Origin of the sequence: Winkia neuii subsp. neuii DSM 8576 (genome assembly GCF_000420405.1) — a bacterium.
GTDB classification, from domain to species: Bacteria; Actinomycetota; Actinomycetes; order Actinomycetales; family Actinomycetaceae; genus Winkia; species Winkia neuii.
Genome location: NZ_ATUW01000005.1, coordinates 57,672 through 115,342 on the forward strand (window position 1 = coordinate 57,672; position 57,671 = coordinate 115,342).

Sequence of the window (57,671 nt, forward strand, 5' to 3'; positions counted from 1 at the left end):
TCTGCCCACCTCTTCGATCTGCCAATACTCCGAGACTACTTCGGGAATGCCCTCGGCCGGAGCGCGTACCAGTTCGACCTCGCTAACACCCTGCCGGGCTGCTTCAATGCCAGCTTGCCCGTCGACCGGCAACCTTTGGGCGTGGCGTTCGACCAGCTTTTTGGCAGCTTCCTCGTTCATACGACCTCGTGCAATTGAGTTCCGGTTAGCGACATCAATAAGTAATCTATCGCCTGCAATTGAGGTCCCAAAATTTGACTATTAGGGCTCCACGACGCCCTCAGTTCAACGTGTAACCGCCCGCCAAGTAACTGCAGTGGCCCAAAAGACTGCGATTCGGTGCGGGTTACGGTACCAGTGATGGCGTGCCTGCCGGCTCCAGCCTCGTCTAAAGCTTCGCCGAGCCATGCCCAGACAACGTCAGCGAGCAGTGGGTCCGAGGCAAACTCGTATTCAATCTCGCTGCGCGCCATTATTGCAATCCTGAAGTGCCCCTCCCAACCCGGTTGCCCCTGAGGGTCGTAAAGCACCACGAAGCGGGCGTGAACGCCCTCGCCAGCAAGTGCGAGTGCGGCAGAAAACGGCGCCAAGTTAGCAGGGGCAGGTACCTCTTGGATCTGCCATCTAGACTTTTTGCCAGTCTGTCTAAGCGAGAGTAATGCTTCGACAAACTCCTGCGGGGGCTGCTCGTTCACATACCACAATGTAGCCTTCTTTACAGAGGTTTTCCCCCGTCCCACGCCGATAGCCTAATCTTTTGCAGCTCGTACAAATGTGCATAGGATCGTCTAGAGGGCTAGGAGAAGCACATGAACGTACTTACCCAACTATTCCTAGTTGTGGGTGTTGCTATGGCCGCGCCTATTTGCTCGAAGATCCTTTGTCGCGGCGTTATTCCCGAGGTCGTGTTTCTGCTGGCCGGCGGCATGCTGATAGGCCCTTATGCTTTGGCGCTAGTTGAGGTCGGTCCTGAGCTGTCGTTGCTGCGTGAGCTTGGGGTCGCATTCCTATTTCTGCTCGCCGGCTTCGAGATCAACCCGCAGGATCTAAAAGAGGGCAAGGGAATTAAGGCTTCCCTGGTGTGGCTAGTTTCGCTGTCGCTGGGGTTCGTAGTGGTTGTTGTTAGGCATAAAGTAGACCCGTTCTCGGTTGAGGGAGCTGCGATAGCTATTGCTATGACCTCAACGGCAATAGGCACTTTGCTGCCCGTGCTAAAAGAACGCGGCGCTACAGCCCGTCCCGTGGGAAAGCTAGTTTTGGCTCATGGGGCGGTCGGGGAGCTCGGCCCAGTAATCGCCATGGCGCTGCTGCTTGGCTACCGCGCGACTTGGGTGTCGGCAACGCTTTTAGGGCTATTTTTGACCCTGTCTGTCCTCTTAGCAGTTATTCCGAAACCATTTCAAAAATTTGGAGGACGCATAATTGCAGGCATTAATTGGGGGGCCGAGACTACAGCCCAAGCTACTGTGCGTATCATGCTTGTCCTCCTGGTAGGTCTGGTGGCCCTTGCTTCCAGCCTTGGCCTAGACATAGTTCTAGGAGCTTTTGCCGCAGGATTCGTGATGCGGCAAGCCCTGCCCAACGGACGCGCCGAATTGGAGCAAAAACTGGACGGATTGGCCTACGGCTTCTTCATTCCTACCTTCTTTATCGTTTCGGGCATGGAAGTCGATCCGGCAGCTCTTTTAGATTCGCCGGCTGGCGCGGCGACCTTTCTAATTTTCTTAATAGGAGTGCGCGGGCTACCAGTATTTTTATCTACGTTCTTGGCACCCTCAGATCTGGAGCGCCAGCTGACGAACCGTCAAAAGGTTACAGTTGGCCTGTATTCGACCACTGCATTGCCTATTATCGTTGCTGTGACACACGTGGCCCAGTTAGCCGATGCCATGAGCCAGAAGACTGCTTCTACATTAGTGATTGCAGGAACTGCCTCAGTACTACTCATGCCGCTGTTGGCTTATATTACCGACCACGTTCCCGGCGCCGAGATCTTGGCAAAAAACAAGGCTCGAGCTGAAAAATCTAAACCGGCCAAGCCTTCGGGCAAGGCAAGTGTAACAATAGGTAAGCAGATTAAAGCTGAGCAAAAATCCGCCTCGCAAAAGCGAAAGAAGGAGCAGTAATGTCCAAACTCACCCGCGTTCTAGCAGGTAAACGCAGCGCCACCGCGAAAGTGGACACCCAGTCCGTCTACCTGGATTTGACGGGCGCCAAAGAGGCGGACAACCACTTCCCAGTAGCCGTATGTCTGCAAGTTGAGCTCACCGAGGACTGGTTGGCCCTAGATGTGCAGGAGGGCATAGTCGAGGCCGTTGAGGTGGATTCAGTAGAGCCTAATTGGCATCAGGATGAGCACCAGTTGTGGATTACTAATCTAGGCCCAGGCCGCCACCAGGTGCGGGTGCGTGCGAAGATGACATATTCCCACACTGGGCAGGGGTTACACCGATATCAGGATGCGCAGGGCGAAACCTACCTGTACACCCAATATGAGCCAGCCGACGCCCGTGCTGTTTATCCGTGCCTAGACCAGCCCGATCTGAAAGCTCGTTGGAACTTCACAATCGACGGGCCGGCCGACTGGACTATTCTCACGGGCGGGGCAGAGGTGTCGCAGGAGCCTGTAGCAGGCGGCATCCGGCATGTGTTCAAACAAACGCCCCCGCTGTCTTCCTATCTCACAGCGGTTGTCGCCGGACCTTACGCCCAGATCGATTTGGGTACTTGGCACGGTGGCAAAGAAAACATCGAAGTGCCACTGCGGGCTTTTTGTAGGCGTGAACTCGCCGATTCTCTGCCAGCTGAAGATATTGAAACCTGGACTAAAGCCGGGTTGGACTTCTACCACGAGCGGTACCAGTTTGACTACCCGTGGGGCAAATACGACCAGATTTTTGTGCCCGAATACAACCTGGGAGCAATGGAAAATCCCGGTTGCGTAACCTTTAACGAAAAATATTTGCGTCTTGGCGGTCCAACTGAGGCCGAACGCGAGAAACTCGCCAACACTCTTATGCACGAGATGGCCCACATGTGGTTTGGGGACCTGGTAACCCCGAAGTGGTGGGATGGTCTGTGGCTCAAGGAATCGTTCGCCGACCACGAGGGATACTCGGCTCTAATAGCAGCAACCGAATTTAAGGATGCATGGTCTTCCTTTGCGGTCGCCCGCAAAACTTGGGCGCTGCAGGCAGACCAGCTCCCCACTACCCACCCCATCCAAGCCAGTATTGTCGACGTGGATGAGGCAAAGCAGAACTTTGACGGTATCTCGTACGCAAAAGGCGCCGCCGCCCTCGCGCAGTTGGTCGCCTACGTCGGCCCGGATGCGTTCGTCGCCGGGGCGCGCAAGTATTTCTCGGACCATGCCTTTGGCAACACTGAAATGTCGGATCTAACTAAGGCACTGGAGCTAACTAGCGGACGCGACTTGGATAGCTGGGTGAAAACGTGGCTGACTACCACCGGCCCCTCCTTTTTAGAGGTGCGCGACGGGCAGGTGGTGCGTACGAGTTCTGACACGCGCCCTCACGTTTTAAATGTGGGCTTTTTTGACAAGACTGGTGCCCGCCTAGCAAAGGAACAGGTTGAGCTCTCGGGAAGTTCAGTAACCCTTGAAAATAAGGGAGATTGGGTAGTACTGAACCAAGACGATTTAACTTATGCGCACTGCGGTTTGACCAATACTGTTCGCGAGAACTTGGCTGACGTGCTTCGCTCGTTACAGGAAAACTCTGCCAGGGCTGCTCTCTGGGCCTCTGCCTGGCAAGAAGTCCGCGACGGGGTACTTTCGCCCGCGGCGTTCACCTCGGCAGTGCTGAGTGCAGGACCTGGCGAGAGAGGAACGGTTCTCGAGACTTTGTTGAGCCAAACTCAAAAAGCTCTCTCCAGTTATACTTCCCCGGCTGAGCGCGAGCAGCTCGCACTAAAGGCAGCTCGCAACTGCCTGCAAATCGCAGGCGATGCCCCTCTAGGCCAGGCGAAGGCAGCTTGGGCAAAATGCGCGGCGGAGCTAGCCGCGATTGCCGGAGACGAGGAAATTATTGCCGAGGTTGCAAGCGGGTACGGGCTCACCGAAGACGACGATTGGCGGCTGCTGGCACTAGCAGCGAAAGTTGGTTCGATAACCCGGGAACAGGCACAGATGAAGCTTGCCAGCTCAGACACGGGTCGCTCACGCCAGCGGTTCCTCACGGTACTGGCTGCCTTGGATCCGGCCAAAGCTAAGAAACGCATTGTTGAGGACGAGCAGGCCACGAACGCGACCATAGACGCCCTTATGGAGGGCGTAGAACTTGCGGGGCGAGCGGTGACCGAGCCGAAACAGGCAGTTGCCGATCTAAATCTTGCTAAGGAGCTTTGGCCGAGGCGCGTGATTCAGATTGCAACTAGAATTGCCCACACCCTAACCCCGCACAACATCGATACCGATGGCACAGACAATCCTCCTGTGCTCGCGGCCTGGCAGGAATGGGTTGGCGATCTACCCGCAACGCTGGCACGAGTAATGGTTGAAGACCTAGACGAAGCTCGCAGGCGGGTTCGTATTCAAAACAAATGGGCTTAGTGTTTTGGTCGACTTCCCTCTCGCCGTTATCATTTAGTAACATAGTCGGTATATACATTGGCACTTAGGAAGCAGGAAAAGATGGGTTTACCATTTGGCGATGAGGATCCTCAGTCAACTGCGATTTTCGGCTCTAAGCCGGCTGACGAAAAGATTGAGCGAGTCCCGCTTAGCGCTGCCGCACAGGCTGCTGTAGATGCGCTGCCCGAAGGTTCAGCCCTACTGGTTGTGCACCGTGGCCCAAACTCTGGTGCTAGGTTCTTGCTGGACCATTCCGATACCACTGCTGGTCGCTCCACGAAGTCCGACATCTTTCTAGACGATGTCACTGTCTCGCGTAAACATGCTGTGTTCACGTTAGAGGGGCAGGAGTGGGCAGTGCGCGATGCAGGTTCGCTGAATGGGACTTACGTAAATCGCGAACGCACTGACTTTGCAGTGCTAAACGCGGGGGACGAGGTGCAGATTGGCAAATATCGCATGACTTTCCATCCTTCTGGTGTTACTAAGTGAGTGCTGTTAGGAAATCTAAGCCTGAACAAATTGAGCCGTGGCCGCGAGGAGTCGACCGTACCGTCTGCTTTTCTATCGGCCAGGTGGTGAGCAGGCTAAAGAAAGAGTTCCCTTCGCTCAGCGTTTCTAAAGTGCGTTTTTTGGAAGAGCAGAAAATCGTCTCCCCAACGCGCTCTGGATCGGGGTACCGAAAGTATTCAGAGGCCGACGTGGCACGGATCCGTTATTGTCTTACTGAGCAGCGCGACAGGTACAAGCCCATCCGGGTGATTGCCGCCCAGCTAGCCAAAATGGATTCAGGATACGACATTGCTCCAGTGCCCGTTGCTCGCGTGATTTCAGATGGGGGCGAAGTAGTTGCGCCGGCTCGTGCCGACGGCACTCTTACTGTTGCAGAGCTTAGCTCCCTCACCGGTGTCGACTCCGATTCTCTGGAGGCCATGGTTTCGGCAGGACTCATAAACTTGCAATTGTGTGGCCGTTTCGACAAGTCGGCTTTAGACATAGTTCGCTCAGTAAAGGCTTTAAACGAGGCTGGTATTTCTACGCGTAATTTGCGTTCTGTTCGAGTAGCAGCTGAACGAGCCTGCGAGCTTATCGACCACGTTGTAACGGACAAGGGGGAGGCCGGAGCTGAACAGGCGATTGCTTTGTCGTCCCAGATGAGCACCCTATTGAAGCACCTGGTGTGCCGCGGCACGAACCAGTCCAGTTCGTACTAGATTCCACCTCGCCATGCAACAAAAGGTAACTTTCAAGTTAAGGTTCAGACTTTGCGCGTGTGTCGTTGACCCGTGGTGCCGGGGGCAACTAATCTAGAGCTTGTTATCCCCTTATTATTCAGAAGGAGCCCTACGGCCATGGTCGCATTCCCCGAACGTCGGCAACCACTGTTATTCAACGACGGCCTGCCCGAACTTGATCCCAACGCCGGCTACCGTGGCCCCACCGCCTGCAAGGCCGCAGGCATCACCTACAGGCAACTTGACTACTGGGCGCGCACAAAGCTCGTGGAACCATCCGTTAGGGGAGCGCGCGGTTCGGGCTCGCAACGCCTTTATTCGTTCCGCGACATTCTTGTATTAAAAGTTGTAAAGCGGCTGCTGGATACCGGCGTTTCGTTGCAACAAATTCGCCAGGCGATCGCTGCTCTAAAAGAGTGGGGCGTCGAGGACTTGGCTCAGATTACGCTTATGTCTGATGGGGCTTCGGTCTACGTGTGTACTAATGCCAACGAAGTAATAGATTTGGTGCAAGGCGGCCAGGGAGTGTTTGGCATCGCGGTCGGACGCGTTTGGCGTGAGGTGGAAGGGACGCTCTCGGAGTTGCCTTCTGACTCTGCGCAGGGGCCCGCAGTAGTAGACGAATTGGCTTTGCGCCGGGCGCAAAAGCACGCCGGCTAACTTGGCAGGTTTCTAAGGAGGGGCGAACTACCGGTTCGCCCCTCCTTAGAATATATTTGCTTACTGCTAGTCGTCTTCCACCTGCGTGAATTTACGATCCCAGGAAGACCTAATTGGATTTGCGTTCGCCATCAGAATGTCGAATCTGTCGTTTGCTACTTCAACAATTTGACTCAAGGCCACTCGGTGTTCTTGGGCGGGGGAGTTCTCGAGCCTCCGCACGCCCTCGGCAATTATGGAATCGACAGTATCTGCCGTACCTAGACAGGCAACGAACGGCATGCCAAAGCGCTTTTGGTATTCCTGGCTGACAGATTCAAGCTTGGCCTTTTTAGTATCGTCTAGACGCTCAAGGCCTAGTGAACCACGATCACGAGCTATTACAGCAGCTTCTTCAGGGGAAGCCAGAATTAGTTGGGCCATATCCGGGTAATCGTGAATTAGCTCCTCACGCAGGGGCTCGGATCCAGTTAGCACCGCAGTTTGGATCGCTCCGCGCAGTTCTACAGCATTCTTGAACGGACGCGACTGCCAGGCTTCTTCTAACGGCCAGGTTTTGTTGTTGAATAAAGTGCGCAAAGTCGCTACGAAGTCCTCGCGGCTCATCTGGTTGATTTCTTCGATCGAAACCTCTTTGCCCTCGGCAGTTTCTGCAAGAGAAGTGCTTTTTTGTTTACCCACGTGGAAGAAAAGCAGGTTCAAAATTATTGCGGTTATAGCTCCGATGGTCATGCCAGAAGAAAGGAAAATTTGTGCCCAGGAGGGGAACGCGTTGGCAATATCAGGCTTGAAAGACACAAGCATCGCAAGCCCAAGCGAGGTCGTCACGATTACAGCATTGCGATTATCCGAAAGATCGGTTTTAGCGATCGTTTGCAAACCTACGTAGGCGACATTTGCAAACAGCGCCAAGGATGCCCCGCCTAATACCGGGGAGGGAATTGACGCCACTATCGCACCGGCCTTAGGCAGAAGCCCCAGTAAGATCATAAAGCCTGCCGCGGCAGCTGCCACCCAACGCGATTTCACGCGTGTGATGCGGACCAGTCCTACGTTTTGCGCAAAACAGGTGTAGGGAAAAGAGTTCATTATGCCACCGAGCAGGGTGGAAATCCCGTCTGCCCGGAGAGCTCGAGTTATGTGGATCTTTCGAATTCGCTTTCCCACAATCTCACCTGTGGCGAACACGTCACCGGTAGTTTCGACCATAGTAATGATCATGACGATTACTAGCGAGACGATCGCAGAGATGTTGAACTGGGGCATGCCGAAGTAAAACGGGGTAGTTACCCCCACCCAGTCTGCACTAGCCACCTTCTGGAGGTTTGCATCGCCCAGAAGAAGAGCCACTCCTGTTCCGCCAACCAAGCCGATCAGTACGGCGATAGTACCTAAAAACCCACGCAAAAAGCGCTGCGCCAAAACTATTACGGCCAGAGTACCGAAGGCGTAGGCGAGGTCTTTTATCTGCGGAACTGACTTAGCGTAGTTTGTGAAATCGTTGGCAGATACTGCCAATAGGGAAGTACCCATAACTAACAGCACGGAACCCGTGACTACAGATGGGAAAAAGCGCACCAGCTTTGCAAAAAGTGGGGCTGCAAAGAATGTGAATAGGCCAGATACAATAATTGCGCCGTAGATTGCCGGCAACGATTGTACTCCGCCCTTTCCGCCACTCACACCTAATCCAACTGCAATGATGGGCGCAACCGCCGTAGTGGTTACGCCCTGAATAATGGGTAGCCGCACGCCTACCCACTTGCCAATACCTACTGACTGAATAAGCGTTGCTAAGCCGCAGGTAAGCAGGTCGGCATTAATAAGGTGAATGGTGGTGGCCGCATCCAGCTTGAGCGACTGAGCGATCAAAAGGGGAACTATGACTGCACCTGCATAAAACGCCAGCACGTGCTGGAGTCCGAGCATTGTCAGTTTACCGGGCGCAGGAACTTGATTGACGGGGTGTTTTACAGTTGCCATGGGGCTCCTTTACGTTCTTACCCATAGTTTGGCTAACGGGAAAGCCTAACCCCAAATCCGCTTCCTGTGATCTTGCCCCTACAGAACGCGCAACGCGTTGTTTCTGGTCTTGCGCAGGTAGGGGGCTGTGAGTAGTGCCAATATGACCATTGCCCAGCCGGATACGGCGACAGTGAATAGACCTCCGTGAGCGCCAGAGTTCTGAATTGCCTGCCCGCCTACTGCTGAGCCGATGGAGGCACCTACGTTGGAGGCGGTGACCATCCAAGCCATAGATTCGGTCAGGCGTGAGCTGGGGACGGCCTGCGAGACCATGGTCATGACGTTGGTGGCTGTAGGAGCAAAAGCTGAACCGGTAATAAAGACAAGAATTATGAACCATACTACCGAGGGCGCAAACTGCAGTATCGAACAGCCGATTCCCAAGAAAGCGACCCCCAACAGGTAAAGTTTTAAAATCGATGGTTTCCAGGAACGGGCGCCGTAAATCAGCCCAGCTATCAGCGAGCCAATGGACATCGCGGCCAGTATTACTCCGGCTCCCGAGGGCCAGCCGCTTTCACTGGCGAAGGCTACGCAGGAAACGTCAAGGCCGCCAAAGATAGCTCCCATTGCTATGTAGACGACCATTAGCATCAGCAGGGTGCGGTTCTTCAGCAACGGCTTAGATGGGGTAGTAGGGGCTGGTTTACGCCCCGAGGGGACTGGTTCGGTATCCCGCTGGGGGAACAGTAAAAATGCGCCAACCACGGATATTATCGCCGTGGCAAATATGCCCGCGGTACCGTGTATTTCGGTTGCAAGGACGGTGGCTAGAACGGGTCCCACAATAAAGATGACCTCGTCAAAGGTAGCCTCTAACGCGAAGGCGCTCTGAAGTTTTCCAGGCTCTTTCAATACGTAGGCCCACCTAGCTCGAACCAGGGCCCCAATGGAACCGGAAAATCCAGCTCCCACAATGGTGAGCAGGTATAGAAGCGGACGTGGACCGCCTACTTGCGCAGTTATTGCTAATCCGGTGAAAGAACACGCAGAAAGCAGGACAGAGGGGAACATGATCTTGGCTTGACCGTATATGTCTACAAGTCGCGAAAGCTGTGGGACCATGAGGGCAAAGCTCACCGCAGCAACAGCAGACAGCCGCCCAGCTAGGGCATAATCTTTGTACATCGAGGTGATCATCATGATCACGGCCAAATTGGTCATGGCCATGGGGAAGCGAGCTAGTGCTCCCGCCAACGAAAACCGCGCAGCTCCGGGGATAGAGAATAATTGCTTGTAAACTGACATTTCCGCTTCGCTAAAAAGTACCTTTTAAGATAGATCATATCGCCTAATGTAAGGACTAAGCTAGTTTAATGAACTCGTACCCCTCTTGTGATTCATCTGGTTTTAGCCAGCTCGAACCTATTGCCTATGCCCGAACGGGATTTACGCAGAAATTTGGCATTCCCAGGCAATCTGGAAGAGTAAACTCGCTGCGCGCGAGAATCGAGTTCACTGCTCGTTTTCGTTCTTCCCAGGCCTTGCGTGGGTTGGAAGGATTTTCCCATCTTTGGCTGATCTGGCAGTTTTCCGAGGTAGTCCATTCCGACCGTTTTGTACCGCTGGTTCGGCCGCCTCGACTGTCTGGCAATGTTCGCATGGGGGTATTCGCCACCAGGTCTCCGTTTCGCCCCAATCGGCTAGGCCTTTCTTCAGTTAAACTAGAAGAAGTGGTAAATGGTGACCTGGTGGTTTCTGGGATCGACTTGTTGGACGGCACACCAATTTATGACATAAAGCCCTACATTCGCGAGGACGTGCACAAAGACGCTAAGTTTGGATTTACCGCAAAAGAAAAGCCCACCTATGAGGTAGTTTTTCCGCCCGCAGTTCAGGCAGCACTGCCAGCAGATTTCTTACAGACACTTGCAGACGTGCTAGCTGAAGATCCCAGACCTGCTTACCATCGCGATCCGGAGCGGGTGTATGGTTTCACTTTTTCTGGTTTTGAAGTGAAATTTCGCGTGGACGGGGTAGTGCGTGTTTTGCAAGTTAGAGAGGAGAAAGAACGAAATAACCGCAATATTACATAATGTACATTATCGGCGTAACGTGATAGAGGCGGGTTAGCTAGCTACTCTCGGCTTAGAACGGTACAATGGCTGGGCATTGATAGAAAGGATGATGCATGGCTGATCGCGCACTCCGTGGAACTTCCATCGGTTCTAAGTCTCTTGAAACTGAAGATGGCGTTGTTTTTGCCGACCGTATCGAGGCCACTTACGTTGTTCCGATGACTGGTGAGACTTTCACTGTCCCGTTTTCCTCCGAGGCCGAACCTCCAGCCGTTTGGGAATCCAAGACTGGTCAGCAAGCATTATTGCAGGGAGCTTCCAAGCCGAAAGACGAGAAACCGTCGAAGCCTCAGCGCACCCACTGGGACATGCTGCTGGAACGTCGCAGCCTCGAGGAGCTCCAAGTGCTGCTAGATGAACAACTGAAAATGCTACACGAGGGCCGTCTTCGCGAGGGCGTTCATTACAGGCGGCGGTAAGAAACTTACATAATTAATGGAGGGTATTCGCCCTCCATTTTTTTATTTTCCCAGTGCCCACATAGTGACCCGAACCAAAGATTCTAAGAATATCGCTCCCGACATTTTTGACTGTCCGGCACGTCGCTCGACAAAGGTTATGGGTACCTCGACGATACGCAAATGGGCCTTATACACCGCCCGAGTTAGCTCGGTCTGAAACACATAACCGGTAGTTTTCGGCTCCAGTAAAGCAAACGTTCGTCTGGAATATACGCGAAACCCGGCGGTGATATCTTTTTGGGGCAATCCGAGCACCGCACGGATGTAAAGGTTCCCGGCTCTGGAAAGTAACTCCCGCCACTTCGCCCAACCCACTACCCTGCCACCGCGCACCCAACGTGAACCAATCACCAAATCCACCTGATCTGGTTCGGCTGCGCGCTTTAGCAGCTTTAAAAGGTCAGCGACTCGGTGTGAACCGTCGGCATCCATCTGGGCTATAAAGTCGTACCCGCGCCCGCGCGCCCACCGAAACCCGTCATTATAAGCGCTGGCCAAACCCGCTTTAGCCGTCCTGTTCAAGATGTGGATGCGAGGAAAAGAGCTAGCGAAAGCAGCGGCAATGTTACCGGTTCCATCCGGCGAGTCATCGTCTACAACTAAAACGTCCACCGAGAGTTTCGCAAGCTGTTCGAGTAACACCGGCAACGCCCTCGCCTCGTTATAGGTAGGAACGATAACTAAAGTCCTAGGCACGAGAAGCCCTCTTCTTTCTGGAGTAGACAACACCTGCGCTTGTTGCCCAGCACAACAGTGCAAACGCCATGGAAGCAGTTTGTATGCGCCCGCCGATCGTCGCCACCACAGTTAGCTCCCTCTGCAATGGAAGAGAAGCAACAAGAGCGTCAGCTGTAAAGAGCTGAGACTGTTCCGCCACCTGCCCATTGGGCAGAATCAGTGCGGAAACACCGTTCGTAGACACCTGGGCAACCGCCCGATGGTATTCAATAGCCCGAAATCGCGACATCTGCAGCTGTTGAGTAGACTCCGCGGAAAACCCGAACGAAGAGTTGTTGGTTGGCACGGCAAGCAGAGTGCCTCCTTCTTGCACGCCCTGCCGGACGATTTCGTCAATAGCTACTTCGAAGCAAATAGCCTCCGCCAGCCGAACAGGTTTTTTCCCCTCCACCGAGAGGACAGCTCTTCCCCTGCCCGGAGCCATGTCGGTTTGGATTTTATCGACATCGGCGAAAAATCTTCCTAAAAATTCGCGCCCTGGTACGTACTCGCCAAAAGGTACCGGCCGCTGCTTGGTGTAAGTGTCGCCAATTCGTCCGTCCGGGTAGGCCACGTAGTGGTCGTTGTAGCGCACGCCATCCTGATATCGAACCGCCCCCACAACTATAGGTACGCCCACTGCGCGCAGAGCTCCAGCCACAATGCCCGCTGCCTTCTGGTTGCTACGGGGATCTCGATCGGCAGCCTGTTCACCCCACAGCACTAGATCAACCGGCTGAGAGATCTTTCTAGTTTGCTCGCCGTGGGAGCTCGTTACTTCACCCTCGCGGGCATATGCCTTAGCCACCGGCCGAGACACATTTCCTTGCACAGCTGCAACCGTGAGTTGCCCAATAGCCGGCGTGGCCGGAGTAGGCACCGCCAGCGGAAAAATTCCCGCGGCCAAGCAGATAAGTCCTAGAGCAAGGCGAACTAAAAGATGTACACCTGAAGAGAATATTGAAAAGAATAGAGCACCTATTAAAAAGACGAAAGCACTTACCAGTACTTCCCCACCGTAGGGAGCTAAATTAGCGAGTGGCGAATCCACCTGTCCGTAAGCAGCATATCCCCACGGAAATCCGCCCCACGGGACGTGCCCGCGCAGTTGTTCAAAACCAGCCCAGGTCAACGAAGCCAGTACAGCCCTCGAAAAATCGGCTTTTAGCCAGCGCGAAAGCCAACAATTGCCCACAGCCCACGCCGAGACAAAGCACGCCTGAATCAAAGCCAGACAAATCCACGGCCCTGCCCAACCAACGGACTTAGAAACCCACTCGATGTGCGGAACGAAAAAAGCCATAGCCCAGGCCAGGCCAGAAAAACCGGCTAGCGCAGCCCCGTGCTCGCGAGTACACCAGAAGAGTGCACCCAGGCCGAGAGGCATCAAAAACCAGGCCCCGGTCGGAGGAAAAGACAAATACATGCAGATTCCTCCGCCTACGGAAAGGACAAGGGCCTTCGCATAGGTCAAAAATCCTTTGCGCGGTTTTAGTATTCTGTCCATGCCACTACCCCACGGCGTATCCTGTCGGCCGCCGACTGTGCCTTGCTAGCCAGCTGCGGATCGGCAAGCAAGCGAATCTGCCCAAGCACATCAATAAGCATTTTGGCCCAACGCACGAAGTCACCAGCAGGCAGCTGGTCAGTACTTTCGAGAGTGGTAGTCAACGAAGCCCCACTAGCCCACGCCAGTACTGCCTCAGCCAGCGCCGGGGATGCTTGCAAGGATTCGGGAAGTGAGTTAGCGCTTTCCAGCCTCGAGATCTTTGCCTGAAGGGACTCTATCTGGGAAAGGGCTCCACGCACGCGCCCTGGCAAGTGCAAAGGAGCCGTAGTCAGCTCTCCCCGAGATTCGTAAATGCACGCACTCACTGCGGCTGCCAGTTCAGGTGCTGAAAGCTTAGAAAATACCCCGTCAGAAAGGCATTGAGCGAGCAAAAGATCGTGTTCCGAATAGATCCCAGCGAGCAGAACTCCCTTGTCACTTACCTTTTCGCCCTCTAAATACCCTAGGGTAGTCAGCACCTGGCAGACCCCTTCAAACCTCGTTGTGAGGGCGGAAGTCTGCTCGCTAACTTTCTTCAGATAGCGTTCGTACTCGCTCTTGGCTCGTACCCAGGAGCGCGCCTTAGCGTAGTGTTCCTCGCGCCGAGGACACGAGTTGCAAGGGTGCGAGGAAATCTTTTGCTTCAAAAGATCGAATTTTTCGAGCTCTGGCTCTTTTCGTTCTTTAGCTTTGAACTTGCCCGCCCGCCCGTCGTGACGCAGCTTCGATGCCAGCTCTTTGCGGTCTCGAGGCTTTCGGCCCGTAAGTGAAGGTGGAATCTTGATGTGCCCGACTCTGGCAATCCCACCGGAAACGTCGTCGGCACTTATATGGCGCAATTTCGCGTCGTCGGTTAGAACCAGCAAAGTGGGTAACCCGTGGTGCTTGGCAGCATTGAGCACTAGTCCTGCACGCTGGCGCTTGCCGATCTTCAGCTGTGCTACGTCGCCACGATCGAGCTCTAAAATCGTCTGCCGAAAACGCATGCGACGCGCCCTATGGTAGGCCTTAGCGGCTGATTTTTGCGCCCGCGAAAGTTCCTGTCGAGCGAGTGCATATTCCTTGAAATCGCCGCGAGAACAGTGGATATCAGCCTCTGCAGCCGACATCTGCTGTTTCCAGTTTTGCGCCTTTTGAGCGTTGACTCGAGCCTTTTGATCCGACTGGAACTGGGCAAACGAGCGCTCCATAGTTGCTCGCGCCTCCCCCATATCTAAACGCTCCAGCAAACCTACGGCCATGGAATAAGTAGGTCGGAAAGCCGAGATGAGCGGATAGGTACGCTTAGAGGCAAGCGAAGCGACTATAGCGGGCTCGGCACCGATCTGGTAAGGCACCACGGCGTGGCCCACCGTATCGATGCCCCGCCTGCCAGCCCTGCCTGTAAGCTGCGTGTATTGGCCGGGAGTGAGCATTACATGATCGACGCCATTCCACTTTCGCAGCTGTGTGATTACTACTGAGCGTGCCGGCATATTAATTCCCAAAGCCAGTGTCTCGGTAGCAAAAACAGCCCCCAGCAAACCTTCGGAAAAAGCTAGTTCCACTGCCTCTTTCAACGCAGGAAGCATACCTGCATGGTGGGCTGCATACCCGTTTTGCATGGCTTTAGACCAGCGGTCCATACCGACCACCGCATGGTCTTCGCCGGGAACTTTGTCGGCGACGTCGGCGCATATCTCGCGCAACCGTTCGCGTTGGCTCGGACTGGTAATGGAAATATTCGCTCGCAGACAGAAAGAAACAGCCCGGTCACAGCCGGCCCTAGAGAAAACAAAGAAGATAGCTGGAAGTAGATCCTCCTTACCTAGAGTAAGCATCACGTCCTCGGGAAAGACCCGCGGACGGCGCTGCAAAGACTGCGAAACAGCCTGCGTTAGGGCGGGATTTGGGCGGGTAGAGCCAGCTCGGTACAAACTGTATAGGCGATCGCCCACTACCATGTGTTGTTCAAGTGGAACCGGACGCTCCTCGGATACAACCACCAGGCAGTCCCCACGCACCTCGCCAAGCCACCTGCCAAACTCCTCGGCGTTAGAAACGGTGGCAGAAATAGAAATAATCTGTACCTGGGAGGGAGTATGTAAAATTACCTCTTCCCAAACAGGACCACGAAAGCGATCCGCCAAATAATGGACTTCGTCTAATACGACAACCCCTAAGCCCTCCAGAGCACGGTGCCGCTGATAAAGCATGTTGCGAAGCACCTCAGTAGTCATTACCACCACATCGGCGTCGCCATTTACTACGGTATCCCCGGTTAATAGACCTACCCGCTGCCTGCCCCATTTTTCGCAAAAATCAGAGAACTTTTGGTTCGACAAGGCCTTGATGGGGGTGGTGTAAAATGCCCGTTTGCCCAAGGAAAGGGCACGTTCAATACCGAACTCGCCGACGATCGTTTTGCCTGCCCCGGTAGGAGCAGCTACCAGCACATTTCGTCCTTCTTGAACGCCTTGAGCGGCTTTGAGCTGGAAATCGTCGAGTGCAAACGACAGAGAAGACTCAAAACGGCCCAGGGGCGTATCTCGTCGCTTCTGCCGCTCCTTAAATGCTCTATAACGCTCGGCCGGTGAAGGCTCGGTGTCGGGGTGTCGTGTTCGCCTGTGCTTGCTCATATTCCTAATCCGTAAGGCCAATGCTATGCCATCTGGCCAGAGCTTGCTCGGTGCGGGAGCGCCTGGCTAAGGCGCGCGCCCTCTTTAGCCGCAATCTGCATGTTTGTGCATCTATGCGCGCCTGTCTGTCAGCCAGAGGACCCACCACCGGCGGATCCGACTTTTTGGTTTCTTCCACCTCGACATCTAATGCTGCAAGCAAATCCAACACTTGTGCCCACAGAGAGCGCAACTTCTTCCAGAGCTTGAAGAGTAAAAATAGCGGGCTAACGACGGCCGCTATTGCCAGTACTGTCCAAATCAGAGCCATAAAACCTACCTGTAATGAGCTAGCGCCCTTTGGGCCCGCTCAACCGCTGCCAGCGAAAATGCTTTCTGGTCGACCTCGAGCACCCCGGAACCTAAACGCAACAATAACCTAGTAAACCATTCGACATCTTTTACGACTATTTCGATGTCTAGAAAGTCCTCGCCCCGCCGCAAAACTTTTGAAGGAATGGTGTCGGTAAGCCAGCCAAGATCAGTACGAACGCGCAAACGGACCGTCAGCAACGCAGGCCGCTGGGGACGCTGTGGACGCGACGCATCTACGGGGCGAGTAGTCTTTTCCATGTCCAACACCCGGTCGAGACGGAAGGTGCGCTGCCCATTTGCTAACAGGCACCATCCGTCCAGCTTCCAATGTCCGTATGAATGCTCCAACTGCCAAGGCTCTACGATTCGCTCAGAGATCTTGTCTGCCCCGTCCACGTAGCGGATCTTGACACAGGTTCCCGAAGTTAGAGCTTCCTGCGCTAGCCCGCCAAAATATCCGACGCGCGAGGGCGTAGGAGCAGTGCTTACCTCGGCCTGGCCGGCGCCCGCAGCAGAAATCTTAGCCGCAGCCCGCCTAGCAAGCTCGGCAAACTCCGGCACCGGAGTCTGGGCCAGCACCGAAAGCCCAGCCAATATTGTGGCTGCCTCGGTAGCGCTGAGAGACAGCGCTTTAGTAATACCTTGGTCCTCGTCAACATGCACGACCTCGTCTGGATCAGAAGGAATATCTACCACTATCGATTCCCAGTACGCCCGCTGGCCGCGTCCAACGCCAACCATGGTTGTTAGCGTGCGTCGCATACTACGCACATCTGTGTCGAAAGCCTTGGACAGAGCGCGCAAAGTAGTGCCCGGATGGGCCCGCAGGTAGGCGAGGATAGAGACGAAACGGACGATATGTTTCGCTGTAGAAATACTAGGCATTTTCAACCATCGCCTCGAAATGAGAAATCACTGCGCTGCGCAGCTCAGGTGGGTCAAGCACTACTACATTTGCCCCGCAAGCAACCAAATCGGACAACCAAGAAAGCGCCTCGCCCTCTTCGAGTTCGTAAGTTTGCCAACCAGCAGGCCCTCCCCCACCTATAACTTCTTTTCCCCGCAGCCGCAGAGCGTGTTCTGTACCCGGAGCGATGGAGACCACCGGTGATACCTCGTCCTGAAATGGGGCTACATCGCCTGCCGCATGGGTTATACACCCCTCGAGCTTGGGTTCTCCACTAACTCTAGAAATGCGGAATGTCCTTGGCTCCTGTCGATCGAGGTCGAAACCCACCAAATACCAAGCCCCGTTCGCAGCGTGCAGCTTCCACGGGTCCACCCGCCGCACGGAGGTACCACCAGAGCCCTTGCGATAAGTGAAGGAAACTGATTTAGCCTCAACCAAGGCCTGCATGAATCCACTTAGAGCCTCGGTGCCCGACACATTCCATTTAGGGACGGCAATAGGACTCGCAGAAGGAACCTTGGTCTCGACTTCGCGCACGTTCCAATGCGCATCGTTGGACCACATTCGTATGGCAGCCAATACAACCGCTGCCTCGAGGGAAGTCAGATTTAGGTCGGAACTAGCCAGATCCACGGAATAGTAGACTTCGTTTGTAAATACTTCGTCAACAGTTGCGCGCAAAGCAATACCGGCGTCTAGCAAAGTTTGCTTGTCCCGCTCAAAAGCCCGTTCGTCGCCAGGAATGTAGCCGGCTACAGATTGCAAGAGAGCACGTTTTGTTAACCCTTTTTGGGGGGCGTTGACCAGCGTGACAAGTAGGTTAGCTACCCGCTCAGTTCCCTTTACCTTGTAATCCGCCACGGTCTTAGCCTACCGCCTAAACTAGTCTTTATGATCTATCGAGATGGCGTGGTTACAAAGATTATTCGCACTTGGCGGGGCGCCTGCCAAGTAGAAGTAGCTATCGAAGAAGGCCCCACCAAGGGGATACCTCCACTGACCGGACAAAGCGTACGGGCTATCTCGTATGAGCGAATAGTCGGTCCCCTAGGCGTGGGGCAACGAGTGCGGCTGGAATGTTCCGCCCTCGCCCGCCGCTTGGGAACAGGAGGATCGGCATCAGTGGTCACAAATCTTTCAGCCCTCCCCCCTGACTATCTTCCTGAGGGTCACATGGTAAAAGCCCGCTATATGCCTACCCAGGTTATGGTTGCTGCCTCGGATGAACAAGACGCAAGCGGACACGAGCAATTGGCGAACCTCCGTCTAAAAGGCACTCCCGTTGTGGCCGCGGATCTGCATTCACAGCTGCCGGCCATAATTGCTGGGGCAAAACAGGAAAATCCCGGCGCTAAAATCGCCTATGTCATGACCGACGGAGCGTCCCTCCCGCTCCCGCTTTCCATGCAGGTGGCGGCCTTAGTAGAGGCCGGTTGGATAGATGCCACCGTCACCGCCGGGCAAGCCTGGGGCGGCGATTATGAAGCTGTGTCTATTCCATCGGCAATCCAGATAGCCAAGCTGAAAGCCGACCCCGACCTGATCATCGTCAGCCAGGGTCCGGGAAACCTTGGAGGCGATACCGAGTTCGGGTTTTCCGGCGTAGATGTAGCTTGGGCGCTTACTTCGGCAGCAGCGCTCGAGGCAAAACCTATCGCCGCCCTCAGAATTTCAGGAGCAGACAAGCGCTCCCGCCACTTTGGACTCTCACATCACACCCACACAGCTCTTGCAGAACTTACGGCAAAACCAGCGCTGTTGCCCCTGCCAAGATTTGAAGGATTGCCCGGAATTGCTCGCAACTTCGATGCCAAGGTACGCGCCCAGGTGGAGCGGGCAAGCGCCAATAGACACTCGATCGTTCCTGTAGATGCTGCTGGTGCCTGGGAAAGCTTGCTGAAATGCCCAGTAAAGCTTTCCACGATGGGACGATCCCTAGAACAAGACGCAGCCATTTTTATTTCTGCCTGGGCCGCCGGGAACTTAGCCCTACAGCAAAGCTAATGGGTGTGTTTGCTGGCCAGGGACCGCAATAGCTCAACCTGAGCTGCCGCGTCCTCGGCTCCAAAGACTGCCGAACCAGCTACGAATACGTCCGCTCCAAAATCGGCTGCTTTTTCGATGGTTTTTGCTGAAATTCCCCCATCTACCTGTATGGAAATGTCAAGACCGGCATTTTTAATTGCTGAACGAGTACGAGCTATCTTGGGTAATACCTCGTCGATAAAAGACTGCCCGCCGAATCCGGGCTCCACAGTCATGCACAAAATCATGTCGAAGTAGCCCAACACGTCAATGTAGGGTTCAATTGCGGTTGCAGGGTTCAAAGCGAGACCTACTCTGGCCCCCCTGCGGCGGATCTCTTTGGCTAGTCGCAACGGAGCTGCAGCTGCTTCAGCGTGGAATGTGACTGAGGCGCACCCGGCCTCAGCATACCTGGGCGCCCACAAATCAGGATTCTGGATCATAAGGTGCGCGTCGACGGGGATAATGCCCGTATTCACTACCGCTTCAACAACTGGCAATCCCCAGGTAAGGTTCGGTACAAAATGGTTGTCCATTACATCGACGTGAGCGTAGTCGGCAGCTTTTATCTTGGTGAGCTCGCCCCGTAAATCGGCAATGTCGCAGTTTAGGATAGAGGGAGAAATTGTAGTCATATCTTCAGGCTAACCTTTCTTGCGTAGCAGAGCAGCAAACATCGCATCTGTTTCGTCGCGATCCGGCCAAAGCTGCACGAAAGGCCCCTGACCTAGGTCTTGACCCGTAATTTGGGCAGCAACTTTAGTGGCGTCGATAATCTCAACATCGTCCCGCTCAGCGAGGACTTCGGCTATAACTAAACGCGTCTCCCATACGTGTGGGCTACAGGTCGCGTAACACAGCACCCCTCCGGCCGCCAGCAGGTCGAGTCCTTTGCGAGCGAGTTTGCGCTGAGTTTGGGTTAGCACAGCCAGATCGGAACTGGATTTGCGGTACCTAGCTTCCGGGCGCCTGCGCAATGCCCCCAGCCCCGTGCAAGGAGCGTCGAGCAAAATTCGATCAAAATTACCCTCGGTAATTTCCGTGGCGTCGCCAGTGCGGACCTCGACGTTGTCGAGCGCCCTAACTGATTCTTCTACCAGGGCAGCGCGATGGGGCGAAATCTCGTTTGCAAGTAGACTAATTCCCTGCTCGGCCGCAAAAGCCCCGAGCAATCCGGCCTTACCGCCGGGGCCTGCACACATGTCGAGCCAACGCGATTCGGATTGCCTGCCCGGCGCCTTGGCAAGTAGCGCTGCAACTAGCTGAGAGCCCGCATCCTGAACAGCTGCCTGCCCCTGGCATACCGGTTCCAGGTAGGCAGGATCGCCGTGTTGCAAAATAACCGCCCACGGCGAAAGTTCAGAAAACGCCACCTGAGTCCCCAGTACATCCTCGGCTAGGTCTGCTAAGTGATCGCGACTTATAAGCGTTGGTCTAGCGCAAAGAGTAACGTAGGGAGCCTCGTTGTCGGCAAACAGAATATCGGGTAATGCGCGGCCTCGTCCCGCTGCCTTAGCAGCCTCTCCAAGAGCCCGGACTATCCACGTTGGGTGCGAAGAAACTACAGCCAAAGCCTCGACTTCACTGAGACCCTCCGAAATCCGCTTATCCCACTCTTCGTTGGACCTTTCGCTAACGCGGCGCAAGGCAGCATTTACCAACTTTGCAGGCCCGGCAGAGGTATGCACGCGGGCCTGATCAACGGTTTCAGCAACTCCCGCATGAGCTGGAACCCGCATGTAAAGCAGCTGGTAGGCGCCTATTCGCAACAAATTGCGCACGCTGGCATCGAGTTTAGATATTGCCCGCCCGCAGGCAGAAGCAAGAATCGCATCCACACGCCCTCGCTCACGAAGAGTGCCATAGGTTATTTCGGTTGCAAAGGCAGCGTCCCTACCGGAAAGATCCAGCCGAGAAAGAACTTTTGGCAAAAGCAAATTGGCGTAGGCATCGCGTTCTTCTACCGCGCTAACTACTTCGAAAGCTGCTTCTCGAGCGGGATCTAGCTGCCTCGCTTTAGCTCTGTAACTCATTTTTCACCCATCTTCGAACTAGCATCTAGGTGGGCGCCGCGAGCCCAGGCAGCACCGCCCATCCACTTTTTACCCGCCGGGGAAACCTGCCCAAGCTCGAGCGCAGTAGAGGCCGTACCCACAAACAACTGTTTCTTAGTAGCCTCAATTCCCCCGACGGGCAGAATTTTCGAGGTAACCGTAGGGAGAGCAATCTTCATACGCGTCCCCTCGAAACATGTCCATGCGGTGGGAGTAAAAGCGCGAATTTGAGCGCTCACCTGCTGCGCAGGCTTACTCCAGTCGATCTGTTGATCTGCTTTTGAATACATGTGCGCATAGGTTGGTTGCCCAACCTGAGGAACAGGTTCGGTCTCACCCGCCTCGATTGCGCCCACCACCCTGCCGACCATTCGGCAGGCAGCGTCGTTGAGCTCTTCGAACAGTTTCGGGGCATCTGTTGCCATTCCGATGGGAATTTCTTGCCTATCCCACACCGGACCAGTGTCGAGTCCCTCCTCGATCTGGAAAATACTAACTCCACTTGCCGTGTCCCCGGCTTCAATCGCTCGCTGAACCGGGGCGGCGCCCCGCCACCTAGGCAGCAGCGAATAGTGTACGTTCACCCAACCGTGCCTAGGAATGCTCAGCAAGTTCTTGGGAATGATCATCCCGTAGGCCACCACCACTACTAGGTCGGGATGAAGGGAAGTAATGAGGTCTTCGCCCTCGGCCCCGCGCAGTGCGGCAGGCTTGTATACGGGTACCCCCAGTTCTTCCGCCCGTCTCGCCACTGGCGACGGGCGCAGTTTCTTCGAGCGCCCTTTAGCGGTGTCAGGTCTACTCAGCACTCCTACAAGCTGATGGCCTAGTTCGTTCACCGCCTCGAGAAGGGGCACAGCAGTTTCCGGAGTTCCAGCAAAAATTAAACGCACCTAGCTAGTCTATAGACCACAGATCGGCTGGGCTCACTTGGACGCGCACTTTAGGCATTCGAGCTGCACTGCGCGAGGCCTGCACCGCATTTAAACCGGTCATCAATTGCCTGTGAGTGCCGGTAGTTGCCTTTAAAAGAGCTCGGCAACCCCCATCAGCCTCCAGCGGGCCAAGTACCTCAAAATCGAGTTTTTTGGGATACTCCTGCAACGCTCTGATTACCTCGTATACGCCTTTGCGCGACCCGTCGAGGGCTACCAACCACGCTGCTGGGGGAAGATGTAGCTCACGGCGTTCTTTTAGATCGCGTCTTGCCCAGCCGGGCCCGTCCCAACGTATAAATGCCCCGGCCAGAGCACGATCAGCACACCCCAAAAGTAGAGTCCGCCCGTCGGGACGGACGAGAGCAGCCGCGTTCAGCCACCTACGCAAAGCCTCGGTTGGAGCCCAGAGCTCAGGACGCGAGGCTAGAGCGGCCCCATCGAGTAGTACTGCTGCCCGGTATCCACCATTAGCCAAGGGCTCTGCCCCCGGGGTAGCGATTACCAGCCGCGACGAGTCGTCTACCTGTTCGACCACGGTACCCACAGATCCGGAAATTGTAACAGCCACGCCGGGAAAGGCCCGCCCCAGCTCCTCGCCTACGCGGCCCGCCCCAACTTTGGCAGATCTGGGCGCGTTAGAACCGCACTGTGGACAAGCGTAGTTGGCCTGTTTCTTGCCACACCACCTGCACTCTAAAATACCGGTCCCTGACAATGCTATTGGGCCCGCACACGAGGCACAGTGCGAAAGCATCCCACACTTTGAGCACGAGACCACCGGAACGTACCCAGCTCGAGGAACCTGAACTAAAACTGGCCCCGACTGCAGCCCTTTAGACAGTAGCCTGTGTGCAGGGGGCGGAATACGCATATGCCCGCTGGGTCCGTATGCCTCTAGCTCCTGCTCGGTGGGAGCCTGGTTCGTGGCGGTATTTGCGCGCAAACTGGCGCGTTCCGGCCGCACCAGTGCACACCAGTTTGCCTCTAACAGAAGTTGTGCCTCGGCGGAAAAAACGTACCCTGCGAGTACTAAGGCGCTCTTTTGCAGCGCAGCCCTTTCAACAGCGATAGTTCGTGCGTGCAGATACGGGCTGCGTCTACCGGCCAGCGAATCTGAAGCCTCATCCCAAATTAATATAGTGCCCACATCCTCCAACGGAGCCCAAATGGCACTGCGAGTACCAATTACCACCTGTGTGCCCCCTGCTAGACACGTAAGGTGAGCCCGATAGCGTTCCGCTTCAGACAGCGAAGAAGTTACCTTCAGATGGTCTATTTTTGCGCGTTCTAAAGCACTAGAAAGTGCTTGAACGTGACGCACGGTGGGAAGAACCGCCAAGGCTCCGCGCCCCGAAACTGCCGTAGCTGCAATAAGCGCAACAAATTGGCTGAGCCAACCCTGTTTCCCTTTTCCAGGTAGCCCCTGCATAACCGCCCTGGGAGATTCACCGGCCTTTATGTGCTCAAAAAGAGCCTGTCCGGAATCAGTGTGGGCAAAGGCATCCCCGTCGCATCGCGGCGTTGTAGGAGTGACAAAATTAGCAGTAAAAGCATCCTCGGTGCCCTTGTGCCTTTTAGGGATAGCTTCAGCCAGAATACCCGCTATGGAGCCGCAATACTTGTCGGCTAGCCGCTCGGCGAGTGCATAAATAAAAGGAGCTAACACCGCCCGCCTGGATGTGAGCGAAGCAATCGTGGCCAATTTACCAGCATGAGTAGTGGTGTGGCCCCGCGATATGATCCAACCATTTCGCCGAGTGCCGGCCATATTTACGCGAACCTGTGCCCCTACTGGGGCGTCCTTAGTTTTTTTATCTAAAAGATAATCTAGAGGGCGATTCAAGTGGGGCACAGAAAGATCCACCAGCACCCCCACCACGGGATCGTCTACCCCCGGCACACTAACCTGACGAGGGGTGGGATCTGGAAGTGCCAGGAGTGCGTCTTGGATCATGCCCTAATTAAAACTCCCGGCACCCACAGATGAAACTAAAGGGCTGCACGCAGCTGCTCAACCTTGTTGGTTTTCTCCCACGCGAACTCCTCGCGTCCGAAATGCCCATATGAAGAGGTTGCCTTGAAACCCGGCTTCTTCAAATCGAGCGCATCGATTATTGCAGCAGGACGCAGGTCGAATACCTCAGAAACGGCTTTTTCGAGCGCTTCCTCCCCAACAGAGGCAGTCCCAAAAGTCTCGATGTACAGCCCTACAGGACGGGCCTTACCAATTGCGTAGGCAACCTGAATCTCGCAGCTAGACGCGAGTCCCGCCGCTACAATATTCTTGGCTACCCATCGCAGCGCGTATGCACCGGACCTATCTACTTTAGAGGCATCTTTACCAGAGAAGGCGCCTCCCCCGTGGCGCGCGTAGCCTCCGTAAGTGTCGACAATGATCTTGCGCCCTGTCAGGCCCGCGTCGCCCATAGGCCCGCCCACGGTGAATAGCCCTGCAGGATTCACAAAGATAGAATCCGCCTTTGGCATCTTCCAACCAACCTCTTTTAGCGTTGGCTCAATCACTGTCTCGACCAAGGCCGGGCGCAACTTGTCGAGGCTGAGATCCGGCGAATGCTGGCTAGAGACGACCACTGCATCCAAACCAATGGCTTTGTCGCCCTCGTAGGCAACCGTTACCTGAGTCTTGCCGTCCGGGCGCAGCCCCTCAACGAGGTTCTCTTTGCGCACCTGGGCCAAACGCCGGGCAAGCTTGTGGGCAAGCCATATGGGCGCGGGCATGAGGTCGGGCGTTTCGTTGCAGGCATAACCGAACATCAATCCCTGGTCACCGGCCCCCTGAATGTCGTAGGCATCGTGATCACCGGTTAGATCGTCGCGTACCTCCCAAGACTTTTCAACACCGGCCTGGATGTCAGGACTTTGTTGGTCTATAGAGACGAGCACGCCACAGGAATTGCCGTCAAAACCGACATCAGAAGAAGTGTAGCCGATGGAGGCAACCTCCTGGCGAACAATCTGGGGAATCTCGACGTAAGCGTCGGTGGTGATTTCGCCGGCAACGTGAACCTGGCCCGTAGTAGCCAACGTTTCAACTGCAAGATGGGCGTCAGGGTCCTGCTCTAAAACCGCATCCAAAATAGCGTCAGAAATACGATCGCACACCTTGTCGGGGTGACCTTCAGTTACAGATTCAGATGTGAACAGACGATTCATAAGACTCACTCGTGTTTCCTAGTGCGAACTAGCGTATGCCCGCTAGCGTACTAATTTCCTCGACGATAGCGCGCGCAACAACATCTTTTGGACCACTTGCGCTACCTACTTGCTCGCCCTCAGCGTCAACCACCGAAATCGACGTGTCGACATTGCCAAAACCAGAACTCTGACCAACCTGATTGATTACAAGTAGATCGGCACCTTTTCTGCGTGCTTTCTGAGCGCCCAATTCAGCCACTTCGGCAGCAGTACCAGTTTCTGCAGCAAAGCCGACAATTAGCTGCCCTTCGCGCCGCTCTTTAACTAGGCCGGCAAGAATATCCGGATTTTTCGTCAGCTCCAGCATCATAGTGTTCGAAGAAGTCTTTTTGATCTTCTTCTCTGACACGGATTTAGGAGCAAAATCGGATACGGCAGCACACTGAACTAGGATTTCGGCGTAATCCTGGGCTGCTCGCATAGCTTCTTGCAGCTGTGCGGTTGTGGACACTTCTACCAGGCGGCAACCGGCGGGGACCACCGAGTGGTCGACGTTAGCCGCGACGAATGTGACCTCTGCGCCTGCTGCAGCCAACTCGCTCGCAATAGCGGCGCCCATCCGCCCCGAAGAGCGGTTCCCTACCCACCGTACCGGATCCAAAGGTTCGCGGGTGCCACCGGCTGAAACAGCAGCTTTTAGTCCCGTTAGGGTCTGCTTCCGCAGAGCTGCTTTGCAGTTGAACAAGATTGTTTCTTCGTCGGGCAGCCTGCCCTTACCCGAATCTCCTGAAGACAATTCCCCTTGAGCTGGTTCGACAACTCGCACGCCCCGCTCGCGCAACGTGGCAACATTGGCCTGAGTAGCCATATGGTTCCACATCTGAGTGTGCATGGCGGGGACTACAATCAGGGGACACTCAACCGCCAGCAAGGTGGTAGACAAAAGGTCGTCGGCAATCCCATTGGCTAGCTTGGCAATGAAGTTAGCGGTGGCAGGAACAACGATAGCGAAGTCCGCATCCCGTGCTGCCTCGATATGGTCGACATGCTGAGCATCCTGGAAAACATCCGTGCGCACGGGCTCGCCAGTGAGAGCCTCCCAGGTTGCCTTTCCCACCATCTGCAACGCCGCTTCGGTTGGAATAACCCTAACCTGCCAGCCCAATTTCATCAGCCTTCTGACGATGCCGACAGCTTTGTAGGCGGCTATACCCCCGGTAACTCCGACTAGCGCATGTGCCATTTGCTAATCCTTGTCAGTTCCCTTGTCCAGGGAAAGAAGCCCCTCGTTAATTTCTCGGAGGGCAATACCTAAGGGCTTATCCTCTGGAGAAACCTCGACAAGCGGCCCAGGAGTGGAGATCATGCCATCAGCAACCTGCTGATTGTAGGTATTTATCTGGCGGGCACGCTTTGCTGCGTACACTACGAGAGCATATTTGGAATCTACGCGTTCGAGTAGATCATCGATTGGAGGATTAGTAATTCCTTCGGGATGTGCGACAATTCCGGACATTTGATTCCTTTCCTTCAACTGCCCTATTTTATGCCAGTCCCATTACGCTGGCTAGCTTAGAAACTGCGGTATTTACCTCATCGTTTACAATTTTGACGTCAAACTCGTCGGCGGCAGCTAATTCGACCTTTGCGGTTTGCAGGCGTCGGAGCTGTTCGGTGGCGTCTTCGGTGCCTCTACCCCGCAACCGCGACACCAGCTCGTCCCACGAGGGAGGCAGCAAAAACACAAGCTGAGCGTCGGGACGCTTAGCCCTGATCTGGCGGGCTCCGTCCAGATCGATTTCTACTAGCACGGGTCTACCCTCTGCTAGTGCTTCGTCGACTGGAGCGGCCGGAGTGCCGTAGCGATGCTCTCCGTGCACTTGCGCCCACTCGAGCATTTTGCCCTCGGCGACCAACTGGTCAAATTTCGCGTCCGAAACAAAGTAGTAGTGTTTTCCATCTACCTCGCCGGGACGTGGGTCGCGTGTGGTTGCAGAAATAGAAACGTAGAGGCCACGGTACTGCTCACGCAATGCCGCTACAACAGTCCCCTTCCCTACAGCCGTAGGTCCTGCCAGTACCGTAAGTTTTGCACCCATAGCCTCAATCATGCCCTATCTGGTGCGTTCAGCCCAAAAAAAGAGGGTGCGAGTGATTCGCACCCCCTTTTTAATAGGTCCACTTAGCCAAACCGGCGAATCAGCTCCTGGGCTTGATGCACACCCAGCCCACGAATGCGGCGCGACTGCGCAATGCCGATTTCTTCCATAATATTTTGGGCTGTAGTAGCGCCGACGCGCGGAAGTGACTCAAGCAGGGTGACAACCTTCATCTTGCCGAGGGCCTCATTTTCCTTGGAATCTTCCAGCACCTTCGACAGTGTGGTCTGGTGCTTCTTCAATTCCACCTTAATCTGAGCGCGCACGCGCCTAGCTTCGGCAGCCTTTTCCAGAGCAGCTGAACGCTGTTCTGCAGTTAGCGGAGGCAGAGCCATATAAACCTCTCTAAAAGTTAGTTGTACAGACGCGCAAAATCTTACGATATAGCCTGGCCATAGCCAAAGCTATGACCAGGCCAGTCCCAGATATGGTTATTCGAACAGTTGCGAGCGGAAGTTTTGTATAGCTAGTGCCAACCCTCCAACTGTGGGCCCATTCATTAAAATTGAGCGGGAAGCCGAAGCCAGCACCTTTTCTTGCACTCCGTTGAAAACACGAGCCAATTCTTGCTTTCCTGCGCCTTGTGCGCCAAAACCGGGCGAAAGGATTGATACCCCGGCATTAGAAAGATTAATGTTCTGTCTCGCTAAGGCATCACCTATAGTTGCGCCTGCAACTATACCAACAGGCCCTATGTGACTATTGCCACATACTGATTTGTTCACCTTAGCTGCGTGTTCAACTACATATTTAGCGACGGAATCGCCGTTTTTGGTCTTTGCCTGCTGGATCTCGGGCCCTTCTGGATTGGACGTTAGTCCCAACACATACAGGCCTTTTCCATTTTCAATTGCAAGATCTATAGCCGGCTGCAGCGAGCCGAACCCTAGATAGGGGCTGACGGTAATTGCATCGGCTTCTAAAGGTGCTCCAACCGACAGGTATGCTCTGGCATAAGCAGCCATAGTAGAGCCGATGTCGCCACGTTTCACATCCAGGATAGTTACCAAACCAGCCTGCCTTGCTTCATGCAAGATACGCTCTAGGGCCGCTATCCCCTTAGAACCGTAGCATTCAAAGAGGGCGGATTGCGGTTTTACTGCAGCCGCATTGTCTGCGGCAGCCTCGACGGTTCGCAAGCCAAATTCCTCAACGCTGGCAGCGCTTTGTTCGAGCCCCCATTTTTTGAGTAAATTGGGGTGCGGGTCGATTCCAACACATACTTGCCCCGCCCGTTCTATTCGCTTTTCTAGCAGCTCTCCGTAGTTCACTTAGCCCTCCTAGTTGCGCGATCTGCTGCGTGTTCCTGGAGGGAAGCTACCTGAAAATCTGCTGGATCGACGGAAAGAGCTCGCACATAAGCAGTCAGTTGCTGCATGGTGGTAATAATCGGAGCACCGGCGCTGGTTGTAGCCGTGCGAATTTCGTATCCGTCGGCCCGCGATCCCTGAGAGCCAGGAGTATTCACAACAATAGCTATTTGTCCGTCGTGGATCATATCGACGATTGTGGGCTCGCCGTCCTCACCGCGGCCTTCGGAAGCCTTTCGAACCACCTCGCAGTCGATGCCGTTTCGCTCTAACACTGCTGCAGTGCCGCGAGTGGCGCACAAGTCAAATCCCATTTCAGAAAGCTGCAGTGCCGGCAATACCAAAGCACGCTTGTCGCGGTCAGCGACCGAAATGAATAATTTGCCAGACCTAGGCACCTCACCTGCAACGGCGAGCAGAGACTTGGCAAATGCAATGGGGAAATTCTTGTCGAAGCCCATCACCTCGCCTGTGGAACGCATTTCGGGCCCCAAGATCGTATCTACAACTCGGCCTTCGTAATCCAAGAACCGTTTGAACGGCAAGACAGCTTCCTTGACCGCAGTTGGGTCTCCGGGGACCATCTGGGTGGCGTCTTCTGGAGGCAGCATCCCCTGGTCTTTGAGCTCGGAAATAGACCTGCCTACCATAACCCGTGAAGCGGCTTTTGCAAGCGAAACTCCCGTGGCTTTCGAGACGAACGGAACTGTGCGAGAGGCACGTGGATTAGCCTCGATTACATAAAGCACACCAGATAAGAGGGCGAACTGTATATTTATCAATCCGCGAACGCCAACACCGCTGGCAATGGCCTCAGTAGCCTTGCGGATTTGCCTGATGCGAGCCTGCGAGAGCGTCATCGGTGGAATCACGCAGGAGGAGTCACCAGAGTGCACCCCGGCCTCCTCCACGTGCTCCATGACTCCGCCCAAAAAGAGTTCGCTGCCGTCGTATAGAGCATCGACGTCGATTTCGATTGCGTCATCCAAGAAACGGTCGATGAGCAGCGGGCCCTGCCCCGCGCCCTCGGCTGCAATACCTGAAGAAGCCAAGTATTCGTCGAGGGCGTCCTCGTCATAAATGATAGCCATGCCGCGACCGCCGAGCACGAAAGACGGGCGTACCAGCACGGGATAGCCAACTTCCAGTGCCGCCGCCCGAGCCTCTTCGACCGTGTGAGCAGTGCCGTGGGCCGGCGCATCGAGCCCGGCCCGTTCCAGTACCGCACCGAAAATTTCCCTATCCTCGGCAGCATCGATAGCATCGGGGCTGGTACCAATAATTGGCACCCCGGCCTTTTCCAATCGGGCTGCGAGCGAAAGCGGAGTCTGCCCACCTAGCTGGACAATCATGCCAGCTACGGGACCGGCCTCCAGCTCCGCGCGATAAATTTCGAGGACGTGTTCAAACGTCAGCGGTTCGAAGTAGAGCCTAGAGGAAATATCGTAGTCAGTAGAGACTGTCTCGGGATTGCAGTTGACCATGATCGTGTCATAGTCCTTGGCCAGCTCCATCGTGGCATGCACGCAGGAGTAGTCGAATTCAATGCCCTGGCCAATTCTGTTCGGCCCCGAACCCAAGATAATAATTGCCTCGCGCTGACGCGGGGAAACCTCATTTTCGTAGTCGTAGGTCGAATAGTGGTAGGGGGTGTCGGCTGCGAATTCAGCGGCGCAAGTATCCACCGTCTTGTAAACCGGGTACAGGCCGTAGGCATGGCGGACCTCCCGCACGGTATCTTCTTCCAGCCCCCTTATCTCGGCAATCTGCACGTCCGTAAATCCAGCGCGCTTAGCTTCTGTCATTACCGTTTTGTCGAGGGCGTCTGCCTCCGAAAGATGCGTTGCTACCTCGTTTAGGAACACAATCTGATCGACAAACCAGGGATCAATCTGGGTTGCTTGAACTACTTCCTGGGCGCTCGCTCCAGCCCAGATAGCCTGCTGAATCTGAACCATACGGTGTTCCGTAGGAGTCTTAATCTTTTCCAGCAGCTGAGCCAGTTCCTCGCGGTTAGGGGCACTCCCCTTCCAAGTGAACCGAGTCCCCTTCTTGTCGATTGAATTCATCGCCTTCTGCAGGGCCTCAGAGTAGTTGCGCCCTATCGCCATTGCCTCGCCGACCGATTTCATGGACGTAGTCAGGCGTGGGTCCGCTGCCGGGAACTTTTCAAAGGCAAAACGGGGTACTTTGACTACCACGTAGTCCAAAGTGGGCTCGAAGGAAGCGGGGGTAGAACCAGTAATGTCGTTTGGGATCTCGTCTAGGGTGTATCCCACCGCTAGCCTCGCCGCCATCTTCGCGATTGGGAATCCGGTAGCCTTCGAGGCCAGAGCCGAAGAGCGCGATACACGCGGATTCATCTCGATCACTATCACGCGTCCGGTCTTAGGATCTACCGCAAATTGGATGTTGCACCCACCTGTGTCGACTCCGACCTCGCGAATAACTGCAATGCCGATGTCGCGCAAGTTTTGTAGCTCGCGGTCGGTGAGGGTGAGGGCGGGCGCTACCGTGATCGAATCACCGGTGTGGACTCCGACCGGGTCAACGTTCTCGATGGAGCAAACCACGACCACGTTGTCAGCTTTGTCGCGCATCAGCTCCAATTCGTATTCTTTCCACCCCAGAATGGATTCTTCGAGCAACACTTCGTTGGTAATAGAATCGTGTAGGCCTTCTCCGGCAATGCGCTCAAGATCCTCGGGAGTGTAGGCGAATCCGCTTCCCAGCCCGCCCATAGTAAAAGAGGGACGCACAACGAGTGGGTAACCGAGCTTTTCAGCTGCAGCGTGACATTCTTCCAAACTGTGGGCAATGTAGGAGCGGGCTACCTCGGCTCCGCAGCGTTCCACCACAGTCTTAAATTCGTCACGGTCCTCACCGGCGTTGATCGCCTCGGCCGAGGCCCCAATCAGCTCCACATCGAATTCGTCGAGTATGCCTTCGTTCTTTAGCGCAATGGCAGCATTTAGCGCGGTCTGTCCGCCCAGAGTAGGCAGCAATGCATCGGGCCGTTCCTTGGCAATGATGCGACGAAGAGACTGAGTAGTAAGTGGCTCGATATAGGTGGCGTCGGCCATCTCAGGATCAGTCATGATGGTAGCCGGGTTCGAATTTACCAAAACTACGCGCAGTCCTTCTTCTTTCAGGACTCTGCAAGCTTGGGTACCAGAATAGTCAAACTCGCAAGCCTGGCCAATGACAATAGGGCCAGAGCCAATTACGAGAACGGATTCTAGGTCTTTGCGGCGTGGCATTACTTGGACTCCTTATTGTCTTTCATCATGGTCAAGAAACGATCGAACAGGTGCTCTGCGTCGTGGGGGCCAGCAGCAGCTTCGGGGTGGTATTGCACCGAAAAAGCGGGAATATCTAGCGCCCGCAATCCCTCGACAACTCCATCGTTCAGGCCCACGTGCGAAACCTCGACGCGACCGTAGCGCCCATTTTCGTAAGGAGCCACAGAGGTACCCTCGACTGGCGCATCTACGGCGAAGCCGTGGTTGTGCGCAGTAATTTCGACCTTCCCGGTGGTACGATCCAGCACCGGCTGATTGACCCCGCGGTGACCGTAAACCAATTTATAGGTCCCGTATCCTAGCGCCCGGCCGAGGATCTGGTTGCCGAAACAGATTCCAAAAAATGGAATCTTCCGATCCAAGATAGCTCTCAGCAGCTCCACCTCGTGTTCACTAGTTGAGGGGTCACCCGGACCATTCGAGAAAAATACTCCATCTGGGTCAACTTCAAGTATGTCGGCAAGGCTGGCCGACTGAGGAAGAACATGTACCTCAATTCCCCGAGCAGCCATCTGCTCCGGAGTGCGCGACTTAATACCAAGGTCAAGAGCTGCTACCTTTGCGAGTGGTTTCATTCCCTGGAACTTTCCGCTCGGCGCAACTACATAAGCCTTCTTAGTAGTAACCGCCCCAGCCAGAGCAGCACCGGCCATAGCGGGTTGGTCGCAGACTATAGAGACTAGATTTTGCAAGGCTGCATCCGTCAGGTTTTCGGCTCCTGCAGGCAGTGCCTCGCCCGAGAATATCCCCGCCCGCAACGCTCCCTTCTCGCGCAAATGCCGAGTGAGAGCACGCGTATCTACCTCGCAGATACCAACAATAGACTGTTTCTTGAGCTCGTCTTCCAAGTTGCCTTGGCTGCGCCAATTAGAAGAAATGCGCGAGGCCTCACGCACGGCGTAGCCAGCCACCCAGATCTGTCGGGACTCGTTGTCGGTCTGATTCACCCCGGTGTTTCCGATATGTGGGGCGGTCTGAATGACAATCTGACCGTAGTAGGACGGGTCAGTAAGTGTTTCCTGATAGCCGGTCATTCCGGTGGCAAATACAGCCTCTCCCAAGGCGCGCCCGGAAGCACCATAAGCCTTTCCCGGAAGATAGAAGCCGTCCTCGAAAACTATTATCGCGATGTCGCGAACCATTTTTGTCCTCTCGGGTGAATAATCCACCGTTAGTTGAATTCGATCAGTTTTCCATCGCGAACTGTCATTTTGCCGCGATAAAACGTGTACATAACTTGGCCAGGCAATTGCCTGCCGGCGAACGGGGTGTTGGTAGACATAGATTTTTGCTTTGCAGGGTCTATAGTGCGCACGACGTTCGGATCTACCAGGGTGACGTTGGCGAAAGATCCCGCTACAAGATCTTGACCTTGCTCACTTACGCGACCGATCCTTGCCGGGGCCTTGGAAAGAACCCGAGCGACATCAGCCCAACTGAGCCTGCCGGTATTTACCATTGTTTCAATTACCACGGGAAGCGCTGTCTCGAGTCCGGTCATCCCGAAAGCTCCGGACTGCCAGTCGCAGTCCTTATCTTCGATGGGGTGCGGAGCATGGTCCGTACCGACAATGTCTATGGTTCCGTCTTCCAAGCCAGCGCGCACTGCCTCAACATCGGCTGCGCTGCGTAGCGGCGGATTGACCTTAAAGGTTGGATCGTAGCTGCGTGCTTCCTCTTCAGTCAAAGAAAGGTGGTGAGGTGTAACCTCGGCAGTGACATTGACGCCGCGGTCTTTTGCCCAGCGCACTAACTCTACCGAACGAGCAGTAGAAAGATGACACACGTGGAGCCTAGACTGCGTTAGCTCCGCAAGCATAACGTCGCGGGCGATAATCGATTCCTCGGCAACACCGGGCCAGCCTTTGAGACCCAGTTCATCCGAAAGAGCAGATTCGTTCATCTGCGCGCCCTCGGTAAGTTCGGGATCTTGCGCATGCTGGGCAACTACCCCGTCGTAGGCACGCACGTATTCAAGAGCGTGACGCATCAAAAGACCGTCGTGTACGCACTTGCCATCGTCAGAAAAGACCCTAACCTTCGATTTGCAAGTAGCCATCGCCCCCAGGGCAGCCATATGCTTTCCGGCCAACCCCGCAGAAACTGCCCCCACCGGGCGCACCTGCAAATACCCTGCTGCGCGACCGAGCTCTTCAACCTGTTCAACTACCGGAGCATCGTCGGCAACTGGGGTGGTATTAGCCATCGCATGCACGCAGGTGTAACCGCCCATCGCGCCGGCCTGGCTACCGGTGAGAACAGTTTCAAAATTCTCTTGCCCCGGCTCCCGCAAATGAGTATGCAGGTCAACCAAACCTGGCAGGGCAATAAGCCCCTTCCCGTCAATACGAATAGGCTCGCGCAGACTACCTTCTGCCCCCGCGCCCACTGCCACAATCTTCTCGTCTCGAATGGCAATATCTGCTTTCCCGTTGCCCTCAATATTTGCGCCCTGAATTAGAATTTCACTCATTTTTACTTTTCCTTAGCTAGCAGCAAATAAAGGGCTGCCATCCGAACCGAAACACCGTTGGCTACCTGTTCGACAATTACAGACTTGTCCGAATCTGCCGCTTCCGCACAGATCTCGAGACCACGATTCATGGGGCCTGGATGCATCACTACGGTCCGCTCCGCCAAGCGTTCAAAGCGTTCCCGATTCAATGAGTACAAACGCCTATACTCTTCCGGAGACGGGAAATACCCCCCACCAGCAGCAGACATTCGCTCGCGTTGGATCCGGAGCATCATTACCGCATCAGGGTCAGTACCTAGAGCCTCGTCAAAATCATAGGTAACCTCGCAGGGCCAGGTTTCCACTCCAAAAGGAACTAACGTGGGCGGCGCGACCAGCGTCACCTTGGCTCCAAGCAAGGTGAGCAGATCGACATCTGAACGCGCAACCCTAGAATGCTGGATGTCGCCAACGATCACGACGTGAGCGCCCTCGATATCCGCACCTGCCGGAGCGGGAGCCCCTGCGCACCGGTAGTGCCTGCGCAAGGTCATGGCATCGAGCAGCGCCTGAGTGGGATGCTGGTGGGTGCCATCGCCGGCATTTAAGACCGGTAGCCCAATCCAACCAGCGTGGGCCAGCCTATGGGCGGCTCCGGAATGGTTGTGCCGTACAACAATGGCGTCAGCTCCCATAGCCGACAAAGTTAATGCTGTGTCCTTTAGTGATTCTCCTTTTGAGACCGAAGAACCCTTAGCCGAAAAATTTATCACGTCAGCCGACAGTCGCTTTTCCGCGGCCTCGAAAGACTGGCGCGTTCTAGTGGAATCTTCAAAGAAGAGGTTTACAACTGTTTTTCCGCGCAAGGTAGGCAACTTCTTTACCGCTCGGGACTGGGTTGCAGCCATAGTTTCGGCGGTATCGAGAATCTCGATGGCCTCTTCGCGCGACAGATCTTTTATAGAAATTAAATGGTCCATTTACTTGTCCTTCTCGATCAAAACTGCATCTTCGCCATCTACTTCGCGGGTAAGAACCACGATAGATTCCTCTTTAGAAGAAGGCAGGTTCTTACCAACGTAGTCAGCTCGAATCGGAAGTTCTCGGTGGCCTCGATCAACCAAAACCGCAAGGCGCACCACGGCCGGCCTACCGATGTCAACGAGTGCGTCAAGGGCAGCTCGAATTGTGCGCCCCGAATAGAGGACATCATCAACTAAAACCACAGTCTTACTATCTAGCCCCCCCGCGGGGATAGACGTGGGATGAGGATTCCGAACCGGGTTTCTGGACAGGTCATCCCTATACATCGTGGTGTCTATAATGCCGAGCGAAACATTGGCCTGCTCGTGCTTCAGAACTTCATAAATGCGTTTTGCGAGGGGAACCCCCCCAGTGGGGATGCCCAGCAGAACAATTTCAGAGGCATCTTGATTGCGCTCCAAAATCTCGTAGGAAATGCGTTTCAACGAACGCGAAATGTCGTCGGGCGACAGGACTTTTTTAGCCCCCAGGGTAGCGTGAGCCACACCCGCCTCCTTCTCCGCCTCACAGGACGGTCATTAAAGGGTTTGGACGTCTCAAATCATATCGCTGCGGCGCCTCACTGTCACGAATGAAAGGGCGCAGCTACGGTGAAAAATGCTACAGAAAAAGTTTGGGCCACCCGAAGGTGGCCTCGCAAACTATTCTTCCTCCTGATCGGCAATATAATCGCCGGCAGCGAGATTAGCCAGAGCCTGAGCAACTAGCTCTTGCTGGTCTTCGGAGCGAACAGAGGATGACGGCTCCGAAGCGTCAAGTTTGTTAGCCGAGGCTTGCTCCTGACCGGACTGGGCATCCGGCTGGTTAGACGGGCAGCCTTCAGAAGTCGGCTCGGGTCCCGCCTGAGAAGGAGCATCCAAAGATGCGGTAGGCGAAGCAAGGGAGGCATCGGCATTCGCACTAGCAGGTTCATTACCTGCAGTGGCATTTTGCTCGTAGCTGCCACCAGGTGAATCAGCGCGATCTTGCCCTAGGTCCTGCTCGCCCTCGCCAGAAGGATTCGCGTCCTGCGAATCGACCAGCACACTTCCAGCGGGCAACTTAGCTAAGTCAGGGAGATCTATGCCCTCCCCGAAATCTTCAGGAACCGTGGTTGAGCCAAAAACGGCGGAACGAGCTTTGGCAACCTTATTGATGCGATCCAAAATCGCATTGACAAATGCAGGCGTCTTCTCGGAAGCAATGACTTCAGCTATGTTCATTGCCTCCTTGATAGCGATAGGCCCGTCGATCTCGGGATTAAACAAGATCTCCCAAGCCCCCACGCGCAAGATCGCCAAATCTACCCCAGGCATGCGATCAATGGTCCAGTTGGTCGCATTAGCGGCAATCGCCTCGTCGATTTCGCTCACGTGCTCTGCTACTCCCACGACAATTTCGTAGGCGTAGGGTGGGATTCCGGTCTGCGCGGTAGAAACTACCTGTCTCGCCCTGGCCAAATCCTTGATGCGATCGGGAGTCGAACCAAAGCCGCGCTGGTCGGCCTCGAACAGAGTATCGACTGCCCTACTTCTGGCGCGAGTGCGCCCCGTGAACTTCCTAGATTTCTTCTTTGACATTATTAATCGGTCACGCGCGAGATGTATTCGCCGGTACGAGTGTCCACCTTAACCTTGGTGCCCTGCTCCAAGAATAGCGGAACCTGGATTTCGGCGCCGGTCTCGACAGTGGCAGGCTTTGTGCCAGCGTTGGACCGATCGCCCTGCAAACCCGGCTCGGTGTAGGTGATCTCGAGGGTTACCTGAGGGGGCAAGTCGATGAACAACACGTTGCCCTCGTTGAAGGAAACAATGACTTTTTGCCCTTCGAGCATGTACTTCTTTGCGTCGCCCACAATGTCAGCGGGGATCTCGACCTGCTCGTAATTGTCGTCGTCCATGAAGACATAGAATTCCCCGTCGTTGTACAGGTAGGACATGTCGCGGCGGTCGACGGTAGCGGTTTCGACTTTGACGCCGGCATTGAAAGTCTTGTCCACGGTCTTTCCGGATAGAACATTCTTGATCTTGGTACGCACGAAGGCCGGGCCTTTGCCGGGCTTGACATGCTGGAATTCGACTACCTGCCACAGCTGGTTGTCGATCTTCAGCACCATGCCATTCTTTAGGTCGTTCGTAGTTGCCATTAGTATGTCCTTTCCAAATTTTTCATTCCGGCCTTAAACACTACCTGTTCTAGGGCGAAAACCGTTATTTAAAGGCACAACTTTCGGATTATCACATCTGCAGCCTGTTCGGGTGTGGTCTGCGTAGTATCGATCTCGACCTCTGCAAGAGGGCGCAGCTCGCCCTCGCGAGCGGCCTTCAGAGCGCCAAATGTAGCATTGGGCGTGCCTAGTGCAATGGATCTAGGCGCATTTAGCCCATTTCGCACAGCCAAAGCATGGGTTTTGGCGTTTAGCAGCACAACCCGGAAAGACTTGATGCGAGCTTGCTGATGCACTACGGAGCCCGAAGGCAACCCCACAATTCCCCACGCCTCAGACAGAGCTTTATCGGCCAGTTTGTTCTCAAGCTTGCGGTAGGCGGCCTCCCCTTCGTTCAAAAGTATGTCTGTGCCACCGGCAGCAGCCAGGTTTTGTCCGACATCTATAAAAGTGAGCCCCACCTTAGCGGAAAGCGAAGCTCCCACGGTGGTTATTCCGGCTCCAGGAAGGCCTGTCAACACCAAGCTCACTTTGCTACCTTCCTAAACGCGTATTCGAGTACAGCTATATCTTCGATCGGAACCGTAACAGGTTGAGCCAAATCCCGCAGCAGAACCATCCGAATTTTGCCATTGCGAACCTTTTTGTCCGCCCTCATTGCGTCAAGTAGCGTCGCAAAGTCCCCGCCTCGATAGCTGGTTGGTAGACCAGCCGCCGCGAGCACCTTTCGATGGCGCTCCAGTAGATCTGTATCAATCATTTCTAGCTTGTGAGCCACGTGAGCGGCGAACATCATGCCTACCGAGACCGCGTTGCCGTGGCGGAAGCGGTAACGCTCCACTTTTTCGATTGCATGGGCAAAAGTATGTCCATAGTTGAGGATTTCGCGAAGTCCGCCTTCGCGCAAATCCTTGCCTACCACGTCGGCTTTGACCCGAATTGCTCGAGAAATTATCTCGGGAAGATTCTGGCTCGTGGGGCAAATATGTTCCTCATCCAGTAGCTCAAGAATACGGGGATCTGCTATAAATCCGCATTTGACCACTTCCCCTAAGCCCTCGACAAAGTCTTGCGGGGGCAATGTCTGCAGATAATCAAGGTCGCACACTACAGCGCGCGGGGTCCAGAATGCCCCCACCATATTTTTTCCGGAAGAAGTATTTATGCCAGTTTTGCCACCGACCGCAGCGTCAACCATCCCTAGTAGCGAGGTCGAAATCGCAATGTGATCGACTCCCCGCATCCACGTTGCTGCTACGAACCCCGACAGGTCGGTCGTTGCTCCTCCCCCCAGGCCCACAACTGTGTCCTTCCGACCGAAGCGCTCCAGCCCTAGGGTGTCCCAACAGTTACTCAAACATTCAACGGTTTTTTGTGCTTCAGCATTTGGCGCAATGAATCCCTTCACAAAGATCCCGTGAGCTTCCAGAGCGCTGGCTAAGGGCAGGTAATGGCACTTTAAATCCTGCGGCGCAATTAGGAAGGCCTTCGAGTTGCCTGCTGCGAGCAATAGCAGGAGCTTTTGCTTTGCAATTGCCCTGCCGATGCGGACTGCATATGGGGTAGGACCATCCACCGCTATGAGCTCATGTTGGCAGCTCATCACCTCCTCTGCTACGGAAGCTATGCTTCGCCCATCTGTTTCTACCTGGGCAGTGGCAAGTTCAGAGAAGGTCTTCGTGCGCTGCGCGTATAGGTGCTGGAGCGCTTCCAACGGATCTTTCGCGAGCAGGGGACGTCCGTTCGCCCCTGCTACACGTTTCGCCGAGGTTCTTGGGGTTGCTTTGAGGTAGACGGTTTCATGGCCTCGAACCAGCCCCACCGAGGCCGGGTAGCTAAGCGCTCCACCGCCGAGAGCGATCAGGTCGTAGCCTTTTTCCAGGCTCCGGTGAATGGCCTCTAACTCCCATTGCCGAAACGCCGCCTCCCCCTCGTGGGCGAAAATATCTGGGATAGTTTTGCCCGCAATCTGGGTAACTAAATCGTCCGTATCTACACTGGTGAGCCCATATTTATCGGAAAGATAGGCGGCAACGGAGGTTTTGCCTGCCCCCGGCATACCGGCTAAGAAAACACTCATGCCAGCCCCCTAGAGCGCAAAGTAGCCACGTAGGCAGCTACGGAGTCTTGCACTTGTTTCAACGAAAAACCACCGGTGTGTTCGAGGAGGACTTGCAGGAGTGTAAGTGCCACCATTGCCTCCGCTATTACCGCGGCAGGTGCCACTGCGCAAACGTCCGAGCGCTGATGAATTGCGGTGGCGGCCTTTCCGGTTTTTATGTCTACTGTACGCAGCGCTCGCGGCACAGTAGAGATCGGTTTCAGTGCTGCGCGCAAACGCAAATCTTCTCCGTCCGACATGCCTCCTTCAATGCCTCCCGCACGATTGGAGGTGCGGGTCGGGTGGCCGGACTCTAGAACTATTTCGTCGTGTGCTCGCGATCCTAGCCTGTCGGCGGTAGAAAAGCCGTCGCCGACTTCGACCCCCTTTATAGCTTGGATAGACATCAAAGCTTCGGCTAGACGGGCATCTAGGCGCCGTCTAGCTTGCACGTGGGTGCCGGCCAAGCCTAGTGGAACCCCTTGGACGATAACTTCTACGACTCCCCCCAAAGTATCCCCCGATTTTTTGGCAGCGTCTATGGCCGCAACCATTTTCTTTGAAGACTTAGCGTCAAAACAGCGCACCGGGTCTGCATCTAAAGCTGGAGTATCTGCAAAAGTTGGAACGGGCGCGCCCTCGGGCACGTGTTCCCCTCCAAGAGCTACAGTATGCGAAACGGTGTGCACCCCGTAAGCCTGCTCTAGTACCTTTTGTGCGACAGCTCCGAGCGCCACTCGCATTGCCGTTTCTCTGGCGGAAGCGCGTTCCAAAACTGGGCGAGCGTCATCCAGATCGTAGGCTGCCATCCCAGCCAGGTCTGCGTGCCCGGGGCGAGGTCGGGTTAGCGGCTTGTTGCGCGCCACTTCCCTCGCGTCCCCCTTTCCAGCGTCAATTTGTAGAGCTTCGGCAGAAACAGGATCGGGGTTCATCACGATCTGCCACTTAGGCCACTCAGAATTCTCGATCAAGATAGCCACGGGGGCTCCGGTTGTGTGTCCATGCCGTACCCCGCCTAGAAAACGTACGCGGTCCGCTTCCCATTTTTGCCGCGCTCCCCGCCCGTATCCGAGCCTACGCCGAGCAAGTGCGTCCTCTAAGTCCGAGGTTTGAACCTCAACCCCTGCGGGGATGCCGTCGACGATCCCAACTAGAGCCTCACCATGGGATTCTCCTGCAGTTAGCCAAATCATGACACCGATTTTTCCACAAGTTGTCCTCTTAGGGCAGCCTCGTTCCGCCTGCTAAAAAAGTAGCGGAGCTAGGTAACCTCCCAAAATTAGGTAGGGACCGAGGGCTATGTGGGTCATAGCGTTCCTGGTGCGTGCAATTGCCACCAAAGCGGCTCCACCGGCAATAAGTAACGCCACAGCAATTGCCCAGGCAGGGGCCTCGGTAGCTATGGCCGCACTGGGCGCCAGGGCAATTGGCGCGAGCCGCACATCCCCAAACCCAATCTTGGCAACTCCAGCGAGGGCGGCAAAACCAAGAAATATTACTACTGCCCAAACAAGAGTCGGTATGATCCGCTGGCGAAAGTTAGCAGCCAAAGTGGCAATAGCCACAAGCCCACCTCCATAAACCCAAAGTCTAGGCAACCGGTGACAGGCAAAATCACAAAGAAGTGGAACCGCCAGATAACCAGCGAGAGCGCAAAGCACCCAGCGCGCGGCACAGCAGGCTCCAAGACCAGTCAAAATTAAACTGAGAAATGCATACACCTTAGGCTGATTCCAAGAAGGTGCACCTTGGCCTACTGAGGCGCAGTATTTAGCACAAACCTTCGAACCATAAACTGTGGCTAATGCTATTCCCACAGCCCAAAGCGCCACACTAAGCGCGGGCCCTATCCATTGCATAACGCATAGCCTCCACGTCAGGAGTTGAACCAACCATTAGAACTACCTGAGCCACCGCCTGATGCAAAAGCATCTCGGTGCCAGGAATAGTTTTTGCTCCAGAAGAAGCAAAAGCCCCAGCCAGCTTCGACGGCCAGACCGCATACGCGACATCCAAAAGCACCTGCCCTTCGTGCGCTACAGCATGGGCACCTTCAGCCCACTGGTCTGCAACTCCAGCTGGCAGAGTAGAAATTACCACGTCCGCTTTTGCGATAGCCGCCATCATCTGGTCTGAGCCTATTCTAAGCTGCGTTATTGGGATCCCCAGCCGGCTAGAAGCGCCCGTAATCGAGCCGCCCCCGCTAAAGCTGCGGGCACATACTGAAATGTTGGAAGTGCCGAGTTTTTTCAGGGCTGCCAGCGCTGAACTTGCGGTAGCGCGAGCCCCCAAGATGACGGCCGAGCGCGCAGGATACCCTTCCAAACAACGCACGATGCCCTCGACATCCGTGTTTGTGCCGCGCAAACCGGGTAGCACGGTATTGACGGCACCTACCCCTCGGGCGAGCTCCGAAAGTTTCAAAGCGGGCAAAATAATCTGCTTATTCGGCATAGTTACCGAAAATCCTGCCCAAGTAGGATCCTCGCTTGCCTTCTTAATAGTAGCTACCGCCGAGTCCTCACTAACTTTCAGGAGACGATAATCCCACTCGGTAAGGCCCAGGGATTTGTAGGCTGCCTTGTGCAGAACCGGCGATAGAGAGTGCGCTACGGGGTCGCCAATTACCGCAGCCCACATCAGTTCTCACAAACCTTCGGATTCGCCTTGCAGTATTTCTTGAGTTCCTCGACGTTGGCGTTTTGCTGGTCAAGAGTTTCGGCGAACTTAGTTTCTCCGGTCTGCAAATTTACGGTGGTGTAGTACATCCATTTGCCGGGGGCAGGTGAAAGCACCGCCTGCAGGGCCTTATCCGAGAAGGTCCCGATCGGAGTAGGCGGGAGTCCCTTGTGAATGTAGGTATTGTACGGATTGTCGGCCTTCAGATCCTCACTGGTGGGCAGTCCCCCAGATTTACCTACGCCGTAGAGGACAGTGGAATCCATGTCCAGTTTGCCAGCCGTATCAGCGTTGTCTGCAGCGAGTCTATTTTCAATTACGCGGGCCACCATCGGATAGTACTTTTCTACATTTACTTCCTTCTCCAAAATAGAGGCCTTAGTAATTACTTCCTTCCATTTACTTGGGGGAACACTGTGTTCTTTCAGCTTAGAAGTGGTCTGCTCGATCATAGTCTTTACTAGATCGGCCGGTTCAGTTTCAGGAGTAACGGTGTAAGTATCAGGAGCCAGCCACCCCTCCAAATTGCCCCCGGCTTCCTTTGGCAATCCCAAATCGGTTGCGGAAGCAAAAGCTTTCTCGACCTCATCAGGATCAAACTGGTCGATCTTTTTCAACCGTTCCTTAGCTTCCTTTACGGTGAATCCCTCAGGAATCGTAACTTTTAGATCCGCCTTCGAAGCAGGATCTAACAGAGCTGCCACCGCCCCTGCAGCAGACATCTTCTTCTTCAACTTGTAGGCTCCTGGTTGAATAGCGGGAGCCTGCACGTTTGCGTTGAAGGCCTTCGAGAACGCTTTAGCCGAGGCCACCACACCTTTCTTTTCGAGGATCTTGCCGATGTCCTGACCGGTAGCCCCCTCAGGAACTTGAATACTGACCGAGGATGTGCCCGGGCCAGGATAGTCTGGAGCCTTCGAAAACAGTCCGGTGCCCAGAACTGCCCGCAACCCAATGGCAGCGGCTCCAACTACCAGGAACGTGACGACCAACATCACTATGGTTGCCTTTATTCTGCGCTTGCGGCGGCGGCGCTGCCTCTGCGCTGGGCCCTCCACATGACGAGATTCGACCCTTGCGTTGCGAACCCTTATTTTCCGCCGCTGCCGACGCATCTGGGCTCGGGACGGAAACTGTTTAGGGCCTTCACTATCCGGTGTCATCTTGGTCCTCATAACTTTTGGCCAGCAGGCCGCTCGTTAATTTTTTCGTACTCTAAAGCCTGTTGCAGGATAATCACCGCAGCCTGCCGATCTACAAGTTCGCGTTGCTGCCTAGACGATAGTCCAGCCTCGCTCATCTGCTCGTGAGCTGAAACTGAGCTAAGCCGCTCGTCTACCATCCGAATCGGCACACTCACCAAGGAGCGCAATCCGCGTGCCCAACGCAGCGCCATCTTGGCGCTCCTGCCGGCCTTGCCAGCCAAGGTTACCGGCTTGCCAACGATTATCTCGATGGCGCCCACCTCGTCAACCAGATCGGCGGCCTCGTACAGATCGGAGTCGTATCTGTCCTTGGCGATGGTGGTTTTGGGCGAACACAAGACCGCATCGGCGTCGCATACTGCCACTCCGATGCGAACTGTGCCCACATCAAAAGCTATCCTGCTACCCTTGCGCATTACTTCTGCAGAGATTGAACGATATGCTGAAGGGCCGTGTCGACGGCGGTGGCATCTTGCCCCCCGCCCTGGGCAATGTCTGGGCGCCCTCCGCCGCCACCACCCATGAGCTTGGCGGCCTCGCGCACAAAATCGCCAGCTTTAAGTCCGCTTTCGCGGCCAGCTTCATTAGTAGCCACCACGATAGCCGGCTTACCCGAGTTAACTCCCGCAATCGCGATAAGTGCCGGACGGGTCTCCCCAAGCCTGTCGCGCACGCCTATGGCAAGCGTACGCAGGTCGTCGCCGGAGTTCACCTCACCGGCAAAGTGTGCAACAACGAGCTTGCCTTCGACCTCCCTGGCCTCGCTAGCAATGTTTGGAATAGCTGCTTGCAGAGACTGCGAACGCAAGTTGGCAAGATCCTTCTCGGCCTTCTTCAGGCGAGACATCAGGGTGTCAACCCGCTCGGCCAATTCCCCAGAGGTAACCCCTAGCATGCCTGAGATCTGATTTACGAGGGCGTGCTCCTTCGCCTGGAAGCCGGAGGCGGCGTCGCCAACCAGGGCCTCGACACGTCGCACCCCGGAGCCAACCGACGACTCGCCCAGAATAGCTATTCGCCCTACGTGGCCCAACGAGGGGACGTGGGTGCCTCCGCAGAATTCACGGGACCAGCCGTCGCCAATATCGACAACGCGCACAATCGCACCGTACTTCTCGCCAAATATAGCCTGAGCCCCCAGCTTCTTAGCCTCCTCAATAGGCAGCTCGTAGTCTGTGACGGAAAGGTTCAGACCCAGCCTTCTGTTGGCATCTTCTTCAACTTCTTCAACCATGCCCGTGGGAAGGGCATTCGGGTTGCGGAAATCAAAACGCATGCGGGAAGGCGCATTTTCAGACCCAGCCTGGGTCGCACCCTCGCCGAGGCGATCGAGCAGTTCTTGATGGATTACGTGAGTAGAGGTATGCGCCCTGGCAATCTGCAGACGGCGGTCAGTGTCTATCTGAGCGTGAGCCGTCTCGTCTAACACAACCTGTCCGTCTGTCAGCTGACCGCGGTGGACGGACAATCCCTTGATCGGCGACTGCACATCCGCAACATCTATAACCCCTCCAGAAGAGGTTCGGATAGTGCCTTGATCGGCAAGCTGGCCACCGGCCTCAGCGTAAAATGGGGTGCGATCCAAAATTATCTCGACAGTAGCGGGAGCAACCGCCTTCGGCTGTGGCTTGCCGTCTACCAAAATCCCCAGCACCCTTGCATCGGCCTGCGAATCCGTATAACCCAAGAATTTGACGTTCCCGCCCACACGCTTCTGCAAGTCGTGGTAAATACGCGAGTCCACGTGTCCGGTCTTTTTCTTCAGAGCATCGGCACGTGCGCGCTGGCGCTGGTCGGCCATTAGGGCGCGGAAGCGTTCCTCGTCGACGCTCACCCCTTGCTCAGCTGCCATTTCCAGGGTCAGATCGATCGGGAAACCGTAGGTGTCGTGTAGGGCGAAAGCCTTGTCCCCTGATAGCACAGGAGAGGCGGTAGACTCCTTCTTAGCGTCCGCCACGGCCATATCCAAGATGGTAGTGCCAGAGGTAAGCGTGCGTCGGAACGAATCCTCCTCGGCGTAAGCCACCTGCGAGATAGTTTGCCAATTCTGCTCGAGCTCCGGGTAAGAGCTCTTCATCACGTCTTTGGAGGCCGTAAGCAGCTTAGGCATAACGGGCGCATCAACGCCGAGCAAGCGCATCGATCGCACCGCCCGACGCATTAGGCGACGTAGCACATAACCGCGGCCTTCGTTGGAAGGACGGACGCCATCGCCAATCAGCATAAGCGAAGAACGGACATGGTCAGCTACTTGCCGCATGCGGACATCGTCTTGAGCACTGCCGGAATTATAGGTACGTCCCGACATCGCACCAGCTGCCTCGATTACAGGGAAAACCTCGTCAATTTCGTACATGTTGTCCTTGCCCTGCAACAAGAACGCCAGCCGCTCAAGCCCGAGGCCGGTATCAATGCATTTGGAGTCCAACTCGCCAAGTAGCGGGTAGTCTTTTCCCTTACCCTCCCCGCGCAGATACTGGTCGAACACCAGGTTCCAAATTTCTAGGAAACGATCGCCAACGGTATCAGCTGCAGGGCCTCCTTCGGGCCCATATTCGCTTCCACGGTCAAAGTGGATTTCGGCGCAGGGGCCCGCCGGGCCGGGCTGGCCAGTGTCCCAGAAGATCTCCTCGCGAGGCAGCCCCTGCAGGTGGGCAGGATCTAGGCCTATTTGGTGCAGCCAAATGTCTTTGGCCTCTTCATCCTGATCCCAAATAGTGACCCAGAGCTTGTCTCCGTCGAGTCCGTACTTGCCCTCGCTAACAGGGCCCGTGAGCAAATCCCACGCGAACTTCGAGGCGTCCTCTTTAAAGTAGTCGCCAAACGAGAAATTGCCACACATCTGGAAAAAAGTTCCGTGCCTGGTAGTTTTCCCGACCTCGTCAATGTCGTTAGTACGAATACACTTTTGCACTGACGCAGCGCGCGGCCACGGCGCCTTCTCGGTGCCCACGATATAAGGAATGAAAGGGACCATGCCGGCAATAGTAAATAAGATCGACGGTTCCGGGCTCACCAGTGGCACAGATTCGCGAATCTCGTGTCCGTTAGCTCCAAAGTAATCTAGCCAACGCTGCCTAATTTCAGAGGTACGCACTTAGGCACCTTTCAGTAAGTCGTGCGAACATGCTTGCCGCCCGAGGACGAAAGCAAGGCTCGCGTAATGGATTCTTCGTGTTCCTTCATAGCCTGAGAAAACTGTGAAGCATAGATTTTAATTTTAGAACGCACCGGGGGAAGCGCCGCCAAAGCGGCAACGGCAATGCCCACTACTATGGCCTTTTTCACTGCTTTTTATTCCTTCCCAAAACTTCACGGGTAGCAGCGCTAAACGCGGCCAGCTTAATTAGTGGCCGAGCCACTGTCGAGGAAACGAGGGTAGATAAAGCGGAGGCATCCTGGGCCATTTGCGAGGCCGACCGAGTAACCGAATCCACGCGGCCAAGTTGGGAGTTCACTTCGCCGATCGTCTTTGCGGCCTCCTGGACCGTGGAGCGCGTATCTACGGTGAGCTCGCGAACTGTTTTGCGGAGCTCGTCGATCAGCGAACCGAGTTTAATCAGCGGAACGGCGGCAAGTATCACGAGCAACGCAAATGCTATTGCGGCGATATAGCCCGGAATTGATCCCAATTGCATCTATCTCTCCTTCTAAAGGCACTACTAACAGGGTACCCGAATACGAAGAGGCCCCGGAACCAGCTGGCTCCGGGGCTCCTTTGAAGATTATTAGCGCGAGTAGTATTCGACTACTAGCTGTACGTCACAGACGATCGGCACGTCGTCGCGCTTGGGGGTTTCCTTCAGTTCAAAGCGCAGCTTCTCGAGGGCAACGTCGAGGTATGCGGGTACCTCGGGCAGAACGTCGCGGTGAGAACCGGCGGCAGCAACCTGGAACAGATCCTTGGTTACTGAGGCGGGCTTGACCTGGACAACCTGGCCAGGCTTCACGTGGAAGGACGGACGGTCGACAATGCGACCGTCAACCATGATGTGACGGTGCACCACTGCCTGGCGAGCCTGGGCAATAGTGCGGGCGAACCCGGCGCGCAGTACTAGCGCATCTAGGCGGGTCTCCAGGAAAGCAATCAGGTTTTCCCCGGTCTGCCCGCCACGACGCTTGGCGTCGGCGAAGGCGTGGCGCATCTGAGCTTCACGAATACCGTACTGTGCGCGCAGGCGCTGTTTCTCTTTCAAGCGGACGGCGTAGTCGGATTCGCTGCGACGGCGAGCACGGCCGTGTTCACCTGGGCCGTAGGGGCGCTTTTCGAAGTGGCGCTGAGCCTTGGGAGTTAGAGCAATGCCGAGGGCGCGGGAGAGGCGAACCTGCCTGCGGCCGCGGTTAGAGTTAGACATAACCTTTTCTTTCTGTCGAAAACAATGCGTGCAAATGCACGGGGCCAACACTTGTGGCTAAGACCCCAGCGTTGCGGTAAAGCAACCCCATCAGACTAGCGCATCTGTAACCTTTTGCGAACTTCCTGAAGGGTTTTAGTAATGTGGGATTCGTTACCATGAGAGGTGGGCTCATAGTAGCGGGTTCCATCTAGTTCATCTGGTAGATACTGCTGGCCCACGATTCCGGCTGGATAGTCATGTGGATACTTATAGCCCTTGCCGTGTCCAAGATCTTTCGCCCCCTGGTAGTGGGCGTCGCGCAAATGGGGCGGGACCGGCGGAGCCCCTTCTTTTCGAATCTGCCCCAATGCTGCATCAATTGCGTTTATGGCAGCGTTGGATTTTGGCGCTAGAGCAACCGCCAAAGCAGCCTCAGAAAGTATGATTCTGGCCTCGGGCATGCCAATCATCTGTACGGCTTGCGCCGCCGCCACGACGACAGGTAACAAGGACCTGTCGGCAAGCCCCACGTCCTCGGCTGCAGCAATCATTATTCGCCTGGCAATGAAGCGCGGATCTTCACCGGCTTCAATCATTCGGGCCAGGTAGTGAACTGTCGCGTCGGGATCCGAACCGCGCATTGACTTTATGAATGCGGAAATAACGTCGTAATGCTGGTCTTCGTCATAACGGACTAAGGCTCTATCGGCACTTACCTCCACATCACGTACCTCGATAACAGTGCGCTCGTTGTCTTTGGCGGCCCCCGCCGCAGCTTCCAACAACGTGAGTGAGCGGCGCCCGTCCGCACCCGCTGTTCGCAGCAACAACTCTTCGGCCTCGGCAGCTATAGACATCTTTCCGCCAAATCCGCGAGGATCCTCTAGCGCCCGGTGCACCAGTTTTTGCAGATCCGTTTTTTGGAGCGGATTTAGGGTCAGCAGCAGCGACCGCGAGAGGAGTGGCGAGATAACTGAAAAGGACGGGTTTTCCGTAGTTGCCGCAACAAGGGTCACCCACCGGTTTTCTACGGCTGGCAACAGAGCATCCTGCTGGGACTTTGAAAAGCGATGCACCTCGTCGACGAAGAGGACTGTTTCTTCGCCTGTAGCGCCAAGTTGGTGGCGGGCAGTATCAATCACAGCCCGCAGCTGTTTCACACCGGCAGACACTGCAGATATCTCAGTGAACTTGCGTCCTGACTGACGTGCAACCAGGTAGGCCAAAGTGGTCTTCCCAGTTCCCGGCGGCCCCCACAGTATTACCGAGGAAACCCCACCCTCACTCGGCTCTAATAGCCTGCGCAAGGGTTGACCGGGCCCCAGTAAATGCTCCTGGCCCACGACCTCTTCGAGAGAAGTTGGGCGCATGCGCACCGCCAGGGGCGAATTGGCCCCAGAAGTGGGAACTCCGCTAGCCTGTATGCCTCCAGCTTCGAAAAGATCCATAACCTCACCCTAGCGGAACGGGGGCGAAACAGGCACGCCCGTTTCTTGCATCCGCCAGTATTCCTGGTAGCGGTCAAAGTGGTCTAGGACGTCGTGAATTATGGCAGTTTGGGAATACCCCATAACGTTGTAGTCCTGGTTTCCATCAGGCAGGTGTACCTCGAGCCGAGTCGAACGCGCTGACGACAAAGGCACCCCAGCATAGAAGGTAGCGGGAGTATCCACTGCCAAAATTCTGTAAACGAACTGGTCCTCGCCGCTAAAGGCAGTCAGTTTTAGGCGGTCGTAGATACGCCGTTCCTCCATTTCCTCGAGCCGATCGTGGTCGGCACGCACCACCTGCGACTCAATACCCTGGCTAGCAAGCTCGCTACTAATTTTCCTGAGGGCGGGTTCGCAAACTTTGGAGAGGTACCTACTGGCTTGGGCCGGACTCACCTGATCAAAAGTTCGTGCCAGGCGATCACGCCAGGAAGTTCCCCCGCTGGTTGCCCCAGCCACGATATTTTTGGCGGAACGATCAAGAAGCACTACCTTCGATCGCTCGGCACGCAGGGCCTTGGCCAGGCCCACCATCACAAATACCAGGACAAACGCGAAGGGCAAGCCGGTTATGATTGTGGCATTTTGCAACGCAGGGATGCCCCCGACTAGCAGCATTGCCACTGTCAGCACACCGACCAGAGCTGCCCAGAAGATGCGAAGCGGCGCGTTCGCATCGGAGCGCGACGTAGGCAAATAGGAACATAGATTGGCCATTACTAAGGCTCCTGAGTCTGCGGAGGTGACGTAAAACAACAGCCCCACAAACGTGGCTAGCCCGATAGTAAAGAAGGGAGCCGGGTAGTGTTGAAGCAGCGCGTAAAAGCCAGACTCCGGAACCTCTAAAGTATTTTCAGCAAACTTGAGGTTGCCAGAGCGCACCAATTCAATGGCCGCGTTCCCGAATACCGATATCCACGCCAACACGTAAGTAAATGGGATGAGCATCGTTCCCACCACAAATTCGCGCAAGGTCCGGCCCCTGGAAATTCTAGCCAGAAACATCCCTATAAACGAGGCCCAGGCTACCCACCAAGCCCAAAAGAACAGCGTCCACGCGCTCATCCAGGCCCCCTTATTGGCGTAGGCAAACGTTTCTAAAGTGCGCGAGGGGAAGCTCTGCACAAAATCTCCCACATTTTGTGCCATTGCGTTGAGCAAGAAATCCGTCTTCCCGGTAACCAGCACCCAACCAATCAGAAATATTGCCAAAAAAACGTTCAGCTGGGAAAGTATGCGGATTCCTCTGTGTACACCGGTCGTAGCCGAGGCCGTAGCCATAGCGACTGCCAATGCCACCAATACCACCTGGGCACCCAGCCCCTTTTTTATTCCAAAGAGTATTTCTAGGCCAACGTTCAGCTGAATTACCCCGATACCGAGGGTGGTGGCAACACCGAAAATCGTCCCGAGGATGGCTGCAGAATCCACCAGGTGGCCAATTGGGCCATCGATCTTGTTTCCGAGTACAGGGGCCAGCGAGGAGCGCACGGAAAGTGGTTTACCTCGCCTGTATGCGAAATAGCCTAGAGCAATTCCCATTAGGGCATACATGCCCCATCCGGTTATGCCGTAGTGAAAGATGGTCCACACCGGCGCCTGCCTGGCAGCCTGCAGACTTTGCCCTGTACCCGAGGGCGGGTTCATATAGTGACTTATTGGCCCAGCCACCGAAAAAAACATTATGTCCGTGCCGATACCCGCAGCAAACAGCATGGCTGCCCACGAAAAAAGAGAAAACTCCGGCCTAGAATTCGCGGGCCCCAGACGCACTCTGCCGTATCTTGAAAAGCCCAAAAACAAGACAAAAATAATGATGGAGGTGGCCAGACCAATGTAGAACCAGCCAAACCACTTACAGATCCAGGCTACTGCAGAACCAAGCAAGCTAGCTGCCGCAGTTGGATCGATCATGGCCCAAACCGCTACGGCCGTCAGTCCTAGCGCACTTGAAATAAAAACTGGGTATTTGACACGGACCTGTAAAATTTGGCTGCTGCTCACGTATACCTTTCAAAGCAAATGGGGTCGGCAGCGCCGACCCCATTTCCGTCATTTTAAGAAATCTGTATTCCCTGCGCCCAAACGCTTGACCTCGGGCAGCCCCGAAGTCATATCCAGGACAGTTGTAGGCCCTTCCGCCCCACAGGGACCGTCAATTATCGCGTCAAGCAAATATCCTATCCGGTCCTTTATCTGCCACCCGTTGACCTCAGGCTCTGTCTGCCCGGGCAGGATCAGCGTCGAGGACATGAGCGGTTCGCCGAGTTCTGCCACTAGTGCCTGCGTAGTCTTATGCGCCGGTATGCGCACCCCCACCGTGTGCTTCTTAGCGTTGAGCATTATGCGGGGCACTTCCTTTGTCCCCTTCAAAATGAAGGTATAGGGCCCCGGCGTCAAAGACTTGAGCAACCTGAAGGTCTTGTTATCCACAATAGTCATCTGTCCGACCTGGGCAAAGTCGTGACAAATCAGCGTGTAGTCGTGCCGCGGCGGCAGCTTTCTAATCCTGGCAATAGTGTCGATGCCCTGCTTGTTTCCCAAAGCGCACCCAACCGCATACCCAGAATCAGTGGGATAGGCTATTACACCCCCCGAACGGACCACATCCGCTGCCTTTCCAATAAGACGCACCTGTGGATTGACTGGATGGATTTCAAGAAATTGCGTCAAAGCTCATTCCTCTTCGTCATCCTCGGGAACGTAGTCAACACCGGTTTCCGCTCGCTGCTCATCAGATATCGGAGCCGGCGCGTCTGTGAGCGGATCCCAGCCGTTGCCAATCTTGGGGAAGGCGATGACATCGCGAATGGAAGGAGCCTTGCACAGCAGTGACACGATGCGGTCCCACCCAAAGGCAATGCCGCCGTGCGGCGGAGCCCCGAACTTGAAAGCATCGAGCAAGAAACCGAATTTTTCCTGCGCCTCCTCGGGCCCAATGCCCATCACGTTGAAGACGCGTTCCTGCACGTCCCTGCGGTGAATACGGATCGAACCGCCACCTATCTCGTTACCGTTGCAAACAATGTCGTATGCGTAGGCGAGGGCATTCGCAGGATCCTTGTCGAAATTGTCCAAGCATTCGGGCTTTGGAGAGGTAAAAGCATGGTGAACTGCAGTCCATTTTGAGTGCCCTAGGGCAACGTCGCCCTCTTCTTCTGCCTCACCAGTGGGCTTGAACAACGGAGCATCGACAACCCAGACAAAACTCCAGGCATCCTCGTCAATAAGTCCGGCGCGTTTGCCGATCTCAAGGCGGGCCGCACCGAGCAAGGCTCGAGACTCTGCTGCCTTACCAGCCGCAAAGAAGATGCAGTCACCTGCCTTCGCACCGGTGGCCTCGGTGAGGCCGGACTTTTCGGCCTCGGAAATATTCTTGGCAACGGGACCGCCCAGGGCACCGTCCTCGCCCACGGTTACGTAAGCGAGCCCTTTGGCCCCGCGAGAACGGGCCCAATCCTGCCACTTGTCAAAGGTCCTCCTAGGCTGGGAGGCACCTCCGGGCATTACAACTGCCCCGACGTACGGATTTTGGAAGACACGGAACGGGGTGTCCTTGAAATATTCAGTCAGATCTACCAGTTCAAGCCCAAAGCGCAGATCCGGTTTGTCCGAACCGTACTTTTCCATAGCATCCTTGTAGGTCATGCGAGGGATCGGGGTCTGCAGATCGTAGCCGATCAAGGACCAAATCTCGCGAAGCAGATCCTCGGTGACCTCAATAACGTCGTCTTGCTCCACGAAAGACATCTCGCAGTCGAGCTGAGTAAACTCAGGCTGGCGATCTGCGCGGAAATCCTCGTCGCGGTAGCAGCGAGCAATCTGGTAGTACCGCTCCATGCCAGCCACCATGAGCAGCTGCTTGAACAGCTGGGGAGACTGCGGCAAGGCGTACCACGAACCCGGCTTCAGCCTTGCAGGAACAACAAAGTCGCGGGCACCCTCGGGAGTAGAACGAGTCAATGTGGGAGTTTCAATTTCAACGAAATCGTGGGCCTGCAACACCTTTCGGGCAGCCTGCGAAACCTTGGACCGCAGCCTTATCGCGTACTGTTGAGAAGACCTGCGCAAATCGAGGTAACGGTATTTCAGCCGAACGTCCTCGCTAACCTGACCGGCGTCCTCGGCATGGGCCGACACTTGGAATGGAAGCGGAGCTGCGGGATTCAGCACTTCAACGTCGCTAGCAAACACCTCAATAGCACCGGTAGGGAGATTCGGGTTCTCGTTGCCCTCGGGGCGCTTCTCCACTTTGCCAGTGATCTGCACAACAAATTCGCTGCGCAACCCCCTAGCTACTTCTTCGTCGTGAATAACCACCTGGGCAATGCCCGAGGCATCACGCAAATCAATGAAGGCAACTCCACCGTGGTCGCGGCGACGATCAACCCAGCCAGCCAGCGTAACAACCTGGCCAACCAGCGATTCGTTCAGCGTTCCTATGTTGTGAGTTCGCAGCACGTGCCATTCCTTTCTTCGTTGCGACACCGCTAGACCGGCGGGCGCTCTAGCCCCTAGGTTAGCGCGATCTGCAACGCAGGCGCGAATGTGTCAAACTAAGCGAGTGTCTAAGCAAGAGAATTTCCCGGCACAGCGCATATTTGCGGCGGTAGCAATTGCAACTCTAACTGTTATAGCTCTGTCCACAATGGCCACCACCGCCATAGCTCCCCGAATAGGCCGCGAGCTACACGGCATAGGCCTATTTCCACTCATATTCGGGCTTTCAGGTGCCCTGCAAGTCATATTCACAGTGCTAGCAGGTGTGTGGGTCGACGCCAAAGGCGCACGCCCGGCTCTACTTGCAGGATCCGGTTTTCTTGTAGCTTCTCTGCTGGGGGCAGCGTTTGCTCCCACGATCTCAGTATTTCTAATCGCTAGGGCGCTAGATGGAATTGCGAACGGGCTGGTTCTAGTTCCTCTCTATGTACTTGCCGCCCAACTTGTGCCCCCTTCCTCGCGCGCCGACATCTTTGCCCTCTTTTCTGCCGCCTGGGTCCTCCCCTCGCTGGTAGGCCCTGCCTTTGGCGGATACATAAGCCAACTGTGGGGATGGCGCACTATGTTCGTCCTCCTGATACTCGCACTGGTTCCAGTTGCTGCGGGCGCCTTGGTGCTATTCAAATTCATTCCCACCCAAAACCACCGAGTCAACCCGCGGGACAGAAGGCGCTCAGGCTGGGCACTAGTGGCTGGATTGGCGGTACTCGCCCTCCAACTAGCCTCTACCCTTGAAGTTCGTCTTCGCCCCTGGGCAATGATTGTGGGCCTCATAGCTGCGGGTATCGGAATCAGCAAAATTCTGCCCGAGGGAATCTTACGAGCCCGCCCCTCGATTCCCGCCTGGGTCGGCGCTCGCGGAATGTTCAACGGCGCCTTCATAACTCTCGAAGTTTTTATTCCCCTGATCTTGCAAAATGTGCGCGGCTATTCGACCGGAATCTCAGGACTCGCGCTCGCCCTAGGATCAGGTACATGGGCAGCAGGATCGTTTTTGGGGGGACGCCCCTTCGCCGCCCCTTACCTTAGGAAACTACCAGTTGGCGGTTCCGTAGTATTAGCTGTCGGCATCGCTCTTTCTGCAACCGCAGCTTTCCCGGGGGTGCCAATAATAATCTTTTTAGCGGGTTGGGCAGTTGCCGGAATCGGCATGGGGATGGCCTATGCGCCCCTCTCGGTGCTTGTTCTAGATACTTGTGCCCCGGCCGAGCAAGGGCTACAAAGTGCAAATATTCAAGTCTCTGACTCGCTGGGCATGGCTCTTGTAATGGGAATCGTGGCTTCCCTCTTCCAGCTATTTTTACACTCCCCTGATCCGGGCCCCTACCTTGCGCCATTGGCAGTAGCATTTGTAGTGAGCTTATTCGCCGGCTTCTATGCCTTTCGTGGGCAACGTCATAGCCGCAGGCCATAGCTTAGATATGGGGATGGCGGTAGGGTGGATAGCCGGCCTAAATGGAAGAAATTTTTATGACCTCAAAAACCTTTGCTGACCTTGCGCTGCCCAACGACCTTCTAAAAGCTGTTGAAAATCTCGGTTTCGCCCACCCGACTCCCATCCAGGAAGCGGCTATTCCCGCGCTGCTCCAGAAAAAGGACGTAGTGGGTATTGCACAGACCGGTACAGGCAAAACGGCTGCTTTTGGCCTGCCGCTACTGGCGCACATCGATGGCGAGGGCGTGCAGGCACTGGTGCTCGCCCCCACCCGTGAGCTAGCCCTGCAGTCCGCCGGAGCTATAAGCGACTTTGCCTCCGCCAGCCGCGACACCAACGTAGTTGCTGTCTACGGTGGCAGCCCCTACGGGCCACAAATAGGCGCTATAAAGGACGGCGCACAAGTTGTTGTTGGCACCCCCGGTCGCATAATCGATCTAATCGAGAAAGGGGCGCTAGACCTATCTGGGGTTCGCTTCTTCGTTTTGGATGAAGCAGACGAAATGCTGCGCATGGGCTTTGCCGAAGACGTAGAAACTATTGCTGCCTCCGTTCCGGACGATTCCGTGACCGCCCTCTTTTCGGCTACTATGCCCCCGGCAATCAAAAAGGTAGCCGAGACACATCTAAAGGATCCTGTCGAGATCTCTATTGCCCGTCAATCGACCACCGTTTCCACGGTTCACCAGACTTATGCCGTAGTACCGTTCAAGTTTAAGAACGTCGCCCTCGCTCGGGTCCTAGCGACCATGGATTCCGGAGCCACCATAGTCTTCGTCCGCACCCGGCTCGACGCCGAAGAAGTGGCTAACGACATGACCGCCCGTGGCTTTAGGACAGCTGCTATCTCTGGCGATGTTGCCCAAAATGAACGCGAACGAATCGTGGAACGACTGCGAAATGGTACCCTCGACGTCCTCGTTGCCACCGACGTGGCAGCCAGGGGCCTAGATGTCGAACGCATCGAATTGGTAGTGAATTTCGACGTTCCTAGACAAGACGAAGCCTATGTGCACCGAATTGGCCGCACGGGTCGCGCCGGCCGCGAGGGCAGGGCGCTGTCGTTCTTCACCCCTCGAGAGCGGGGTAAGCTGCGGCAAATAGAAAAATTAACGGGCACTAAAATGGAAGCCGTGCGTGTGCCCTCCCCCGAGCAGGTACGCACTCACAAGGCAAGCCACATTCTAAACAGGTTACCCGAGCGCATTGCTTCAGGCAGGTTAGAACTTTACTTCGGCCTAATCGAGGAGATGGCCGAGGAAAAGGGCATGTACATGGCGGATGTTGCTGCCGCTCTGTTGGCCTTGGCTGTCGGAGACGGCGACAACGACTCCGACAAATTGCGCACCCGTGGCGGGCATTCGCCGCGCATTCGCAAAGAGGAGCACCTCGACCAAGACGGACAGTTCCTCTACGCCGATTTCGAAGAGGGACGCGAGGGCAAAAAAGAAAAACGCTCCAGGTCAGCCAGGCGAGAGCAAAACGGCCGCCGCAAAGGCCATTCGCCAATGCCCGGGGCTAAGCGCTACCGTGTTGAGGTGGGTAGGCGCGACGGGGTAAAACCCGGCTCTATCGTGGGTGCTATTACCGGCGAATCCGATTTGCGTGGGAAGGACCTGGGCCGCATTGAAATCTTCCCCTCCTTCTCGCTAGTAGAGATAGCAGGTGGCATTTCGGCTCCGGAGGCCAAACGCATCGGTAAGGCTAAGGTAGCTGGGCGCGCGTTGCGAATCCGCGAAGATCGCGGCCCTAAGCGCTAAGTAACCTAGTTAGCTTCCGATAGTCGTCTAAACGGGCGTTCACAGGATCAGCCAGAGACTGCAAGAGTTCCTGGCTGATTGCTTTTTGGAGCTTCCGTTCGGCTTTCCTTTGCGCTCTGAGCGCCCCGGTGTGTACAAAGAGGCTAGCCAGCAGAGCTGTTATTGCCCCGGCTAAAAGTCCCGCGCCAAGTAGCTCCAGCGGGATGGGCAGCCCCTTATAAGAGGGTGCTGTCACCTCTAGTGCAAAGAATTTCAGTACAAAGTTCACTGCTAGCCAGCCGATTCCTAGGGCAGCAACGAGCGCAAAGATTGTCTGCAAAAAGGCTACGAAACGCCACCACAGCGGCACCGCATCCCCCTCCACTTCCGCCTTCGCT

At 55.4% G+C, this 57,671-nt stretch carries 53 protein-coding genes (2 of these 53 cut by a window edge); 10 read left to right on the plus strand and 43 right to left on the minus strand.

Annotated elements, in window-relative coordinates; genetic code table 11:
- Positions 1-180, minus strand: the 5' end (the start) of a protein-coding gene (locus G437_RS0105940) for an HRDC domain-containing protein (RefSeq protein ID WP_024331657.1). Its footprint begins 1,107 nt before the window's first position; 180 of the gene's 1,287 nt are visible here — the first part of the coding sequence; it begins with the start codon at positions 178-180; its stop codon lies off the left edge, out of view.
- The gene (locus tag G437_RS0105945) at positions 177-740 is read right to left on the minus strand and encodes a DUF3000 family protein (protein ID WP_231782373.1); all 564 of its coding nucleotides are present in this window, start codon (positions 738-740) and stop codon (positions 177-179) included. Before G437_RS0105945 ends, G437_RS0105940 begins: the two co-directional genes overlap by 4 nt.
- A 69-nt stretch (positions 741-809) precedes the next feature.
- Here G437_RS0105945 and G437_RS0105950 point away from each other — a divergent pair, with 69 nt between their 5' ends.
- From G437_RS0105950 to G437_RS0105970, 5 genes are all read left to right on the plus strand, one after another.
- Positions 810-2,126, plus strand: a complete 1,317-nt coding sequence (locus tag G437_RS0105950; protein ID WP_024331659.1) for a cation:proton antiporter — start codon at positions 810-812, stop codon at positions 2,124-2,126.
- Positions 2,126-4,570: an aminopeptidase N gene (pepN, locus tag G437_RS0105955; RefSeq protein WP_024331660.1), complete on the plus strand. Its 2,445-nt coding sequence runs from the start codon at positions 2,126-2,128 to the stop codon at positions 4,568-4,570. Before G437_RS0105950 ends, pepN begins: the two co-directional genes overlap by 1 nt.
- Positions 4,571-4,651: 81 nt before the next feature.
- Complete coding sequence (locus G437_RS0105960) at positions 4,652-5,083, plus strand: FHA domain-containing protein (protein ID WP_024331661.1); 432 nt, start codon at positions 4,652-4,654, stop codon at positions 5,081-5,083.
- On the plus strand, positions 5,080-5,805 hold the full coding sequence (ftsR, locus tag G437_RS10570; protein WP_024331662.1) for a transcriptional regulator FtsR: 726 nt from the start codon (positions 5,080-5,082) through the stop codon (positions 5,803-5,805). The genes G437_RS0105960 and ftsR overlap by 4 nt, the downstream gene beginning before the upstream one ends.
- Positions 5,806-5,943: 138 nt before the next feature.
- Entirely contained in the window at positions 5,944-6,486 is a 543-nt protein-coding gene (locus tag G437_RS0105970) for a MerR family transcriptional regulator (RefSeq protein WP_024331663.1), read from the plus strand.
- Between the two features lie 66 nt (positions 6,487-6,552).
- Here G437_RS0105970 and G437_RS0105975 read toward each other — a convergent pair whose 3' ends face one another.
- Together G437_RS0105975 and G437_RS0105980 are read right to left on the minus strand one after the other, a co-directional pair.
- A complete protein-coding gene (locus G437_RS0105975) occupies positions 6,553-8,469 on the minus strand; it encodes a solute carrier family 23 protein (protein ID WP_024331664.1) in 1,917 nt (638 codons plus the stop codon).
- Between the two features lie 78 nt (positions 8,470-8,547).
- Positions 8,548-9,759: an MFS transporter gene (locus tag G437_RS0105980; protein WP_024331665.1), complete on the minus strand. Its 1,212-nt coding sequence runs from the start codon at positions 9,757-9,759 to the stop codon at positions 8,548-8,550.
- A 68-nt stretch (positions 9,760-9,827) separates the two neighbouring features.
- Here G437_RS0105980 and tsaA point away from each other — a divergent pair, with 68 nt between their 5' ends.
- Both tsaA and G437_RS0105990 read left to right on the plus strand, forming a co-directional pair.
- Positions 9,828-10,547, plus strand: a complete 720-nt coding sequence (tsaA, locus tag G437_RS0105985) for a tRNA (N6-threonylcarbamoyladenosine(37)-N6)-methyltransferase TrmO (protein WP_024331666.1) — start codon at positions 9,828-9,830, stop codon at positions 10,545-10,547.
- A gap of 95 nt (positions 10,548-10,642) precedes the next feature.
- The gene (locus G437_RS0105990; protein ID WP_024331667.1) at positions 10,643-11,008 is read left to right on the plus strand and encodes an RNA polymerase-binding protein RbpA; all 366 of its coding nucleotides are present in this window, start codon (positions 10,643-10,645) and stop codon (positions 11,006-11,008) included.
- A 42-nt stretch (positions 11,009-11,050) separates the two neighbouring features.
- On the opposite strand, the gene G437_RS0105995 is transcribed toward G437_RS0105990, so the two are convergent.
- The 6 genes from G437_RS0105995 to G437_RS0106020 are packed head-to-tail and all read right to left on the minus strand — an operon-like array spanning position 11,051 to position 18,059.
- Positions 11,051-11,746 (minus strand): polyprenol monophosphomannose synthase, encoded by a 696-nt coding sequence (locus G437_RS0105995; protein WP_029769375.1) that lies wholly within the window; start codon positions 11,744-11,746, stop codon positions 11,051-11,053.
- Entirely contained in the window at positions 11,739-13,274 is a 1,536-nt protein-coding gene (lnt, locus tag G437_RS0106000) for an apolipoprotein N-acyltransferase (RefSeq protein WP_060798118.1), read from the minus strand. Before lnt ends, G437_RS0105995 begins: the two co-directional genes overlap by 8 nt.
- On the minus strand, positions 13,259-15,934 hold the full coding sequence (locus G437_RS0106005; protein ID WP_024331669.1) for a DEAD/DEAH box helicase: 2,676 nt from the start codon (positions 15,932-15,934) through the stop codon (positions 13,259-13,261). The genes lnt and G437_RS0106005 overlap by 16 nt, the downstream gene beginning before the upstream one ends.
- A gap of 4 nt (positions 15,935-15,938) precedes the next feature.
- A complete protein-coding gene (locus G437_RS0106010; protein WP_024331670.1) occupies positions 15,939-16,244 on the minus strand; it encodes a hypothetical protein in 306 nt (101 codons plus the stop codon).
- 5 nt (positions 16,245-16,249) lie between these two features.
- On the minus strand, positions 16,250-17,173 hold the full coding sequence (locus G437_RS0106015) for a helix-turn-helix transcriptional regulator (RefSeq protein WP_024331671.1): 924 nt from the start codon (positions 17,171-17,173) through the stop codon (positions 16,250-16,252).
- On the minus strand, positions 17,166-18,059 hold the full coding sequence (locus G437_RS0106020; protein WP_024331672.1) for a helix-turn-helix transcriptional regulator: 894 nt from the start codon (positions 18,057-18,059) through the stop codon (positions 17,166-17,168). The genes G437_RS0106015 and G437_RS0106020 overlap by 8 nt, the downstream gene beginning before the upstream one ends.
- Before the next feature lie 30 nt (positions 18,060-18,089).
- Between G437_RS0106020 and G437_RS0106025 the strand changes: the two genes are divergently transcribed.
- Positions 18,090-19,202, plus strand: a complete 1,113-nt coding sequence (locus G437_RS0106025; RefSeq protein WP_029769377.1) for a DUF3866 family protein — start codon at positions 18,090-18,092, stop codon at positions 19,200-19,202.
- Here the strand turns inward: G437_RS0106025 and rpe are convergent.
- The 32 genes from rpe to aspS form a co-directional block, all read right to left on the minus strand.
- A complete protein-coding gene (gene rpe / locus G437_RS0106030) occupies positions 19,199-19,858 on the minus strand; it encodes a ribulose-phosphate 3-epimerase (RefSeq protein ID WP_024331674.1) in 660 nt (219 codons plus the stop codon). The genes G437_RS0106025 and rpe overlap by 4 nt on opposite strands.
- A gap of 9 nt (positions 19,859-19,867) precedes the next feature.
- The gene (locus G437_RS0106035) at positions 19,868-21,256 is read right to left on the minus strand and encodes an RsmB/NOP family class I SAM-dependent RNA methyltransferase (protein ID WP_024331675.1); all 1,389 of its coding nucleotides are present in this window, start codon (positions 21,254-21,256) and stop codon (positions 19,868-19,870) included.
- Positions 21,253-22,170 (minus strand): methionyl-tRNA formyltransferase, encoded by a 918-nt coding sequence (gene fmt, locus G437_RS0106040; RefSeq protein WP_024331676.1) that lies wholly within the window; start codon positions 22,168-22,170, stop codon positions 21,253-21,255. Before fmt ends, G437_RS0106035 begins: the two co-directional genes overlap by 4 nt.
- Positions 22,171-22,174: 4 nt before the next feature.
- Positions 22,175-24,169 carry a primosomal protein N' family DNA-binding protein gene (locus G437_RS0106045; protein ID WP_024331677.1) on the minus strand — a complete coding sequence of 665 codons (1,995 nt, stop codon included), beginning with the start codon at positions 24,167-24,169 and terminating at the stop codon, positions 22,175-22,177.
- Positions 24,170-24,204: 35 nt separating this feature from the next.
- Positions 24,205-25,389 (minus strand): methionine adenosyltransferase, encoded by a 1,185-nt coding sequence (metK, locus tag G437_RS0106050; RefSeq protein ID WP_029769380.1) that lies wholly within the window; start codon positions 25,387-25,389, stop codon positions 24,205-24,207.
- A gap of 28 nt (positions 25,390-25,417) precedes the next feature.
- On the minus strand, positions 25,418-26,614 hold the full coding sequence (gene coaBC / locus G437_RS0106055) for a bifunctional phosphopantothenoylcysteine decarboxylase/phosphopantothenate--cysteine ligase CoaBC (protein WP_024331679.1): 1,197 nt from the start codon (positions 26,612-26,614) through the stop codon (positions 25,418-25,420).
- A 3-nt stretch (positions 26,615-26,617) separates the two neighbouring features.
- Complete coding sequence (rpoZ, locus tag G437_RS0106060; RefSeq protein ID WP_024331680.1) at positions 26,618-26,887, minus strand: DNA-directed RNA polymerase subunit omega; 270 nt, start codon at positions 26,885-26,887, stop codon at positions 26,618-26,620.
- A 28-nt stretch (positions 26,888-26,915) separates the two neighbouring features.
- Positions 26,916-27,470: a guanylate kinase gene (gene gmk, locus G437_RS0106065; protein ID WP_024331681.1), complete on the minus strand. Its 555-nt coding sequence runs from the start codon at positions 27,468-27,470 to the stop codon at positions 26,916-26,918.
- An 83-nt stretch (positions 27,471-27,553) separates the two neighbouring features.
- Positions 27,554-27,865, minus strand: a complete 312-nt coding sequence (gene mihF / locus G437_RS0106070; RefSeq protein WP_024331682.1) for an integration host factor, actinobacterial type — start codon at positions 27,863-27,865, stop codon at positions 27,554-27,556.
- A gap of 96 nt (positions 27,866-27,961) precedes the next feature.
- Entirely contained in the window at positions 27,962-28,801 is an 840-nt protein-coding gene (gene pyrF / locus G437_RS0106075) for an orotidine-5'-phosphate decarboxylase (RefSeq protein WP_024331683.1), read from the minus strand.
- The gene (gene carB / locus G437_RS0106080; RefSeq protein ID WP_024331684.1) at positions 28,798-32,100 is read right to left on the minus strand and encodes a carbamoyl-phosphate synthase large subunit; all 3,303 of its coding nucleotides are present in this window, start codon (positions 32,098-32,100) and stop codon (positions 28,798-28,800) included. The genes pyrF and carB overlap by 4 nt, the downstream gene beginning before the upstream one ends.
- Positions 32,100-33,284 carry a glutamine-hydrolyzing carbamoyl-phosphate synthase small subunit gene (gene carA, locus G437_RS0106085; RefSeq protein ID WP_024331685.1) on the minus strand — a complete coding sequence of 395 codons (1,185 nt, stop codon included), beginning with the start codon at positions 33,282-33,284 and terminating at the stop codon, positions 32,100-32,102. The genes carB and carA overlap by 1 nt, the downstream gene beginning before the upstream one ends.
- A gap of 29 nt (positions 33,285-33,313) precedes the next feature.
- Entirely contained in the window at positions 33,314-34,615 is a 1,302-nt protein-coding gene (locus tag G437_RS0106090; protein ID WP_024331686.1) for a dihydroorotase, read from the minus strand.
- Positions 34,616-34,617: 2 nt separating this feature from the next.
- Positions 34,618-35,577, minus strand: a complete 960-nt coding sequence (locus tag G437_RS0106095; RefSeq protein WP_024331687.1) for an aspartate carbamoyltransferase catalytic subunit — start codon at positions 35,575-35,577, stop codon at positions 34,618-34,620.
- A complete protein-coding gene (pyrR, locus tag G437_RS0106100; RefSeq protein ID WP_024331688.1) occupies positions 35,578-36,126 on the minus strand; it encodes a bifunctional pyr operon transcriptional regulator/uracil phosphoribosyltransferase PyrR in 549 nt (182 codons plus the stop codon).
- A gap of 156 nt (positions 36,127-36,282) precedes the next feature.
- The gene (gene nusB, locus G437_RS10935) at positions 36,283-37,200 is read right to left on the minus strand and encodes a transcription antitermination factor NusB (RefSeq protein WP_024331689.1); all 918 of its coding nucleotides are present in this window, start codon (positions 37,198-37,200) and stop codon (positions 36,283-36,285) included.
- A 2-nt stretch (positions 37,201-37,202) separates the two neighbouring features.
- Positions 37,203-37,766, minus strand: coding sequence for an elongation factor P (gene efp / locus G437_RS0106110; protein ID WP_024331690.1), 564 nt, complete (start codon positions 37,764-37,766; stop codon positions 37,203-37,205).
- A 68-nt stretch (positions 37,767-37,834) separates the two neighbouring features.
- Complete coding sequence (locus G437_RS0106115) at positions 37,835-38,317, minus strand: shikimate kinase (protein WP_024331691.1); 483 nt, start codon at positions 38,315-38,317, stop codon at positions 37,835-37,837.
- Positions 38,314-39,867 carry a 3-dehydroquinate synthase gene (gene aroB, locus G437_RS0106120; RefSeq protein ID WP_024331692.1) on the minus strand — a complete coding sequence of 518 codons (1,554 nt, stop codon included), beginning with the start codon at positions 39,865-39,867 and terminating at the stop codon, positions 38,314-38,316. Before aroB ends, G437_RS0106115 begins: the two co-directional genes overlap by 4 nt.
- Positions 39,864-41,081, minus strand: a complete 1,218-nt coding sequence (gene aroC / locus G437_RS0106125; protein ID WP_024331693.1) for a chorismate synthase — start codon at positions 41,079-41,081, stop codon at positions 39,864-39,866. The genes aroB and aroC overlap by 4 nt, the downstream gene beginning before the upstream one ends.
- Before the next feature lie 51 nt (positions 41,082-41,132).
- On the minus strand, positions 41,133-41,453 hold the full coding sequence (locus G437_RS0106130) for a hypothetical protein (protein ID WP_024331694.1): 321 nt from the start codon (positions 41,451-41,453) through the stop codon (positions 41,133-41,135).
- Positions 41,454-41,721: 268 nt separating this feature from the next.
- A complete protein-coding gene (locus tag G437_RS0106135) occupies positions 41,722-42,528 on the minus strand; it encodes a shikimate dehydrogenase family protein (RefSeq protein WP_029769383.1) in 807 nt (268 codons plus the stop codon).
- A complete protein-coding gene (gene mltG, locus G437_RS0106140) occupies positions 42,528-43,730 on the minus strand; it encodes an endolytic transglycosylase MltG (protein WP_231782372.1) in 1,203 nt (400 codons plus the stop codon). Before mltG ends, G437_RS0106135 begins: the two co-directional genes overlap by 1 nt.
- A gap of 8 nt (positions 43,731-43,738) precedes the next feature.
- Positions 43,739-44,188, minus strand: coding sequence for a Holliday junction resolvase RuvX (gene ruvX / locus G437_RS0106145; RefSeq protein WP_024331697.1), 450 nt, complete (start codon positions 44,186-44,188; stop codon positions 43,739-43,741).
- A complete protein-coding gene (alaS, locus tag G437_RS0106150) occupies positions 44,188-46,869 on the minus strand; it encodes an alanine--tRNA ligase (RefSeq protein WP_024331698.1) in 2,682 nt (893 codons plus the stop codon). Before alaS ends, ruvX begins: the two co-directional genes overlap by 1 nt.
- An 11-nt stretch (positions 46,870-46,880) precedes the next feature.
- Positions 46,881-47,060, minus strand: coding sequence for a hypothetical protein (locus G437_RS0106155; protein ID WP_024331699.1), 180 nt, complete (start codon positions 47,058-47,060; stop codon positions 46,881-46,883).
- Positions 47,057-47,410 (minus strand): DUF948 domain-containing protein, encoded by a 354-nt coding sequence (locus tag G437_RS0106160; RefSeq protein ID WP_024331700.1) that lies wholly within the window; start codon positions 47,408-47,410, stop codon positions 47,057-47,059. The genes G437_RS0106155 and G437_RS0106160 overlap by 4 nt, the downstream gene beginning before the upstream one ends.
- A 90-nt stretch (positions 47,411-47,500) precedes the next feature.
- Positions 47,501-48,127: a 30S ribosomal protein S4 gene (gene rpsD / locus G437_RS0106165; RefSeq protein ID WP_024331701.1), complete on the minus strand. Its 627-nt coding sequence runs from the start codon at positions 48,125-48,127 to the stop codon at positions 47,501-47,503.
- Between the two features lie 95 nt (positions 48,128-48,222).
- Positions 48,223-49,557: a replication-associated recombination protein A gene (locus G437_RS0106170; protein ID WP_024331702.1), complete on the minus strand. Its 1,335-nt coding sequence runs from the start codon at positions 49,555-49,557 to the stop codon at positions 48,223-48,225.
- 9 nt (positions 49,558-49,566) lie between these two features.
- The gene (betT, locus tag G437_RS0106175; protein ID WP_024331703.1) at positions 49,567-51,603 is read right to left on the minus strand and encodes a choline BCCT transporter BetT; all 2,037 of its coding nucleotides are present in this window, start codon (positions 51,601-51,603) and stop codon (positions 49,567-49,569) included.
- Positions 51,604-51,651: 48 nt separating this feature from the next.
- Positions 51,652-52,272, minus strand: coding sequence for an L-threonylcarbamoyladenylate synthase (locus tag G437_RS0106180; protein WP_024331704.1), 621 nt, complete (start codon positions 52,270-52,272; stop codon positions 51,652-51,654).
- Between the two features lie 3 nt (positions 52,273-52,275).
- Entirely contained in the window at positions 52,276-54,060 is a 1,785-nt protein-coding gene (aspS, locus tag G437_RS0106185) for an aspartate--tRNA ligase (RefSeq protein WP_024331705.1), read from the minus strand.
- Positions 54,061-54,163: 103 nt separating this feature from the next.
- On the opposite strand from aspS, the gene G437_RS0106190 reads away from it, so the two are divergent.
- The gene (locus G437_RS0106190; protein WP_024331706.1) at positions 54,164-55,513 is read left to right on the plus strand and encodes an MFS transporter; all 1,350 of its coding nucleotides are present in this window, start codon (positions 54,164-54,166) and stop codon (positions 55,511-55,513) included.
- Positions 55,514-55,554: 41 nt separating this feature from the next.
- Positions 55,555-57,294 (plus strand): DEAD/DEAH box helicase, encoded by a 1,740-nt coding sequence (locus G437_RS0106195; RefSeq protein WP_233186749.1) that lies wholly within the window; start codon positions 55,555-55,557, stop codon positions 57,292-57,294.
- Here the strand turns inward: G437_RS0106195 and G437_RS0106200 are convergent.
- On the minus strand, positions 57,284-57,671 hold the end of the coding sequence (locus G437_RS0106200) for a GTPase (protein ID WP_024331708.1). Its footprint extends 1,178 nt past the window's final position; only the last 388 of its 1,566 coding nucleotides appear in the window; its start codon lies beyond the right edge, outside the window — the gene reads right to left on this strand; its stop codon occupies positions 57,284-57,286. The genes G437_RS0106195 and G437_RS0106200 overlap by 11 nt on opposite strands.

Bases quoted from the DNA above. Each gene is read 5' to 3' on its own strand.
- carA (WP_024331685.1), bottom strand. From the start codon at position 33,284: ATGGTTCGCGACATCGCGATAATAGTTTTCGAGGACGGCTTCTATCTT.
- metK (WP_029769380.1), bottom strand. From the start codon at position 25,389: ATGAATCGTCTGTTCACATCTGAATCTGTAACTGAAGGTCACCCCGAC.
- G437_RS0106170 (WP_024331702.1), bottom strand. From the start codon at position 49,557: ATGGATCTTTTCGAAGCTGGAGGCATACAGGCTAGCGGAGTTCCCACT.
- lnt (WP_060798118.1), bottom strand. From the start codon at position 13,274: ATGGACAGAATACTAAAACCGCGCAAAGGATTTTTGACCTATGCGAAG.
- G437_RS0105970 (WP_024331663.1), top strand. From the start codon at position 5,944: ATGGTCGCATTCCCCGAACGTCGGCAACCACTGTTATTCAACGACGGC.
- G437_RS0106010 (WP_024331670.1), bottom strand. From the start codon at position 16,244: ATGGCTCTGATTTGGACAGTACTGGCAATAGCGGCCGTCGTTAGCCCG.
- efp (WP_024331690.1), bottom strand. From the start codon at position 37,766: ATGGCAACTACGAACGACCTAAAGAATGGCATGGTGCTGAAGATCGAC.
- G437_RS0105980 (WP_024331665.1), bottom strand. From the start codon at position 9,759: ATGTCAGTTTACAAGCAATTATTCTCTATCCCCGGAGCTGCGCGGTTT.
- G437_RS0106095 (WP_024331687.1), bottom strand. From the start codon at position 35,577: ATGGACCATTTAATTTCTATAAAAGATCTGTCGCGCGAAGAGGCCATC.
- G437_RS0106005 (WP_024331669.1), bottom strand. From the start codon at position 15,934: ATGAGCAAGCACAGGCGAACACGACACCCCGACACCGAGCCTTCACCG.
- mihF (WP_024331682.1), bottom strand. From the start codon at position 27,865: ATGGCTCTGCCTCCGCTAACTGCAGAACAGCGTTCAGCTGCTCTGGAA.
- G437_RS0106045 (WP_024331677.1), bottom strand. From the start codon at position 24,169: ATGATCCAAGACGCACTCCTGGCACTTCCAGATCCCACCCCTCGTCAG.
- aroB (WP_024331692.1), bottom strand. From the start codon at position 39,867: ATGAGTGTTTTCTTAGCCGGTATGCCGGGGGCAGGCAAAACCTCCGTT.
- G437_RS0105975 (WP_024331664.1), bottom strand. From the start codon at position 8,469: ATGGCAACTGTAAAACACCCCGTCAATCAAGTTCCTGCGCCCGGTAAA.
- tsaA (WP_024331666.1), top strand. From the start codon at position 9,828: ATGAACTCGTACCCCTCTTGTGATTCATCTGGTTTTAGCCAGCTCGAA.
- rpoZ (WP_024331680.1), bottom strand. From the start codon at position 26,887: ATGTCCGGAATTGTCGCACATCCCGAAGGAATTACTAATCCTCCAATC.
- G437_RS0106015 (WP_024331671.1), bottom strand. From the start codon at position 17,173: ATGCCTAGTATTTCTACAGCGAAACATATCGTCCGTTTCGTCTCTATC.
- G437_RS0105960 (WP_024331661.1), top strand. From the start codon at position 4,652: ATGGGTTTACCATTTGGCGATGAGGATCCTCAGTCAACTGCGATTTTC.
- G437_RS0106090 (WP_024331686.1), bottom strand. From the start codon at position 34,615: ATGAGTGAAATTCTAATTCAGGGCGCAAATATTGAGGGCAACGGGAAA.
- rpe (WP_024331674.1), bottom strand. From the start codon at position 19,858: ATGACTACAATTTCTCCCTCTATCCTAAACTGCGACATTGCCGATTTA.
- rpsD (WP_024331701.1), bottom strand. From the start codon at position 48,127: ATGTCTAACTCTAACCGCGGCCGCAGGCAGGTTCGCCTCTCCCGCGCC.
- carB (WP_024331684.1), bottom strand. From the start codon at position 32,100: ATGCCACGCCGCAAAGACCTAGAATCCGTTCTCGTAATTGGCTCTGGC.
- ruvX (WP_024331697.1), bottom strand. From the start codon at position 44,188: ATGCGCAAGGGTAGCAGGATAGCTTTTGATGTGGGCACAGTTCGCATC.
- G437_RS0106160 (WP_024331700.1), bottom strand. From the start codon at position 47,410: ATGCAATTGGGATCAATTCCGGGCTATATCGCCGCAATAGCATTTGCG.
- G437_RS0106025 (WP_029769377.1), top strand. From the start codon at position 18,090: ATGATCTATCGAGATGGCGTGGTTACAAAGATTATTCGCACTTGGCGG.
- G437_RS0106195 (WP_233186749.1), top strand. From the start codon at position 55,555: ATGGAAGAAATTTTTATGACCTCAAAAACCTTTGCTGACCTTGCGCTG.
- aroC (WP_024331693.1), bottom strand. From the start codon at position 41,081: ATGATTTGGCTAACTGCAGGAGAATCCCATGGTGAGGCTCTAGTTGGG.
- gmk (WP_024331681.1), bottom strand. From the start codon at position 27,470: ATGGGTGCAAAACTTACGGTACTGGCAGGACCTACGGCTGTAGGGAAG.
- coaBC (WP_024331679.1), bottom strand. From the start codon at position 26,614: ATGGCACATGCGCTAGTCGGAGTTACCGGGGGTATAGCCGCCTACAAA.
- nusB (WP_024331689.1), bottom strand. From the start codon at position 37,200: ATGTCAAAGAAGAAATCTAGGAAGTTCACGGGGCGCACTCGCGCCAGA.
- G437_RS0105990 (WP_024331667.1), top strand. From the start codon at position 10,643: ATGGCTGATCGCGCACTCCGTGGAACTTCCATCGGTTCTAAGTCTCTT.
- G437_RS0106135 (WP_029769383.1), bottom strand. From the start codon at position 42,528: ATGTGGGCTGCGGTAATTGGCGACCCCGTAGCGCACTCTCTATCGCCG.
- G437_RS0106035 (WP_024331675.1), bottom strand. From the start codon at position 21,256: ATGAGTTACAGAGCTAAAGCGAGGCAGCTAGATCCCGCTCGAGAAGCA.
- G437_RS0105950 (WP_024331659.1), top strand. From the start codon at position 810: ATGAACGTACTTACCCAACTATTCCTAGTTGTGGGTGTTGCTATGGCC.
- pepN (WP_024331660.1), top strand. From the start codon at position 2,126: ATGTCCAAACTCACCCGCGTTCTAGCAGGTAAACGCAGCGCCACCGCG.
- mltG (WP_231782372.1), bottom strand. From the start codon at position 43,730: ATGACACCGGATAGTGAAGGCCCTAAACAGTTTCCGTCCCGAGCCCAG.